Origin of the sequence: Bradyrhizobium sp. ISRA442, assembly GCF_038085055.1 — a bacterium.
GTDB lineage: Bacteria > Pseudomonadota > Alphaproteobacteria > Rhizobiales > Xanthobacteraceae > Bradyrhizobium.
Genome location: NZ_JALGCN010000003.1, coordinates 321,490 through 378,262, shown reverse-complemented (window position 1 = coordinate 378,262; position 56,773 = coordinate 321,490). Strand labels below are relative to the sequence as shown.

The 56,773-nt window shown below is 65.0% G+C and carries 52 protein-coding genes (1 of these 52 cut by a window edge); 21 read left to right on the top strand and 31 right to left on the bottom strand.

The genetic code is table 11. From position 1 onward, the window contains the following. Positions 1–557: the 3' portion of a sulfite exporter TauE/SafE family protein gene (locus MTR72_RS08060; RefSeq protein ID WP_280968305.1), read on the top strand. It extends 196 nt beyond the left edge of the window; only the last 557 of its 753 coding nucleotides appear in the window; its start codon lies beyond the left edge, outside the window; the stop codon is at positions 555–557. A gap of 4 nt (positions 558–561) precedes the next feature. Here the strand turns inward: MTR72_RS08060 and MTR72_RS08055 are convergent, their stop codons facing one another. Continuing rightward, positions 562–1,197, bottom strand: coding sequence for a LysE family translocator (locus MTR72_RS08055; protein ID WP_280968304.1), 636 nt, complete (start codon positions 1,195–1,197; stop codon positions 562–564). Between the two features lie 230 nt (positions 1,198–1,427). Between MTR72_RS08055 and MTR72_RS08050 the strand changes: the two genes are divergently transcribed. Further along, the gene (locus MTR72_RS08050; RefSeq protein WP_280968303.1) at positions 1,428–3,224 is read left to right on the top strand and encodes an adenylate/guanylate cyclase domain-containing protein; all 1,797 of its coding nucleotides are present in this window, start codon (positions 1,428–1,430) and stop codon (positions 3,222–3,224) included. A gap of 178 nt (positions 3,225–3,402) precedes the next feature. Continuing rightward, complete coding sequence (locus tag MTR72_RS08045; protein WP_341510283.1) at positions 3,403–6,189, top strand: di-heme-cytochrome C peroxidase; 2,787 nt, start codon at positions 3,403–3,405, stop codon at positions 6,187–6,189. 96 nt (positions 6,190–6,285) lie between these two features. Here the strand turns inward: MTR72_RS08045 and MTR72_RS08040 are convergent, their stop codons facing one another. Then, a complete protein-coding gene (locus MTR72_RS08040; RefSeq protein ID WP_280968301.1) occupies positions 6,286–7,233 on the bottom strand; it encodes an alpha/beta fold hydrolase in 948 nt (315 codons plus the stop codon). A 218-nt stretch (positions 7,234–7,451) separates the two neighbouring features. On the opposite strand from MTR72_RS08040, the gene MTR72_RS08035 reads away from it, so the two are divergent. Both MTR72_RS08035 and MTR72_RS08030 read left to right on the top strand, forming a co-directional pair. Then, positions 7,452–7,916 (top strand): Hsp20 family protein, encoded by a 465-nt coding sequence (locus MTR72_RS08035; RefSeq protein WP_280968300.1) that lies wholly within the window; start codon positions 7,452–7,454, stop codon positions 7,914–7,916. Between the two features lie 313 nt (positions 7,917–8,229). After that, on the top strand, positions 8,230–9,000 hold the full coding sequence (locus MTR72_RS08030) for an alpha/beta fold hydrolase (protein ID WP_280970838.1): 771 nt from the start codon (positions 8,230–8,232) through the stop codon (positions 8,998–9,000). Positions 9,001–9,163: 163 nt separating this feature from the next. Here the strand turns inward: MTR72_RS08030 and MTR72_RS08025 are convergent, their stop codons facing one another. Then, complete coding sequence (locus MTR72_RS08025) at positions 9,164–9,970, bottom strand: hypothetical protein (RefSeq protein WP_280968299.1); 807 nt, start codon at positions 9,968–9,970, stop codon at positions 9,164–9,166. Between the two features lie 503 nt (positions 9,971–10,473). Between MTR72_RS08025 and gltB the strand changes: the two genes are divergently transcribed. Both gltB and MTR72_RS08015 read left to right on the top strand, forming a co-directional pair. Further along, positions 10,474–15,207 (top strand): glutamate synthase large subunit, encoded by a 4,734-nt coding sequence (gene gltB, locus MTR72_RS08020; RefSeq protein ID WP_280968298.1) that lies wholly within the window; start codon positions 10,474–10,476, stop codon positions 15,205–15,207. A gap of 176 nt (positions 15,208–15,383) precedes the next feature. After that, entirely contained in the window at positions 15,384–16,835 is a 1,452-nt protein-coding gene (locus MTR72_RS08015) for a glutamate synthase subunit beta (protein WP_280968297.1), read from the top strand. Positions 16,836–17,055: 220 nt separating this feature from the next. Here the strand turns inward: MTR72_RS08015 and MTR72_RS08010 are convergent, their stop codons facing one another. Beyond that, on the bottom strand, positions 17,056–18,798 hold the full coding sequence (locus tag MTR72_RS08010) for an outer membrane beta-barrel protein (protein ID WP_341510282.1): 1,743 nt from the start codon (positions 18,796–18,798) through the stop codon (positions 17,056–17,058). 194 nt (positions 18,799–18,992) lie between these two features. Here MTR72_RS08010 and MTR72_RS08005 point away from each other — a divergent pair, with 194 nt between their 5' ends. Then, entirely contained in the window at positions 18,993–20,000 is a 1,008-nt protein-coding gene (locus tag MTR72_RS08005; RefSeq protein WP_280968295.1) for a KpsF/GutQ family sugar-phosphate isomerase, read from the top strand. A 182-nt stretch (positions 20,001–20,182) separates the two neighbouring features. On the opposite strand, the gene MTR72_RS08000 is transcribed toward MTR72_RS08005, so the two are convergent. Beyond that, a complete protein-coding gene (locus MTR72_RS08000; protein ID WP_280970837.1) occupies positions 20,183–20,737 on the bottom strand; it encodes a carboxymuconolactone decarboxylase family protein in 555 nt (184 codons plus the stop codon). 80 nt (positions 20,738–20,817) lie between these two features. On the opposite strand from MTR72_RS08000, the gene MTR72_RS07995 reads away from it, so the two are divergent. Continuing rightward, a complete protein-coding gene (locus MTR72_RS07995) occupies positions 20,818–21,144 on the top strand; it encodes a winged helix-turn-helix transcriptional regulator (RefSeq protein ID WP_280968294.1) in 327 nt (108 codons plus the stop codon). 185 nt (positions 21,145–21,329) lie between these two features. Here the strand turns inward: MTR72_RS07995 and MTR72_RS07990 are convergent, their stop codons facing one another. The 4 genes from MTR72_RS07990 to hemH form a co-directional block, all read right to left on the bottom strand. Next, positions 21,330–21,773, bottom strand: a complete 444-nt coding sequence (locus MTR72_RS07990; RefSeq protein ID WP_280968293.1) for an NfeD family protein — start codon at positions 21,771–21,773, stop codon at positions 21,330–21,332. A 27-nt stretch (positions 21,774–21,800) separates the two neighbouring features. After that, the gene (locus MTR72_RS07985; RefSeq protein ID WP_280968292.1) at positions 21,801–22,799 is read right to left on the bottom strand and encodes an SPFH domain-containing protein; all 999 of its coding nucleotides are present in this window, start codon (positions 22,797–22,799) and stop codon (positions 21,801–21,803) included. 288 nt (positions 22,800–23,087) lie between these two features. After that, positions 23,088–24,065 (bottom strand): ABC transporter substrate-binding protein, encoded by a 978-nt coding sequence (locus tag MTR72_RS07980; RefSeq protein ID WP_280968291.1) that lies wholly within the window; start codon positions 24,063–24,065, stop codon positions 23,088–23,090. Positions 24,066–24,084: 19 nt separating this feature from the next. Next, positions 24,085–25,122 carry a ferrochelatase gene (gene hemH / locus MTR72_RS07975; RefSeq protein WP_280968290.1) on the bottom strand — a complete coding sequence of 346 codons (1,038 nt, stop codon included), beginning with the start codon at positions 25,120–25,122 and terminating at the stop codon, positions 24,085–24,087. 84 nt (positions 25,123–25,206) lie between these two features. On the opposite strand from hemH, the gene MTR72_RS07970 reads away from it, so the two are divergent. Next, positions 25,207–25,605, top strand: a complete 399-nt coding sequence (locus MTR72_RS07970) for an MAPEG family protein (protein ID WP_280968289.1) — start codon at positions 25,207–25,209, stop codon at positions 25,603–25,605. Between the two features lie 178 nt (positions 25,606–25,783). On the opposite strand, the gene MTR72_RS07965 is transcribed toward MTR72_RS07970, so the two are convergent. The 3 genes from MTR72_RS07965 to MTR72_RS07955 are packed head-to-tail and all read right to left on the bottom strand — an operon-like array spanning position 25,784 to position 29,633. Continuing rightward, a complete protein-coding gene (locus MTR72_RS07965) occupies positions 25,784–26,911 on the bottom strand; it encodes a nickel/cobalt transporter (RefSeq protein WP_280968288.1) in 1,128 nt (375 codons plus the stop codon). Next, on the bottom strand, positions 26,902–27,537 hold the full coding sequence (locus MTR72_RS07960; protein ID WP_445819564.1) for a DUF1007 family protein: 636 nt from the start codon (positions 27,535–27,537) through the stop codon (positions 26,902–26,904). Before MTR72_RS07960 ends, MTR72_RS07965 begins: the two co-directional genes overlap by 10 nt. Positions 27,538–27,542: 5 nt before the next feature. Then, positions 27,543–29,633 (bottom strand): M3 family metallopeptidase, encoded by a 2,091-nt coding sequence (locus MTR72_RS07955; RefSeq protein ID WP_341510280.1) that lies wholly within the window; start codon positions 29,631–29,633, stop codon positions 27,543–27,545. Between the two features lie 136 nt (positions 29,634–29,769). On the opposite strand from MTR72_RS07955, the gene MTR72_RS07950 reads away from it, so the two are divergent. The 6 genes from MTR72_RS07950 to MTR72_RS07925 all read left to right on the top strand — a co-directional run bounded on the left by MTR72_RS07950 (position 29,770) and on the right by MTR72_RS07925 (position 34,716). Beyond that, positions 29,770–30,024: a hypothetical protein gene (locus MTR72_RS07950; protein WP_279374963.1), complete on the top strand. Its 255-nt coding sequence runs from the start codon at positions 29,770–29,772 to the stop codon at positions 30,022–30,024. A 663-nt stretch (positions 30,025–30,687) separates the two neighbouring features. Then, positions 30,688–31,830: a type III PLP-dependent enzyme gene (locus tag MTR72_RS07945; protein WP_280968285.1), complete on the top strand. Its 1,143-nt coding sequence runs from the start codon at positions 30,688–30,690 to the stop codon at positions 31,828–31,830. A gap of 145 nt (positions 31,831–31,975) precedes the next feature. Continuing rightward, positions 31,976–32,563: a GNAT family N-acetyltransferase gene (locus MTR72_RS07940; RefSeq protein ID WP_280968284.1), complete on the top strand. Its 588-nt coding sequence runs from the start codon at positions 31,976–31,978 to the stop codon at positions 32,561–32,563. A 12-nt stretch (positions 32,564–32,575) separates the two neighbouring features. Then, a complete protein-coding gene (locus MTR72_RS07935) occupies positions 32,576–32,746 on the top strand; it encodes a hypothetical protein (RefSeq protein WP_280968283.1) in 171 nt (56 codons plus the stop codon). A gap of 89 nt (positions 32,747–32,835) precedes the next feature. Continuing rightward, positions 32,836–33,225: a RidA family protein gene (locus MTR72_RS07930; RefSeq protein WP_280968282.1), complete on the top strand. Its 390-nt coding sequence runs from the start codon at positions 32,836–32,838 to the stop codon at positions 33,223–33,225. Between the two features lie 48 nt (positions 33,226–33,273). Next, a complete protein-coding gene (locus MTR72_RS07925; protein ID WP_280968281.1) occupies positions 33,274–34,716 on the top strand; it encodes a homospermidine synthase in 1,443 nt (480 codons plus the stop codon). 144 nt (positions 34,717–34,860) lie between these two features. Here the strand turns inward: MTR72_RS07925 and MTR72_RS07920 are convergent, their stop codons facing one another. The 11 genes from MTR72_RS07920 to MTR72_RS07870 all read right to left on the bottom strand — a co-directional run bounded on the left by MTR72_RS07920 (position 34,861) and on the right by MTR72_RS07870 (position 42,873). Then, positions 34,861–35,202 carry a hypothetical protein gene (locus MTR72_RS07920; RefSeq protein WP_280970836.1) on the bottom strand — a complete coding sequence of 114 codons (342 nt, stop codon included), beginning with the start codon at positions 35,200–35,202 and terminating at the stop codon, positions 34,861–34,863. Positions 35,203–35,304: 102 nt separating this feature from the next. Beyond that, positions 35,305–36,021 (bottom strand): MgtC/SapB family protein, encoded by a 717-nt coding sequence (locus tag MTR72_RS07915; RefSeq protein ID WP_280968280.1) that lies wholly within the window; start codon positions 36,019–36,021, stop codon positions 35,305–35,307. 30 nt (positions 36,022–36,051) lie between these two features. Then, the gene (locus MTR72_RS07910) at positions 36,052–37,071 is read right to left on the bottom strand and encodes a WD40 repeat domain-containing protein (RefSeq protein WP_280968279.1); all 1,020 of its coding nucleotides are present in this window, start codon (positions 37,069–37,071) and stop codon (positions 36,052–36,054) included. Further along, positions 37,071–38,120 (bottom strand): CobW family GTP-binding protein, encoded by a 1,050-nt coding sequence (locus tag MTR72_RS07905; RefSeq protein WP_280968278.1) that lies wholly within the window; start codon positions 38,118–38,120, stop codon positions 37,071–37,073. Before MTR72_RS07905 ends, MTR72_RS07910 begins: the two co-directional genes overlap by 1 nt. Positions 38,121–38,175: 55 nt before the next feature. Further along, on the bottom strand, positions 38,176–39,039 hold the full coding sequence (locus tag MTR72_RS07900; protein WP_280970835.1) for a metal ABC transporter substrate-binding protein: 864 nt from the start codon (positions 39,037–39,039) through the stop codon (positions 38,176–38,178). Positions 39,040–39,048: 9 nt separating this feature from the next. Next, on the bottom strand, positions 39,049–39,918 hold the full coding sequence (locus tag MTR72_RS07895) for a metal ABC transporter permease (protein ID WP_280968277.1): 870 nt from the start codon (positions 39,916–39,918) through the stop codon (positions 39,049–39,051). A 6-nt stretch (positions 39,919–39,924) separates the two neighbouring features. After that, complete coding sequence (locus MTR72_RS07890; RefSeq protein ID WP_280968276.1) at positions 39,925–40,677, bottom strand: metal ABC transporter ATP-binding protein; 753 nt, start codon at positions 40,675–40,677, stop codon at positions 39,925–39,927. A 2-nt stretch (positions 40,678–40,679) separates the two neighbouring features. Next, entirely contained in the window at positions 40,680–40,904 is a 225-nt protein-coding gene (locus MTR72_RS07885; protein WP_280968275.1) for a hypothetical protein, read from the bottom strand. Positions 40,905–40,947: 43 nt separating this feature from the next. Continuing rightward, the gene (locus tag MTR72_RS07880) at positions 40,948–41,448 is read right to left on the bottom strand and encodes a hypothetical protein (RefSeq protein ID WP_280968274.1); all 501 of its coding nucleotides are present in this window, start codon (positions 41,446–41,448) and stop codon (positions 40,948–40,950) included. Beyond that, a complete protein-coding gene (locus MTR72_RS07875) occupies positions 41,445–42,056 on the bottom strand; it encodes a permease (RefSeq protein ID WP_280968273.1) in 612 nt (203 codons plus the stop codon). The genes MTR72_RS07880 and MTR72_RS07875 overlap by 4 nt, the downstream gene beginning before the upstream one ends. A 220-nt stretch (positions 42,057–42,276) precedes the next feature. Next, positions 42,277–42,873, bottom strand: a complete 597-nt coding sequence (locus MTR72_RS07870; RefSeq protein WP_280968272.1) for a superoxide dismutase — start codon at positions 42,871–42,873, stop codon at positions 42,277–42,279. 241 nt (positions 42,874–43,114) lie between these two features. Here MTR72_RS07870 and MTR72_RS07865 point away from each other — a divergent pair, with 241 nt between their 5' ends. Both MTR72_RS07865 and MTR72_RS07860 read left to right on the top strand, forming a co-directional pair. After that, positions 43,115–43,642 carry a GNAT family N-acetyltransferase gene (locus tag MTR72_RS07865; protein ID WP_280968271.1) on the top strand — a complete coding sequence of 176 codons (528 nt, stop codon included), beginning with the start codon at positions 43,115–43,117 and terminating at the stop codon, positions 43,640–43,642. 97 nt (positions 43,643–43,739) lie between these two features. Beyond that, complete coding sequence (locus tag MTR72_RS07860) at positions 43,740–44,180, top strand: DUF2147 domain-containing protein (RefSeq protein ID WP_280968270.1); 441 nt, start codon at positions 43,740–43,742, stop codon at positions 44,178–44,180. Here the strand turns inward: MTR72_RS07860 and MTR72_RS07855 are convergent. After that, the gene (locus tag MTR72_RS07855; RefSeq protein WP_280968269.1) at positions 44,177–45,331 is read right to left on the bottom strand and encodes a DUF3095 domain-containing protein; all 1,155 of its coding nucleotides are present in this window, start codon (positions 45,329–45,331) and stop codon (positions 44,177–44,179) included. The two genes, MTR72_RS07860 and MTR72_RS07855, sit on opposite strands and share 4 nt — an antisense overlap. Positions 45,332–45,546: 215 nt before the next feature. Between MTR72_RS07855 and MTR72_RS07850 the strand changes: the two genes are divergently transcribed. Beyond that, complete coding sequence (locus MTR72_RS07850; protein WP_341510279.1) at positions 45,547–45,951, top strand: hypothetical protein; 405 nt, start codon at positions 45,547–45,549, stop codon at positions 45,949–45,951. Here MTR72_RS07850 and MTR72_RS07845 read toward each other — a convergent pair. The 5 genes from MTR72_RS07845 to MTR72_RS07825 all read right to left on the bottom strand — a co-directional run bounded on the left by MTR72_RS07845 (position 45,948) and on the right by MTR72_RS07825 (position 50,847). After that, positions 45,948–46,148 (bottom strand): hypothetical protein, encoded by a 201-nt coding sequence (locus tag MTR72_RS07845; RefSeq protein ID WP_280968267.1) that lies wholly within the window; start codon positions 46,146–46,148, stop codon positions 45,948–45,950. The two genes, MTR72_RS07850 and MTR72_RS07845, sit on opposite strands and share 4 nt — an antisense overlap. Positions 46,149–46,275: 127 nt before the next feature. Further along, positions 46,276–46,998, bottom strand: a complete 723-nt coding sequence (locus tag MTR72_RS07840; protein WP_280968266.1) for an SDR family NAD(P)-dependent oxidoreductase — start codon at positions 46,996–46,998, stop codon at positions 46,276–46,278. Further along, entirely contained in the window at positions 46,991–48,373 is a 1,383-nt protein-coding gene (locus MTR72_RS07835) for a class I adenylate-forming enzyme family protein (RefSeq protein ID WP_280968265.1), read from the bottom strand. The genes MTR72_RS07840 and MTR72_RS07835 overlap by 8 nt, the downstream gene beginning before the upstream one ends. Further along, positions 48,360–48,605: an acyl carrier protein gene (locus tag MTR72_RS07830; protein WP_280968264.1), complete on the bottom strand. Its 246-nt coding sequence runs from the start codon at positions 48,603–48,605 to the stop codon at positions 48,360–48,362. Before MTR72_RS07830 ends, MTR72_RS07835 begins: the two co-directional genes overlap by 14 nt. A 427-nt stretch (positions 48,606–49,032) precedes the next feature. After that, a complete protein-coding gene (locus MTR72_RS07825) occupies positions 49,033–50,847 on the bottom strand; it encodes a long-chain-acyl-CoA synthetase (RefSeq protein WP_280968263.1) in 1,815 nt (604 codons plus the stop codon). Between the two features lie 368 nt (positions 50,848–51,215). Here MTR72_RS07825 and MTR72_RS07820 point away from each other — a divergent pair, with 368 nt between their 5' ends. Beyond that, positions 51,216–52,196 carry a Bug family tripartite tricarboxylate transporter substrate binding protein gene (locus MTR72_RS07820; protein WP_280968262.1) on the top strand — a complete coding sequence of 327 codons (981 nt, stop codon included), beginning with the start codon at positions 51,216–51,218 and terminating at the stop codon, positions 52,194–52,196. Positions 52,197–52,476: 280 nt separating this feature from the next. On the opposite strand, the gene MTR72_RS07815 is transcribed toward MTR72_RS07820, so the two are convergent. Next, positions 52,477–52,743, bottom strand: a complete 267-nt coding sequence (locus MTR72_RS07815; protein WP_341510278.1) for a DUF3551 domain-containing protein — start codon at positions 52,741–52,743, stop codon at positions 52,477–52,479. Between the two features lie 71 nt (positions 52,744–52,814). Then, positions 52,815–53,099: a DUF3551 domain-containing protein gene (locus MTR72_RS07810; RefSeq protein WP_280968260.1), complete on the bottom strand. Its 285-nt coding sequence runs from the start codon at positions 53,097–53,099 to the stop codon at positions 52,815–52,817. Positions 53,100–53,527: 428 nt separating this feature from the next. Here MTR72_RS07810 and MTR72_RS07805 point away from each other — a divergent pair, with 428 nt between their 5' ends. Further along, a complete protein-coding gene (locus MTR72_RS07805) occupies positions 53,528–56,662 on the top strand; it encodes a multidrug efflux RND transporter permease subunit (RefSeq protein WP_280968259.1) in 3,135 nt (1,044 codons plus the stop codon). Positions 56,663–56,773: the final 111 nt, after the last annotated feature.

Genomic DNA, 56,773 nt, shown 5'->3' with positions numbered 1-56,773 from the left:
TGCGCGACATCCTCAAGCGCCTGTGGCCGCTGATGGTCGGCACCGTGATCGGATGCTGGCTCAATGCCGGCGCGCTCACCGGTCCCTATGCGCGCTACGGCACCGTCGTGCTCGGAGTCCTGCTCATCATCTACGCGGTGATCGGGCTGAACAAATTGCACTTTCGCGTCGCGCCGAAGAACGAGAAATGGGTCGGCGGCGTGGTCGGCGTCATCACCGGCGTCATTTCCGCCTCGACCGGCGTGCAGGTGATCCCGTCGATGCCGTTCATGCAGGCGATCGGCATGGAGAAGGACGAACTCGTGCAGGCGCTCGGCGTGTTCTTCACGGTCGCAACGCTGGCGCTCGCCTTCAACCTCACCGCGGGTGGCCTGCTGACCCCCGCCAACGCCGTGCCCGGCGCCATCGCGATGGCTTGCGCCTTTATCGGCATGTTCATCGGCCAATCGTTGCGGGCGCGGATGCCGGCCGAGGCATTTCGCCGCTGGTTCCTGATCGCGATGATCCTGCTCGGCCTCTATCTGGCGGGCAGCGCGCTGCTCAAGGAAGTCGCGTAAAGAGTCAGCGCGTCTCCAGCATGGCGACGCGGATGCCGAGATAGACGAAGAGCCCACCGAGCGCCCGGTTGATCCAGGCGATCACGCCTTCAGACTGCCGCAGTCGGTGTGCGGCCCCGGCCGCGAATGCCGCGAGGAACAGGCACCACAGCGTGCCCGTGCAGATGAAGATCAGGCCGAGCGTCAGGAAGGCGAGCGGCTTGTGCGACGAATCGGCTGCGACGAATTGCGGCAGGAAGGCGAGGAAGAACAGCGCCACCTTGGGATTGAGCGCATTGGTGAAGACGCCCTGGAGAAAGACCCGCCGCAGCGAGCTCCGCTCGGGTTTGTCTGTCACGGCCGCGGCGAGCGCCGGCCGCGACCACAGCATCGTGAGGCCCGTCAGCACGAGATAGGCCGCGCCGACCAGCTTCAGAATCGCGAACGCGGTGGATGAGGCCATCAGGAGCGCCGACAGCCCGATCGCCGCGCCCGTGACGTGGAATAAGCAGCCGAAACTGATGCCAAAAGCGGCCGCAGCCCCGCCCCGCCATCCCATCTGCATGCTGCGGCCGATGACATAGACGGAATCCGGCCCCGGCGTGATGTTGAGCAACACACCCGACAGGATGAAGAGCCAGAGTTCGTGAATGCCGAGCATACCTGAAATCCCCTCTGGCCCGAGCCAGACAGTACGAGGGAAACCCGGGCTTAATCGGTTCGCCGGCCTGCGTCCACCGCCGGGATTGCTTAGGATTTGTATCGAATTTGCAATACGTTCATACTTCCGCTCGGCCTCTTCTGCTCTATAAAGGCGGGGTTCTTGAAATGCCGGATTCGAGGCGACCGCCACGCCGTGGCCGGTCCTCGATCCCTTGGAGCCGCAAGATCATGGAAAGACGCCTGGCCGCCATCGTCTGCGCCGACGTCGCCGGCTATTCGCGCATGATGGGCCATGACGAGGCCGGCACCCATGCCGTCTTCAAGGCCCATCGCGCCGCGATTCATCCCATCATCCTCAATCACGGCGGCCGCGTCGTGAAGAACACCGGCGACGGATTCCTGCTGGAGTTCGCCAGCATCGTCGGCGCCACCGAGGCCGCGATCGCGATCCAGAGGCTGATGGCGGAGCGCAACCACCACCTGCCCGCCGACCGCGCCATGCAGTTCCGCCTCGGCATCCACATGGGCGACGTGATCGCCGATGAGGACGAGGTGTTCGGTGACGACGTCAACATCGCCGTCCGCCTCGAAGCGGTGGCGAGCCCCGGCGGCTTCGCGATCTCGGCCAAGGCCTACAAGGAAGCCGGCAAGCATCTCAGCGTGCCCCTGGTCGATGCCGGCAACCACCGTTTCAAGAACATCAAGGATCCGATCGGCGTCTGGACCTGGACGCCCGAGGGCGCGCCCGCGCTCGCGCCCGAGGCAAAAGAGGGGTCGGTACTGTCGCAGCAGTACCGGACCGCGATCGTCGGCGTCCTGCCCTTTGCCAATCTCAGCGACGCCCAGGACGAGTATTTCTCCGACGGCTTGACCGAGGACCTGATTCACGCACTGTCGCTGCAATCGTTCTACCGCGTGCTGAGCCGCAACTCGACCTTCGCCTTCAAGGGCAACAACGTGAGCACCCGGCTGATCGCGCGCGAGATCGATGCGACCTACCTGATCCAGGGCTCGGTGCGGCGCGCCGGCAGCAAGATCCGCGTCACCGCCGAGCTGATCGCGCCGGAGACCGGCGAGCAGCTCTGGACCGGCCGTTACGACCGCGACATCGGCGATCTCTTCGCGATGCAGGACGAGATCACGACCAATTTGTCCGCGGCCATCGCCACCGAGATCGTCCGGGCGGAAGCCTCCGCGCCCGCGCGCCTGACCAACGACGTGACCGCCTGGGACCGCTTCCTGAAGGGGCTTTCACACTATTACCGGCAGACCAAGGAGGACCTGAGCGCGGCCATCGACCTGTTCCGCGAGGCCATCACGCTCGATCCGAAGCTGTCGATCGCCCACGCCTATCTCGCCACGATCCAGATCCAGAGCATCCAGTTCGGCTGGATCAAGGGCACCCGCGAATTGTGGGCCGAGGCGATGAACCTCGCCGAGACCAGCGTGCGGCTCGACCCGCGCTCCTCCTTCGCGTTTTCGATCCTGTCCTGGGCGCACGCCATGGAGGCGCACTACGAGGCCGCGATGGACGCCGCCAAGCGCGCGGTCGCGCTCAACCCCTACGACATGGGCGCGCGCGGCGTGCTGGGCATCTGCCATTTCGTCATCGGCGAGCACCGGCAGGCGATCGAGCTGTTCTCGATGGCGGCGCAGCGCGACAACAACGACCCGCGCTATCAGTGGTCGGCGTTGAACGCCTTCAGCCATTATCTGCTGGGGCAATATGACGCGACGCTGTCGTGGGCGCGTGAGCAGCTCTACATCAACCCCAATCACATGCAGGCGCTCGCGATCCGCGCCGCTGCGCTGGCGCAGCTTGGACGCACCGCGGAGGCTGCTGAGGCAGCCGATGTCCTGCTCGGCCACTACCCGACGCTGAATGTCGACCGCCATTTGCGGAATTTCCACTGGAAGCGGCCCGAGGACATCGCCCATTACCGCGACGGCCTTCTGAAAGCGGGCGTCCCCTTCAGCAAGCTCACCCTCGTGCAGACCGATCTCAAACGCGCCGCCGAATCCTAAAAGGGGCAAGCCTCGGCGCGCCGCGACCTCACGCCTGCTTTATTGACAGCGGGCGGAAATCGGCCACACTTCTCCACACGCTGAGGTAGCATAACCTCGCTGTCTGTTTGTTAGGACTTTCCTCGCTCTATCGGCGCGTCTGCATTTTACGATTCGCGATTTCCAGGAAATTTGGGCCATGCATAACCCCGCCTCGAAACCCTTCGATCCCTCGATCGAGGTCTCGCCGGACAATCCCTGCCCGTTCCTGCGCGGACTCGTCGGCGAGGGCTTCGTCGACGGCGGGACTGTCCCGCTCGGCACGCTGGCGCAGACAATCGCCAATGCGAGTGGCGAGAAGGGGCCGAAGAAGACGCTGGCCCGCATCCAGGTCCGCGGGGTCGCGCTCATCGCCAACGGCGCGCGTCATGTGTTGAAGAGCATCTGGTCGGGCGCCCAACTCGATGCGCTGCGCGGCGGCCCCCTGGACAAGCGCGGCGCCGGCTCGCGCATCCTTGGCGTCGACGGGCGCGTCAATGAGGACGAGATCGCGCGGTTTGCCAGCTTCGGCCGGAGTTATCCCGATCCGGCCGGCGGCGTTGAGCCTGGGCTCAACGCGTCGGAAATCGGCATCTTCATGCGCGACAACCTCAAGCGCGCCGGCGAGGCCGCGCGCTGGTACTACCCGCTGCTGATGAAATTCGAATGGCCGATCCTCTTGAAGATCATGGGCAAGGGCGAGGGTGAGAACCGCTATCTCAGCGTTGCCGACGTGCGCACGCTGTTCAATGAGCGCCGATTCCCGGAGCGGATCGAGCAGCGGATCATCACCGAGCCGCCGACCACGCGCTCGCCCGCGCGGCGCTACGCCGGCGGGCTCGCCGCCGCACTGCTCGTCTTGACCCTCGCGATCCTGCGCTTCCCCGATCAGTTCCAGCCGATGCTGCCCAATTTCATCGGGCAGTTCCTGGCCCCTCCGCTGCCCCAGCGTGTCGAAGCCCGAGCGGCATACTGGCTCGAGCAAAACTGGTCGCTGGAGGACCGGCACTGGTTTCATCACGTCAGCCAGGGGACGGCGACCTTCCCGGTGCCCTATAGCTGGTTCATGGCGCTGGAGCAGCCGCGACTGCATTTCTTGTCGCAGCCCGGATTGCTGCATGACAGCGCCCATCTGGAGCGCTTCGGCTTCATCCCGAGCCCCCAGACGATCAACACCGACGACACCACGCTGCGCCGGTTCGGCTATGCCAACGTTTACGACACGACAAAGCCGGCCCCTGCGCGGCTTTGGGATCCGCCGGTCAAATGGGACACCCCGGTTGAAAACGTCGACGGCCTGCCGGTCGGCTTCGCGCGCATGACCGGCGTGCCGGATCCTGCGACCGGCCGCCAGGGCGAGAACAGGATCGGACTGACCTGCGCCGCCTGCCACACCGGCCAGATCCACTACAAGGGCGTGGACGTCCGCTTCGACGGCGGCCCGGCGATGACCGACCTGAAGAAGCTCGAGATTACGACCGGGCTTTCCATCGCCTACACGCTCTACGTGCCATTCCGCTTCAAGCGTTTTGCGGATCGCGTGCTCGGCCCGTCCGCCAGCGACGCGGACCGCGATGTGCTGAAGCAGAAACTGAGCGAGGTCGGCACCTTCCTGCTCGACTGGCAAAAGACCTACGAGAAGACGATCGGCGGCAAGAGGACCTGGGACAACAAGAAGCAGCAGGACACGGAAGAGGGCTTCGGCCGCCTCGACGCGCTCAACCGGATCGGCAATCAAGTCTTTGCGCAGGACATGGCGCTGAGCGGTCTTGCCGGCTTTGAGAAGAACTTGCATGCGCAGGATGCGCCGGTCAGCTTCCCGCCGATCTGGACCGTGCCCTGGCTCAAATACGCGCAATATGACGCCTCGATCGAGCAACCGCTGATCCGCAACGCCGGCGAGGCCCTGGGCGTGACCGCGCTGCTCAATCTGTCCGATACGACCGCCAAGAACACGCTGTTCCGCTCATCGATCGAAATCAAGAATCTGCACTGGATCGAGTCGCTGCTGGCGGGATCGCCGCCCTATCCGAAGAAGCAAATCAGCGGATTGACGTCTCCGAAATGGCCGTCAGATATCTTCGGCGACGATGCCTGGAAGATCGACGATCGGCGCGTCAAGCGCGGCCGCAAGCTCTACGCGGAGATCTGCGTCGAATGCCATCTCGGGCCGGTCAACGATCCCGTGTTCGACGCCGAATTTCCGGACAAGAGCGTCTGGTCTTCGTCGCGTTGGGAATCGATCGGAAACGAGAAGATTCTGAACCCGATCCAGAAAAGCGTCAAAGGCATGGGGACCGACTCCGCTCAGGCCAATGTGCTGGAGAAGCGAACGGTTCAGGTGCCGGGCTTCCTCAAGCTGGATCCCACGCAGAACCTCAATGCCTGGTGGAATTGCAACCTGCCTGAGGTCTCTTCGACCGACATGCCTTACTCGCTTGGCCTGATGGTCCTCGTCGACATCGTCAGCCGGAAGGCGATGGACGATGCGAAGATCAAGCCCGAGGAGCAGCAGGCGTGGTGGGGTGCGCGCAAGAACTGCCCAAATCCCGGTCCTCAGCCGCCTGACCCTAAGGAACCTCGGCCCTGGTACCGCGCGCGGCCGCTCAATGGCGTGTGGGCAACCGCGCCCTATCTCCACAACGGATCGGTGCCCTCGCTCTATTGGATGCTGAGCCCCGCGGTCGAACGCCCGAAGTCGTTCTGCATGGGTAACCGCGACTACGATCCAAAGCAGGTCGGCTTCGCGGTCGTCGACGGCGAGAGCTGCAAGACCGGGCAGACACGATTCTCGACGAGAGCGTCGGACGGCAGCGAGATCAACGGCAACAGCAATGCCGGCCACTCCCTGGAGGGCACGCCGGGACCCGGCAAGGACGGCATTATCGGCCGCCTGCTCAAAGAGGACGAGCGCTACGACCTGATCGAATATTTGAAGACGCTGTAGCTTTGTGCGTCATAGGCGCATTCGCTCCTCGTCCTGAGGAGCGCGCTTGCGCGCGTCTCGAAGGATGAAGGCCGAGCTGCGAACGGCGCCGGGCACTCACGCGAACAGCGGCGTGCCCGGCACGAAGGCATCGAAGGCGGCCCAGAATTGTGCGCGGTAGCGGTCCTGCTCCTGGAGGATCTCGTGCTTGGACCCGGCGATGACGAGATGCGAGCCGGCGCGCAAGTGATAGGCGAACTCCTCGATCGCCGCGGTCGAGACAATGGTGTCGTTGGAAGCCGCCAGCATCAGGATCGGCTGGCGGATCTCGGAGGGGTAGTTCATGCCCTTGAAGGTTTGCATCGCGCGGAACGCGGTGTCGGCCCAGGCGACCGTCGGCGATGCCAGCCCGAGCGTCGGATCCTCCTCGAGTATCGCGGCGTTGCGGGCATAGCGTACGGGATCGCTGGTCAGGGGATTGTTGATGAAGGGATTTAGCCCGGTGAGGCGGTCGCTGCCGCCCGGGATATAGCGGCCGCCCTGCCCCATCAGGCGCATCGTCCTGAGCAGCGCCCGTGCCGGAAACGAGGTGGTGCGGCCGGGCAGGTCGATCATCGGCGCCGACAGCACCATGCGATCGAACCAGCGCTTGCCTGCATGCGCGAGGCGCAGCATCACCGCGCCCCCCATGGAATGGGCGAGCGCGAAGAAGGGCGGCGGACAATCCGGCAGCACCACCTGCTGCACGAAGGTCTCGACGTCGACCTCGTAGTCGGAAAAGTTGCGCACATAGCCCTTGCGTGGATCGCGCAGGCGACGCGACGAATGCCCCTGCCCGCGCCAGTCGATCATCGCCACCGCAAAGCCGCGGTCGCGCAGGTCACGCACGGTCTCGAAATATTTCTCGATCTGCTCGCTACGCCCGGTGAAGACGCAGACGGTGCCCTTGCGCCCTGCAGGCGGTGCCCAGCGTGCGAAGCGTAGCTCGGCGCCGTCGGGCGTCTTGATGGTGCCGCTGACGACGTTATCGGGGACCGGATTGGCGGGGATCGAGACCAGCGTCATGGCGGGAAGGGCTTGGGCGGGAAGTGCCGAAAATCAAGGGGCGGACGCGCCGAAAAGGCGCCGATGCCGCCCTCTTGAACGCTGTTTCGGCCCACCCATATCATTTTCGTCCAGGCCGCTACCAGTGCTTCGGAACCGAAGCATCAGGCTGCACACAGACTAAGCCCGGCCCGATTGGCGGGCGGGTTACCAGATCAGTCGCTCAATGGAGGACTACCATGCGTACCTACGACCTCACCCCCTTCTATCGTTCCACCGTCGGCTTCGACCGTCTCTTCAACCTGCTCGACCAGGCGGGCTCCGACGGCAGCCCGGGCTATCCGCCCTACAACATCGAGCGCACCGGCGAGAACGCCTACCGCATCACCGTTGCGGTCTCCGGCTTCTCCAAGGATGAGCTCTCCATCGTCGCGAAGGAAAATACGCTGACGATCAAGGGCGAGAAAGTCGCGAACGAGAACTCGAAGTCCGAAGTGCTCTACCGCGGCATCGCCGCCCGCGCCTTCGAGCGCGCCTTCCAGCTTGCCGACTTCGTGCAGGTGAAGGATGCCTCGCTTGAGAACGGGCTGCTTCATGTCGATCTCGTGCGAGAGATTCCCGAAGCCAAGAAGCCCCGTCAGATCGCGATCAACACCGGCGCGCAAGGCGCGCAGGTGATCGAGGGCTCGAAGGCCGCCGCCTGAGCACGCGACAACCACCAAGTTTGCGAAAACGCCCCGGTGCCCCGGGGCGTTTTTTGTTTGTGCTGAACGCTCCCCAACGTCGTCCCGGCAAAGGCCGGGGCCCATACCGCGAGGTTTATCGATCGGGCGCGGGAGGAGTTCCGAGCGACGGGTGTTCGCCAAACTTCTCCCTGGGGTAATGGGTCCTGGCTTTCGCCAGGACGACACCGGATGATTTTTTGCACCGCATCACAGAGCGGTGAAGAGGCGTAACGGCGCGGCCTCGCGCTCCGTCCTTTGGGCATCGAACCCAAAAACAAGATGGAGAATGATCGTGCCCCTCTGGCGCAACCTTTTCGTCGCCGCGAGTCTTCTGGCGGCCCCTCTCAGCCTTGCCCATGCGCAGACCCCACAGACCGTGAAGGCGAAGAACGTCGTGCTGGTGCACGGCGCCTGGGCCGACGGCTCGAGCTGGTCGGAGGTCATTCCGATTCTTCAAGCTGCGGGCCTGCACGTCACCGCCGTGCAGAATCCGCTGGGCACGCTCGCCGAGTCGGTCGAGGCGACCAAGCGCGCTCTGACGGAGCAGGATGGTCCGACCGTGCTGGTCGCGCATTCCTGGGGCGGCACCGTGATCAGCCAGGTCGGTACCGACCCGAAGGTCACCGGGCTGGTCTACGTCGCGGCGCGCGCGCCCGACGCCAACGAGGACTTTGTCGCGCTGTCGAAGCAATTCCCGACGGGCCCCGCGCGTGCCGGCATCGTCGAGCGCGACGGCTTCACAAAGCTCTCCGAGGACGCATTCTTGAAGTATTTCGCCAACGGTGTGGCGCCTGAACGCGCCAAGGAGCTCTACGCCGTGCAATGGCCGACGGCGGCCTCGATTTTCGCTGGCCGCACCACTGAAGCTGGTTGGCACACGAAGCCGAGCTGGTACGCGGTGTCGAAGAACGACTACACGATCAATCCCGATCTCGAACGCTTCCTGGCCAAGCGCATGAACGCAACAACGATCGAGCTCGACGCCGGCCATCTCTCGCTGGTGTCGCATCCGAAGGACGTGGCGAACCTGATCCTGGATGCGGCGGGGTATGGGCGGAGCTGAGCGGCGATTGCTCGCAAGCAGATTGCTCGCAAGCAAAAGGCGCCGGAGGATTCTCAGGCGCCTTTTGTTTTGTCCAACTCTCTCCCCCAACGTCGTCCTGGCGAAAGCCAGGACCACAAGGATTGGCCGGCGCCATCGTGGCAAACGAACGATACCCTTGTGCTTACTCCAGCCCCTGTGCGGCCGGCATCTCCTGCGTCGGCAGGATCGTCGCGGTGGGCCTGGCCTGGTCGACGGTTGGTGCGGCGGCCGGAGGGGTCGCCTCGGCGGGCTTGGCCTGTACGGCGGCGGCCTGTTGTGCTGGCTGAGCCTGTGGCGGCGTTTGGGCCTGCGCCGGCTTCTCGGCCTGCGGCGCTTGCGGCTGTTGCGGCGCCGGCTCCCGTGAGGCCGGCTTGGCGGCGGCGACCGGCAGCTCGCCGCGCTTCGGAGCGGTCTTGTGCAACGGCACGGTGCGGCTCGCCACATGAGGGATCGGGGCCGGCGGCCGCGGCGGGCCGCTGCGGACCATGGTCGGCGGTGGCAGCGCACTATGCGGCCCGTAAGGGACAGCCGCACCCTCATCATCGGCCGGCGCCATGCCGAAAGCGTCATAGGCCGGCATGAAGCGCAGGATTCGGCCATCACGGGCATCGATCACGAGCCGCCCGTCGTCGCCGCGACGGTCGATCACGGCGATGGTGTAGACGGTACCGCGCAGGTGCGGGATGCCCAGCGGCGAGAAGCCGTTCTCACGGAGCACGGCGTAAACCTCGGTCGGCGGAAACACCGCCGGTGCGGGGCCGCGCTCATCCTCATAGCCATAGCGGTATCGCGGTGGTGGTGGAACGTCCGGCGGACCGTAGGGACCGTCGAGATCCGAGACCGCGACATAGCCTCCGCGAGCGGGCCCGTTTGCGAGCATCTGCGCCTCGGCGGCCGTCGCAGCCAGCGCCAGCGCCGCGGCCGCGACACATCCTGTGAAAAACTTCATGGTCGAAACGCTCCTGTCAGGCCCTGGGACTGCGCGCACTGTTTCGCTTCTGGTGGCGTGGCGCGCCTTTCCCAGGGTTGATCCGAAGCTTCCCGCGGGATTCCGGCGCCGCTTCGACGCGCCGAGGGCCGGATCGGGGCGCGTTTGCTTCAAATCCGGGGCGGCGCGCCATGCGGAAAGCGCTGATTGACACTTTGGGAATCGGGACTTTCGCGCGCTTGTGTGCTAGACAAAAATTTGGCAAGGTAATGGTTAGGACAGGAAGACTGTCTCAATTCGGCTTGCGGTTCCGGCACAGGGGATTGCAGCGAAACTTGGTGCTCTCGAGCGCCAGGAAGGTAGCAGGCAAAGCCGTTCTCGGGGACGAAGAACGCCTAGGCCTGAATTTAAGAAAATGCGGCTCGCAACGGACGAGCGGTGGCCCAGAAGCGGGTGCCGCGGGACGCCCAAGGTGCGCCGAAGATGGCGGTGAGGCAGCTTGCCGCATGGAGAGGACGAGGACAATGAACGGGTCGCAATTCGAGCGCGCAAACATCGTGGCAGAAGAGCTGTCGGCGACGGTCGCCTCGAAAACGACTGACCCGGTTGAGCCGCACACTTTCCGTCCCGCCGCTGAGGGCCTCTACGATCCGAGCCTGGAAAAGGATTCCTGCGGCGTCGGCTTCATCGCCAACATCAAGGGCAAGAAGTCGCACACGATCGTCTCCGACGCGCTGAGCATCCTCTGCAACCTCGAGCATCGCGGCGCGGTCGGCGCCGATCCGCGCGCCGGTGACGGCGCCGGCATCCTGGTACAGATCCCGCACGCCTTCTTCACCCGCAAGGCCAAGGAGCTCGGCTTTACGCTGCCGGCGCCCGGCCAATACGCCATCGGCGCGCTGTTCATGCCACGCGACACCGCCTGGCGCAACGTCATCAAGAGCATCATCGGCGACCAGATCAAGGCGGAAGGCCTCACCTTGCTCGGCTGGCGCGACGTGCCGACCGACAACTCCTCGCTCGGCGCCACGGTGAAGCCGACCGAGCCCGCCTGCATGCAGGTGTTCATCGGCCGCAACGGCACCGCCAAGACCGAGGATGAGTTCGAGCGGAAGCTCTATATCCTGCGCAAGTCGATCTCGCAGGCGATCTATCAGCGCCGCGACCGCGGCCTGGCGGGCTATTACCCCTGCTCGATGTCGTGCCGCACCGTGATCTACAAGGGCATGTTCCTCGCCGACCAGCTCGGCAAGTACTATCCCGATTTGCACGAGAAGGATTTCGAGAGCGCGCTCGCGCTGGTGCATCAGCGCTTCTCGACCAACACCTTCCCGACCTGGTCGCTGGCGCATCCGTACCGGATGATCGCGCATAACGGAGAGATCAACACGCTGCGCGGCAACGTCAACTGGATGGCGGCGCGCCAGGCCTCGGTGAGCTCGGAGCTCTACGGCAAGGACATCAGCCGGCTCTGGCCGATCTCGTACGAGGGTCAGAGCGACACCGCCTGCTTCGACAACGCGCTCGAATTCCTGGTGCAGGGCGGCTACTCGCTGCCGCACGCCGTCATGATGATGATTCCGGAGGCCTGGGCCGGCAATCCCTTGATGGATGAGAAGCGCCGCGCCTTCTACGAATATCATGCCGCGCTGATGGAGCCGTGGGACGGCCCCGCCGCGATCGCCTTCACCGACGGCCGCCAGATCGGCGCCACGCTCGACCGCAACGGCCTCAGGCCGGCGCGCTATCTCGTCACCAAGGACGACCGCATCGTGATGGCGTCCGAAATGGGCGTGCTCAAGATCCCCGAGGACCAGATCATCACCAAGTGGCGCCTGCAGCCCGGCAAGATGCTGCTGGTCGACCTCGAGCAGGGCCGCCTGATCCCCGACGACGAGATCAAGGCCGAGCTCGCCAAGAGCCATCCCTACAAGGAGTGGCTGGGCCGCACCCAGATCGTGCTGGAGGAGCTGCCGAAGGCGCCGACCACCGGCGTGCGCTCCAACCTGTCGCTGCTCGATCGCCAGCAGGCGTTCGGCTACAGCCAGGAAGACATCAGCATCCTGATGACGCCGATGGCCTCCACCGGCGAGGAAGCGACGGGCTCGATGGGCAACGACACGCCGGTCTCGGCGCTGTCGGACAAGCCCAAGCCGCTGTTCACCTACTTCAAGCAGAACTTTGCGCAGGTCACCAACCCGCCGATCGATCCGATCCGCGAGGAGCTGGTGATGAGCCTGGTCTCGATTATCGGACCGCGGCCGAACCTGTTCGATCTGAAGGGCCTCGCCACCACCAAGCGCCTCGAAGTGCGTCAGCCGATCCTGACCGACGCGGATCTGGAGAAGATCCGTTCGATCGCCGATCTCGGCGATTCCCATTTCAAGTCACGCACGCTCGACACCACCTTCCACGCCGGCCTCGGCGCTGCGGGCATGGACCAGGTGCTGGATGAGCTCTGCGCGCGCGCCGAATCCGCGGTGCGCGAAGGCGTCAACATTATCATCCTGTCCGACCGCATGGTCGGCACCGACCGGGTGCCGATCCCCTCGCTGCTCGCCTGCGCCGCCGTGCATCATCATCTGATCCGCACCGGACTGCGCACCTCGGTCGGCATCGTCGTCGAATCCGGCGAGCCGCGCGAGGTGCACCACTTCGCCTGCCTTGCCGGCTACGGCGCGGAAGCGATCAATCCCTATCTCGCGTTCGAGACCATCATCGCGATGAAGGACCGTCTGCCCGGCTCGCTCGACGATTACGAGATCGTCAAGCGCTACATCAAGTCGATCGGCAAGGGCCTGCTCAAGGTGATGTCCAAGATGGGCATCTCGACCTACCAGTCCTATTGCGGCGCGCAGATCTTCGACGCGGTCGGCCTCAAAGCGGACTTCGTTGCGAAATTCTTTGCCGGCACGCATACCCGCGTCGAGGGCGTGGGCCTGTCCGAGATCGCGGAAGAGGCCGTGCGCCGCCATGCCGACGCGTTCGGCGAGGCGCAGGTCTACAAGAGCGCGCTCGACGTCGGCGGCGAATATGCCTACCGCACCCGCGGCGAGGATCATGCCTGGACTGCCGAATCGGTGTCGCTGCTCCAGCACGCCGCGCGCGGTAACTCGCAAGAGCGCTACCGCGCCTTCGCCAAGATCCTGAACGAGCAGTCCGAGCGTCTCTTGACGCTGCGCGGCCTGTTCCGGATCAAGAGCGCCGAGGAAGAGAAGCGCAAGCCTGTAGCCCTCGACCAGGTCGAGCCGGCCAAGGAGATCGTCAAGCGCTTTGCCACGGGTGCAATGAGCTTCGGCTCGATCTCGCGCGAGGCGCACACCACGCTTGCGATCGCCATGAACCGGATCGGCGGCAAGTCGAATACCGGCGAAGGCGGCGAAGAAGCCGACCGCTTCAAGCCGCTGCCGAACGGCGATTCCATGCGCTCGGCGATCAAGCAGGTCGCCTCGGGCCGCTTCGGCGTGACCACGGAGTATCTCGTCAACTCCGACATGATGCAGATCAAGATGGCGCAGGGCGCCAAGCCCGGCGAAGGCGGCCAGCTTCCCGGCCACAAGGTCGACGCGACTATCGCCAAGGTCCGGCACTCGACCCCGGGTGTCGGCCTGATCTCGCCGCCGCCGCACCACGACATCTATTCGATCGAAGATCTGGCGCAGCTCATCTACGACCTCAAGAACGTCAATCCGGAAGGCGACGTCTCGGTGAAGCTCGTCTCCGAGATCGGCGTCGGCACGGTCGCGGCCGGTGTTGCGAAAGCGCGCGCCGACCACGTCACCATCGCGGGCTTCGAGGGCGGTACCGGCGCTTCGCCGCTGACCTCGATCAAGCATGCCGGCAGCCCTTGGGAGATTGGTCTGGCCGAAACCCACCAGACGCTGGTGCGCGAGCGGCTGCGCAGCCGCATCGCGGTCCAGGTCGACGGCGGCTTCCGCACCGGACGTGACGTCGTGATCGGCGCGCTGCTGGGAGCCGACGAGTTCGGCTTCGCCACCGCGCCGCTGATCGCGGCCGGCTGCATCATGATGCGCAAGTGCCATCTCAACACCTGCCCGGTCGGCGTCGCGACCCAGGATCCGGTCCTGCGCAAGCGTTTCACCGGCCAGCCCGAGCACGTGATCAACTACTTCTTCTTCGTCGCCGAGGAAGTCCGCGAGATCATGGCGAGCCTCGGCTTCCGCACCTTCAACGAGATGGTCGGTCAGGTTCAGATGCTCGACCAGTCCAGGCTGGTCGCACATTGGAAGGCCAAGGGCCTCGATTTTTCGAAGCTTTTCGTCAAGCAGAAGGAAGAGAAGGGCCAGAAGATCTATCACTCGGAGCTCCAGAACCATCATCTGGAGGCCGTGCTCGACCGCAAGCTGATCGAGAAGGCGACGCCCGCGCTCGACCGCGGCGCACCGGTGAAGATCGAGGCCGAGATCAACAACACCGACCGTTCCGCCGGCGCGATGCTGTCGGGCGCGGTGGCCAAGATCTACGGCCATGCCGGCCTGCCGCACGACACCATCCATGTCAGCCTCAAGGGTACCGCCGGTCAGGCCTTCGGTGCCTGGCTCGCCCATGGCGTCACCTTCGAGCTCGAGGGTGAAGGCAACGACTATGTCGGCAAGGGCCTCTCGGGCGGCAAGATCATCGTCAAGCCGCCGCACAATGGGGGCATCGTGCCGGAAGAGAGCATCATCGTCGGCAACACTGTGATGTACGGCGCGATCGAGGGCGAGTGCTACTTCCGCGGCATCGCCGGCGAGCGCTTCGCGGTGCGCAACTCGGGTGCGGTCGCGGTGGTCGAGGGTGCCGGCGATCATTGTTGCGAATACATGACCGGCGGCATCGTGGTCGTGCTCGGCAGGACCGGGCGCAACTTCGCGGCCGGCATGTCCGGCGGCATCGCCTATGTGCTCGACGAGAGCGGCGACTTCGACAAGCTCTGCAACCTCAGCATGGTCGAGCTCGAGCCGGTGCTGTCGGAAGAGATGATCGCCCAGAGCGCCTACAACCAGTTTGGCGACCTCGAGGCGCACGGCCGGGTCGACGTATTCGCGAACCTGCTCGAGTCCGACGTCGAGCGGCTGCACGTCCTGATCACGCGCCACGCGAAAGCGACCGGCTCCAAGCGCGCTGCCGACATCCTTGCCAATTGGAAGGAATGGCTGCCGAAGTTCCGCAAGGTGATGCCGGTCGAGTACCGGCGCGCACTGCGCGAAATGGCCGCCAACGCGGACGCCGAGCCGAAGATCGCGATCGGCGCGTAAGTATCAGAGTCCGTCATTGCGAGCGCAGCGAAGCAATCCAGCATCTCTCCTCAGGCGACAGCCTGGATTGCTTCGTCGCTTCAGTGCAAAATTGCTTCGCAATTTTGTCACGCGCTCCTCGCAATGACGCTTGAGGAAACAACAGACGAATTTAAGCGGCAGGGACTACGGGTTTAATGGGCAAGGTCACGGGTTTTCTCGAAATCGAACGGCACGATCGCAAGTACACGTCGGTCGCCGAGCGCTTGAAGCACTTCAAGGAATTCGTCGTCCCGCTCAGCGAGCGTGAGCTGCGGGACCAGGCCGCGCGCTGCATGAATTGCGGCATCCCCTACTGCCACGGCACCGGCTCGGTCGCGCCCGGCACGCCCGGCTGCCCAGTCAACAACCAGATCCCCGACTGGAACGATCTGGTCTATCAGGACAATTGGGAAGAGGCCTCGCGCAACCTGCACTCGACCAACAATTTCCCGGAGTTCACGGGCCGCATTTGCCCGGCGCCGTGCGAGGCGTCCTGCACGCTCAACATTGACGACAATCCCGTCACCATCAAGACCATCGAATGCGCGATCGTCGACCGCGCCTGGGACAATGGCTGGCTGAAGCCGGAGGTCGCCGCGGAGAAGACCGGCAAGAAGGTCGCCGTGATCGGCTCGGGTCCGGCCGGCATGGCCTGCGCGCAGCAGCTCGCGCGCGCCGGCCACGACGTCCATGTCTACGAGAAGTACGCCAAGGCTGGTGGCCTGCTCCGCTACGGCATTCCCGACTTCAAGATGGAAAAGGGCGTCATCGACCGTCGCGTCCAGCAGATGGAGGCGGAAGGCGTCACCTTCCACTACAACAGCCATGTCGGCGCTGACGGCAGCGTCGATCCGCGCGAGATGCTCAACGACTACGACGCGATCGCGCTGACCGGCGGCGCGGAGGCCCCGCGCGACCTGCCGATCCCCGGCCGCGAGCTCTCCGGTATCCATTACGCGATGGACTTCCTGCCGCAGCAGAACCGCCGCGTCTCCAATGAGCCGCTGAATGGCGTCACCGAGATCCTCGCCGGCGGCAAGCATGTCGTCGTCATCGGCGGCGGCGACACCGGCAGCGACTGCATCGGCACCTCGCTGCGCCAGGGCGCGCTCTCCGTGACCCAGCTCGAGATCATGCCAGCCCCGCCCGAGCGCGAGAACAAGGGCCTGACCTGGCCGAACTGGCCGCTGAAGATGCGCACCTCCTCCAGCCAGGCCGAAGGCGCGATCCGTGAATACGCCGTGCTGACGCAGAAATTTTCCGGCGAGAACGGCAAGGTCAAGAAGCTGCACTGCGTGCGCGTCGACGACAAGTTCAAGCCGATTGCCGGCACCGAGTTCGAGCTCGACGCCGAGCTCATCCTGCTCGCGATGGGTTTCGTGCACCCCGTGCACGAGGGTCTTTTGAAGCTGCTCTCGGTCGACCTCGACCCGCGCGGCAACGTCAAGGCCAACACGCTGGACTACCAGACCTCGCGTCCGAACGTGTTTTCGGCAGGCGACATGCGCCGCGGCCAGTCGCTGGTCGTCTGGGCCATCCGCGAAGGCCGCCTGTGCGCGCGGTCGATCGACACGTTCCTGATGGGGAAGACGGATCTGCCGCGGTAGTCGCTGCTCGCTCCGCTGCCAGACTTGAAGAAAGCTGTCATCGCCCGCCTTGTGCGCAATTGCGCACTGGAGCGGGCGATCCAGTATTCCAGAGACAGTGACGTAGTCCGGAGAAGCCGCGGCGTACTGGATGCCCCGGTCAAGCCCGGGGCATGACATCGGAGTGAGTGGCGAGAGCGGGGCCAAAGGCACCGCGTGCGATCAAGCGTTACGCACCGCCTCAATTCTGCAGCCTCACCCCCAGCATCGCCACCGTGCCTTGCGAGCTCGACCCCGGCTGGTTCGAATCCAGGATGTCGTGCCGCAGCGTGCCCTTGATCCAGACACTGCGGTTGAGCTTGTAGATCAGGTCGCCTTCGAGTGAGTAGGTCTTGTCGTTGCGGTTCTGGCCCTGGTAGTCGTAGGTGCCGTAGGTGAACTTGCCGACCGCGGTGAGCCAGCGGCGGAAGTCGTGATCGACCTCGGTCGAGTAGGTGCGCACCAGGACTCCAGACGACCCGGCGACCGTGGTCTCGGCGATCTGCGTGTCGGTGAAGAATTTCACGGTGGTCAGGCCGCTCGCGTTCCAGATCAGCGAGCCCGCGGTCAAGAAGCCCGAGAGCTGGCTGAGGCGCGGGTCGACATAGTTGCGTGCGGCATAGCCGACCGAGATCTCGCCGGTGAGGATGCGGCTGAGCTCGAAGGACGAGCCGATCTTGGCGTAGCCGCCGGACGAATCTCGGAAGTAGCCATTGCGGTCCGGCGACAGGTCATGCACGCGACTGTCGCCCTCGACCTCGACGAACGGCTTGAGGCCCGGCTTGAGCTCATAGGAGATGCGCCCGACGCCGCCATACTGGTTGAAGTCGCGGTCGTCGTTGCTCGACACCGTGCCGTCGGTGAGCTGGGAGTTCGTATAGGCGGTACGGTCGACGGTGGCGCCGGCGGCGACCTGGAGGCGGTTGAAGGTCTGGTCGAAGCCGAAGGTGCCGCCATAGCTGGCGTAGATCGGATATTTCTGTAAGCCCGCCTGCACGTTCGGGCTGCCGGGGTTGTCGGTGGCGATCCGCAGGCGGAGCTGCGAGGTCAGCTTGAGATCGCGGTCGACATCGACCCGGCCGTCGACATGGCCGGTGAAATCGGGGCGGTCAATGTCGACCGGCGACGGCGAGGCAAGTCCGTCGATCGTCGCCGGCATCTGATTGCCATAGCCCGAGAAGGAGCCGCGCAGATCGGCGACCAGCGCGTGCCGCTCCCAGTCGGAGATCACGAGCAGTTCGGGCGCGACCACATAGACCGGCGAGCCGACCGGCTTGTTGAGGCGCGCCGGATTGGTGTCGTAGCCGCCGGAGAGCTCGAGTGCGCCCTTGATCAGGAAGCTGCCGGCATAGTCGCCCACCGCGCCGAACGGATCGTCATCGGCCTTGAGGCGGCGGCGCAGCGGCTGACCGGGCACGGTGCCGGCCATTGCCGGCGGTGTCGGCGTCTTGTGTGCGGTCTCGGATGGCGGCGGCGCGATGCGCGGCGGGCCGAGGCTCGTGTCCGGTGCAGCAGCGGGCGCCGGCGTGCCGGGCCCGGGCGAGCGCTTCGGCTTCGGCTGTCCGGGATAGAGTTTTGGCTGCTGCCGTTTGCGGTTGAGGGAGTCGTAGCCCGAGCCACTCGCGCCATTGGCCGCGGGCAGCCCATAGGTCGGAACTTGACCGACGCGCGAGGTTGCCGGCGTCTGCCGGCTCATGCGTGGATCGGCGTTGGGATCGGGCAGCGCCGGCAACGCGTCCGAGGGCGCTTGGACGACACCGGCCGTGCGGCGCGTTGGCAGCGTGTCAGGCGAGACAAAGCCGCCGCGGGTAGGATTGAACAGGTCGGGCGTGAGGCTCTGGGCGACCGCGGGAGCGCTTTCCAACGCGGTCAAGAGCAGGCATGGCAAAGCGGCGCGAAAGAGATGCGCGCGACGGCTCCGGCCTCTACCTGGAGGCGACCTCACGATGGAATTACCCCAGCGAAATCAGATACTTCCTTGATGGCAACCGCCGGGCGGCGGGAACCATCGTTAAAGGAGTTAAAACAATTATGGTTAATGAGCCGTTGAGGGGTTTGGGGCCGCGTCGCCTCCCGGGCGGCGGCATGCTAAGGAGGCGCCAACGGGCAAATCACGCCCCACCTCCCTTGGATCAAGACATGCCGAGCTCGAAACCGCTGATGACCGCATCATCCGGCCCCCTACCCGCCAGTATCGAATCCGCGCTCCGCACGCTGGAGACGGAGAGCGGCGGCATCAACGCGCTGGCCGCGGCGCTGAAGGGACCACTGGGCGCAAGCTTCGCAGCAGCAGTCGAGCTGATCCGGCAGGCCAAGGGCCGCGTCATCGTCACCGGGCTCGGCAAGTCCGGCCACATGGGGCGCAAGATCGCGGCAACGCTGGCCTCGACCGGCACGCCGGCGTTCTTCGTGCACGCGGCCGAAGCCGGCCATGGCGACCTCGGCATGATCACCGCGGACGACGTCATCATGGCGCTGTCCTGGTCCGGCGAACAGCCGGAGATGAAGAACATCGTGAACTATTCGGCGCGCTTCGCCATTCCGATGATCGCGGTGACCTCGAACCCCGCCTCTTCGCTGGGCCAGGCCGCCGACATCGTGATCGAGCTGCCGAAAGCGCGCGAGGCCTGCCCGCACAATCTGGCGCCGACCACCTCGACGCTGATGCAGGCCGCGATCGGCGATGCGCTCGCGATCGCGCTGCTCGAGGGTCGCGGCTTCACAGCGCTCGAATTCGCGCATTTCCACCCCGGCGGCAAGCTCGGGGCGATGCTGAAATTCGTCCGCGACTACATGCGCACTGGCGCGGAGATCCCGGTGAAGGCGATCGGCACCAAGATGTCGGAGGCGGTCGTCGAGATGTCGGCCAAGGGCTTGGGGTGCGTCTGCATCGTCGATGAGGCGAACGAGATCGCGGGCATCATCACCGACGGCGACCTGCGCCGTCACATGCGGCCTGATCTTCTGACGGCGTCGGTCGACGACATCATGACGAAGCAGCCGAAGACCGTGCCGCCCTCCATGCTCGCCACCGAGATGCTGGAGGTGCTGAACGCGCGCAAGATCACGACGCTGATCGTGGCCGAGGCGAACAAGGTGGTCGGCATCGTGCACTTGCACGATCTCTTGCGGGCGGGGGTGGCGTAAGCTCTCCCCGTCATCCCGGGGCATCGCGAAGCGATGAGCCCGGGATCCATTGCGCCGCAGAGTTTGTTTCGCCATGGATTCCGGGCTCGCGACTTCCGTCGCGCCCCGGAATGACGGCGCGGCTATCGCGCGCGACCAGCCTCCCCAACGTCATTGCGAGCGTAGCGAAGCAATGACGGTGGTTAGACCTGCGGAAACCTTGCCGCCTTCTCTTCCAGCGGCAGCCGCAGGCCGTTCGCGAGATACGACACCGTGCGGTAGAAGCCGCACAGCAGGATGACCTCCAAAATCTGCGCCTCGTCATAATGCGCCGATAGCGCCGCGAACTCCGCATCGTCGAGCGTTGCGTGGTGATGCAGCGCGTCGACGGCCGCGATCAGCGCCTGCTCGGCCGGCGACCAGCAGGGCGAAGCGGTGTCGCCCAGCACGGTGGCGCGGACTTCCTCGGCCGTGAGCCCGGCCGGCCCGGCAAAAATCGCGACGTGCACGCCCCACTCATATTCGCATCTGGTCAGCGCGCAGGTGCGGTCGATGACGAGCTCGCGCTGGCGCAAGGAGAGCGGCCCGGGATCGAGCAGGCCGCCGGCGCGAAACTTGTCCCAGGCGCGGGTGTAGCCCGCCATCACCCTGAACAGCATCAGCGGCGGCGCACCGCGCATGATGCGGTCGAACTGCGCCTGGATCTCCGGGGCATAAGGCGCCTCAAGCGGCGCGATGCGCGGCATCGCGGATGACATGGCAGATGACATTGGCCGCCTTGCTACAATTACTGTAGCATGACGCTACATTATCCGTAGCAGGACGCAAGAGGGCCGCGATGACGAAGCAGTCAGCATCAGGGGAGCGCCGCGTGCGCGGCTCGCGCACGGGCCGGCCGATCATGGCGCTGCTCGACCTCTTGGGCCGGCGCTGGAGCCTGCGGATCTTGTGGGAATTGCGATGGAAGCCCCTCACCTCGCGCGCGCTGCGCGCGGCTTGCGACGAGGCCTCGCCCACGGTGCTGCAGGCGCGTTTAAGCGAATTGCGCGAGGCGGGATTCGTGGAGCTCGGTGAAGCCGGCGGCTACGGCCTGACGCCGCTCGGACGCGAGCTGTGCGAGACGTTCCTGCCGCTGCACCGGTTTGCGGAGAGGTGGAGGAAATAGAGAGAGCGCTGCCGCGCGCTCGATCTTCCTTCTCCCCTTGTGGGAGAAGGTGGCGCGAAGCGCCGGATGAGGGGTCTCTCTCCGCGCGCTCACCGCAGCAGAGTTATTCGCGGAGAGAGACCCCTCACCCGTCTCGCCGCTACGCGGCGAGCCACCCTCTCCCACAAGGGGAGGGGAAAAAGCAGCTACGTCGCGGCCACGGTCAGATTCGCACCATCGACCTGCACCACCCTCACCTTGGTGCCGGCTGGTGTATCCGGGCCAGCGACGCGCCAGATGGTGTCGCCGATGCGGACGGTGCCGGAGCCATCGATGATCGGCTTTTCCAGCGTGAACTCGCGGCCCAACAGCGCCTCGGTGCGCTTGTTCAGGAAGGGGCTCGCGCTTGCATCCATCTTCGGCCGGGCGAGGCGGCGCCACACCGGCACGGCCGCTGCGGCGAACACCGCAAACATCACGAGCTGCGTCTGCCAGGACGGATGAAAGGCAAACGAGACGAGGCCGACCAGCAGCGCCGCAAGGCCGAGCCAGAACAGGAACACGCCCGGCGCGACCACCTCCAGCGCCATCAGGACGAAGCCGAAGATCAGCCAATTCCAGGTGCCGAGCGAAACGAACATGTCGGTCATGACACGACCCTCTCTCGAATGATCCCGTTACTGCGGCGGCACCGAAGGCGGCGTTGGTCCCGACGTCGGCACCGAGCCGCCGCGGCGGGCGGCCGCGACAGCGGAGGCGGCACTTTCGCCGAAAGTCGCCTTCGCGATCTCGCCGATGCCGGCGAGCGAGCCGAGCAAGCTCACGGCCTCCATCGGCAGCATGATGATCTTCTGGTTCGGCGCCTCCGCGAACTGGCCGAACGCCTTTATATATTTGTCGGCGATGAAATAGTTCAACGCGGCAACGTCGCCCTTGGCGATGGCTTCCGACACCGCCTGGGTCGCCTTGGCCTCGGCTTCGGCGAGACGCTCGCGCGCCTCGGCATCGCGGAAGGCGGCCTCGCGGCGGCCTTCGGCCTGAAGGATCTGCCCCTGCTTGGCGCCCTCGGCGCGCAAAATCTCGGACTGGCGCTGGCCTTCGGCGGCCAGAATGTCGGCGCGCTTGACGCGCTCGGCCTTCATCTGCCGGCCCATCGCCTCGACGAGGTCGGCCGGCGGCACGATGTCCTTGATCTCGATGCGGTTGACCTTGACGCCCCAGGGCGAGACCGCTGCGTCGACGACGCGCAACAAGCGCTCGTTGATCTCGTCGCGATGCGACAGCACCTGGTCGAGATCCATCGAGCCCATCACCGAGCGGATGTTGGTCATGGTCAGGACCGTGATCGCCTGGGTGAGGTTGGCAACCTCATAGCTCGCCTTCGCGGCATCGAACACCTGGAAGAAGGCGACGCCGTCCACAGTCACGGTGGCGTTGTCCTTGGTGATCACCTCCTGCTCGGGGATGTTGATCACCTGCTCCATCATGTTGATCTTGCGTCCGACGCGATCGAAATAGGGCACGATCAGATTGAGCCCGGGGCTCAGGGTCTGGGTGTATTTTCCGAACCGCTCTATGGTCCAGTCGTAGCCTTGCGGCACTGTCTTCACGCCTGCAACCAGCGTGACGATGACAAGCAACACCAGAACAATCGCGAAAATATCGAAGCCGCTCATAGCTCCTCCAAGGCGGGAAAACGCCTTCCCCCGCAGCTCCCATTGGTCGGTATCGCTACCCTACCGGTTCAGCGGCACGAATTCACGTCGGCGCGGACCGATCCCTCCACAGGAAGTACGGAGCAGGAACCAGGGGCATTAAGTATTTACGAGGGGATTCTTGAAAGCGCGCGAGTGAGGGGCCGCAGCACCCAGAGAGACTGTAACGCCTCACCCGGAGCGCATCTGTCGATGCGATCCGACCTCTCCCTACGGGAGAAGGTGAAACCAGGTCGCGGGCTGTCGCGATTATTCGATGACGTCGTTTGCGGTGGCGAGCAGGTGGGCGGGGATGGTGACGCCGATTGCCTTGGCCGTCTTCAGGTTGAATGCGAGCTCGAACTTGGTGGGATTCTGCACCGGAAGGTCGGCGGGCTGCGCGCCCCTGAGGATGCGATCGATATAGGATGCGGCACGGCGCACCTGCTCGGCGCTGTCGGTGCTGTAGGACATCAGGCCGCCCTCCTCGACGAAGGTGCTGCTCCAGAACACCGCAGGCGTGCGTGCCTCGGTGATCGCCGCGAGCAGACGCGCGCGGTTGGCCATGGTGAAGAAGTCCGGCAGCACCAACAGGCCGCCATCCTTGCGCGAGGCCAGCGCAGCGATCGAGGTGTCATCATGCACCGGCGCGGCCTCGACCGCGACGCGAAGCGCACGCGCAGCGTCCTCGATCGTCTGCAACATCAGGCCGGCGAACGGCGCGGTGGCGGGATTGTAGACGACAAAGACGCGAGCGACCTTTGGCTTGATCTGCGAGAGCATCTCCAGCCATTTGCCGGCCATCGGGGCATCATAGTCGGTAAAGCCGGTAATGTTGCCGCCGGGATGCGCGAGATTCTTGACGAAGCCCTGGCTGACCGGGTCGGTGACCACGGCAAACACGATCGGCGTCGTCGCCGTGCGGCTGTGCAGCTCTTCGACCGAGGGCGTGCCGACCGCGAGCAGGATGTCGGGCTTGAGCGCGACCAGCTCGTCGGCGAGCCGCGCGATCCGCTGCCTATCGCCGCCGCCGCTGCGCCAGTCGATCTTTAAGTTGGCCTGCTCCTTCCAGCCATGGGCGGCCAGCGCCTCGACCAGGATGGCGCTGCGCGTCCGTCCGGCCGCGTCATCTTCCGCCGTGACCGAGAGCACTCCCAGCCGGCGCGTCACGCCCGGCTGCTGCGCCAGCGCCGCGCGCGGCAGCGCTGTGATCGTCCCGAGGATGCCGAGAATCTCGCGGCGGTTCATGGGATCAGATCCAGCCTCATCAGATCCAGCCTTGCAACTCGCGCAGCACCAGGGTGCGGATCACGTCCATGCCGGGCTCGCTGTCGTTGAGGCAGGGGATCGCGGCAAAGTGCTCGCCGCCATTGTGCTTGAAGATCTCGGCGTTCTCCTGCGCGATCTCCTCCAGCGTCTCCAGGCAGTCGGCGGCAAAGCCCGGCGTCACCACCGCGATGCGGCGCACGCCCTCCTTGGCAAGACGCTCCATCGTCTTGTCGGTGTAGGGCTGCAGCCACTCGTCATTGCCGAAGCGCGACTGGAAGGTGAGCAGCAGTTTTGACGCGTCCATCCCGAGCCGGCGGCGCAGCGCTTCGGTCGTGGCGACGCAATGCTCCTGGTAGGGATCGCCCTTGTCGACGTAGGCTTTCGGCATGCCGTGAAAGGAGGCGACGATCAACTCCGGCTTGAACGGCAGCGTGGCCAGATGCGCCTCGATCGAGGTCGCGAGCGCCTCGATATAGGCCTCGTCCTCATAGTATGGCGGCGTCACCCGCAGCGTCGGCTGCGCACGCAGGCAGGAGAGCACGCGGAACACCTCGTCGCACACGGTCGCCGACGTCGAGGCTGAATATTGCGGATAGAGCGGCACGGCGAGGATGCGGTCGCATCCCCTGGCGATCAGCGCCTCGATGCCGGAGCGGATCGAGGGATTGCCGTAGCGCATCGCCCAATCGACAACGATATGCCCGCGGTCCGACAGCGCGGCTGCGAGCTTGTCGCTCTGCGATCGCGTGATCGTCTTCAGCGGCGACTCGTTCTTCTCGTTGTTCCAGATCTTCTGGTAGTCGAGCGCCTTGGTGCGCGGCCGGCGGCGCAGGATGATGCCATTCAGCACGAGCTGCCAGATCAGGCCCTGGTCCTCGATGACGCGGGGATCCGAAAGGAATTCCTTCAGGTAGACCCGCACGCCGGGCGCGTCGGCCGTATCGGGCGTGCCGAGATTGATCAGGAGCACGCCGACGCGTGGCAGGCTGGCTTGCACGGCGGGCTTCGCGGTCTCGATGGGGACAACGGTCGTCATGGCCGTCCGTGGGTCGCGCGTTGTGCCGAACTTGTCAAGATGAGCCCGCTTTCGCTAGGGTCCCGCCCAAGCGGGGGAGGACCGATGACACTCGCGGAATGGTGCGTTCTTGGAGCGCTGCTGCTGTATCTGGCGACGATCGCCTCGATCAAATGGATCAGGTTTCGCAGCTTCGACAATTCCCGGCCGCGCGACCCCGCCTTCTACGAAGATGCCCTCTCGCAGCGCGCGCTCGGCGCGCACCAGAACGGCATCGAGACCTTTCCATTCTTCGCCTTCGCCGTGCTCCTTGCCGAATTCCGGGATTCGCCGCAGCGCCTGATCGACGAGCTGGCCGTGCTGTTCCTGATCGTGCGGATCGCCTATGTGCTGACCTATCTCGGCAACCGCCCGACGCTGCGCTCGATCCTGTGGAGCGTCGGCTTTGCGATCAATCTCGGGATCTTCTTCATGCCCGCCTTGAAGCGGCTTCTGCCCGTGTGAACTTTCTTCCTTCTCCCCTTGTTGTAGAAGAAGGTGGCGCGAAACGCCGGATGAGGGGTTGTATCCGCATACTGGTCTGCGAGAGGCGCAATCGCGGAGAGAGACCCCTCACCCGTCTCGCCGCTACGCGGCGAGCCACCCTCTCCCACAAGAAGGGAGAGGGAAAAGAGTGCTCCACTCAAAAACACGTCGTCCGTTCGGCGGCGATGTAGCCGAACAACAGGCCTGCGCCGAACAGCAGCACGAGGCCGGCGGCGGCGAATTCGATGCCGCGCATGAAGAGTGCGCCGCTGCCGTCGCGGGCTCCGCTCAGGCGGCTGGCGATGTCCTTGGCGGAGACGGCGACGACGGCGATGGCCGCGACCGTGATCGCGGTGCCGAGCCCCATCAACAAGGTCGCGGCGATTCCGGCCCAGAACAGGCCTTGGGCCAGCGCGAACACCAGGACCAGAATCGCACCCGAGCAAGGGCGGATGCCCACCGTGAGGATCGCGGCGAACCCGCGCCGCCAGCCACCCGGCCCGGCCAGCTCGCTCGGCGCGGGGCCGTGGGAATGGCCGCAATGTTCGTCATGGACGTGGTGCTGATGGGCGTGGGCGTGAGCATGGCCGTGGTCATAACCATGCTCGTGATCGTGGTCATGATGATCATGCGCATCATGATGATGGTGATCGCCGTGATCATGGTGATGCGGCACGCCGGCGATCGCAGGCACTGGCTGGGCCGCCTGCAGCGCGCGGATGAAGCCACCGCCCTTGACCCAGACGAGGCGCAGGCCGAATGCCGCGATCAGGGCGTAGCTTGCGATCTCGATCGCCCCCTCCGCCTTGCACATGGTTTTCGCCGTCGCATTCAGCGCCCAGGCCAAGATGCCGACAATGAGGATGGCCACCAGCGACTGCATCAGCGCCGAGGCAAAGGACAGCGCGATGCCGCGGCGAGCGGTCTCGCGATTGGCGACAAGGTAGGAGGCGATCACCGCCTTGCCGTGGCCGGGACCGGCGGCGTGGAATATCCCGTAAGCGAAGGAGATCAGGAGCAGCGTCCACACCGCCGAGCCGTCCGACTTTGCGGCGCGGATGGTCGCCGACATCTGGCGATAGAATTCCGATTGTTTTGCCAGCAGCCAGCCGATGATGCCGCTGGCCTCGGGTTCGGCGGCCTGCGAGGGGCGCGGCGCGCCGAACGGATTCTGTGCGAGGAGATCGTGAAGGGCGGCGTCGGCCATGCTCACGACGAGGACAACCGCAGCGCAGACGAGCAGCCCGCGCGCGAGCGGAGAACGAGGGCGCGGGATCAAGGGCAATCCACCGTGATCTTGTTGGCAAACATCATGCCGAAATTGGCGTTCTCGCCGTTCATGAAGGTCTGCTCGTTGAGCTTCTGGGCGCTCGCGGTGCCATCACTGGGCCGCTCCAGCTTCATCTGGCAGCCACTGGGCGCGCCGACCAGCTTGACCGGATTGTCCTTGGCCATCTGGAAATCGATGAAGAAGGAACGGTCGAACACCTCGAGCACAAGCTGCTTGGACTTGACCGGGTTCTTCAACGGCAGCGTGAAGTGCAGGGTGAGGACCGTATCCTTGTAGTCGAGGAAGTAGTCGACCGGCTCCTGGAATCGCTCCTTCTTGCCGTCGGCTCGCGCGAAGGTGAAGTAGGCGTATTCCTTCAGCGACTCGACATTGGTTTGCGCCAGCGGCGCCAGCTCTTCGCGGCTATAAGCGCCCTTGGTCTTGCCCTCGAGCCCCTGCACCGCATAGGCCGAGAACATGTCGTCGAAGGTCCAGGCGTGGCGGACGCCGGTGATCGTGCCGTCCTCCGCATAGATCAGCTCGCTGGTCGCGGTGATCCAGACATGCGGATGCGCCTCCGCCGCGCCGGCCGCGAGCGTGAGGCCGGCGGCGAGCAGCAGTCCGAACAGGCGGCGCATCATACCCATCAGGCGGCCGCTGACACGTCGAGCAGGCCGCGGCGGCGGAGCAGCGCGTCAGGCTCTGGCGGGCGGCCACGGAAGGCCTCGTAGGCGGCCTCCGGATCGACCGATCCGCCGCTCGAGTAGATGTCGTCGTGCAGGCGCTTTGCGACCGCCGGATCGAAGATGTCGCCGGCCTCCTCGAACGCGCCGAAGGCGTCGGCGTCCATCACCTCCGACCACATGTAGCTGTAATAGCCGGCCGCATAATGGTCGCCGGAGAAGATGTGGCCGAATTGCGTGGGCCGGTGGCGCAGGGAGATCTCGTCCGGCATGCCGATCTTCTCCAGCTCCTTCTTCTCGAAGGCGCGGACATCGGTCGCCGCCGCGGCCGGCTGGGTGTGGAATTCGAGGTCGACCAGCGCCGAGGAGACAAACTCGACGGTGGCAAAGCCCTGGTTGAACCTGCGCGCCGCGAGGAAGCGCTGGAGCAGGTCGCCCGGCAGCGGCTCGCCGGTCTGGTAATGACGGGCGAACTGCTGCAGCACCTCGGGCCGCTCCTGCCAGTGCTCGTAGAGCTGGGAGGGCAGCTCGACGAAGTCGGTGAACACGGAGGTGCCCGACAGTGACGGGTAGGTCACGTTGGAGAGCATGCCGTGCAGGCCGTGGCCGAACTCGTGGAACAGGGTGCGGGCGTCGTCGGGCGACAGCAGCGAGGGCTCGCCGGCCGCGCCCTTGGCGAAGTTGCACACATTGATCACAAGCGGCGCGATCTCGCCGTCGAGCTTCTGCTGGTCGCGCAGCGAGGTCATCCAGGCGCCGGAGCGCTTCGAGGGCCGCGCGTAGTAGTCGCCATAGAACAACGCCTTGTGCTTGCCGTCGCGGTCGCGGACCTCCCACACCCGGACGTCCGGATGCCAGGTCGGGACGTCCTTGCGCTCCTCGAAGGTGATGCCAAACAGGCGCGTGGCGCAGTCGAAGGCGGCGGCGATCATGTGGTCGAGCATCAAATATGGCTTGATCGCGGCGTCGTCGAAATTGGCACGCTGGAGGCGGAGCTTTTCGGCGTAGTAGCGCCAGTCCCAGGGCGCAAGCTGGAAATTGCCGCCCTCGGCCGTGATCAGTCCCTGCATCTCGTCGCGGTCGGCGAGCGCTCGCGCGCGCGCCGGCTTCCACACCCGCTCCAGGAGGCCCCGCACCGCATCCGGCGTCTTGGCCATGGAGTCCTCGAGCCGGTAGGCCGCGAAAGTCGGATAGCCCAGGAGATTGGCGCTCTCCTCCCGCAGCTTCAGGATCTCGACGATGGTCGCGTTGTTGTCGTTGGCGTTGCCGTTGTCGCCCCGCGCCGTGAAGGCCTTGTAGACCTTCTCGCGCAGGTCGCGGCGGTCTGAGCTCTTCAGGAACGGCTCGACCGAGGAGCGCGATAGCGTGACGATGGCCTTGCCGGCCATCCCGCGCTCGTCTGCCGCAGCCTTGGCCGCCGCGACGAAGCTCTCGGACAGACCCTGGCGGTCGGCCTCGCCGAGCTCCATGAACCAGTCCTGCTCGTCGCCGAGCAGGTGATGGCTGAAGTTGGTGCCGAGCTGGGCGAGCTTCTCGTTGATCTCGGCCATCCTCGTCTTGGCCTCCTCGGAGAGGCCGGCGCCGGCGCGATGGAAGCGGGTGTAGGTGCGCTCCAGGAGGCGAAGCTGCTCCGGCGAGAGCTTGAGCGCGGTGCGGTTCTCGTGGAGCTGGGCGATGCGACCAAACAGCACAGCGTTCATCATGATCGGATTCCAGTGCCGCGCCATCCGCAAGGAGACCTCCTTGTCGATCTCCAGGATGGCCGGATTGGAGTGAGCCGAGACCAGGTCGTAGAAGACGGCGGCGACCTTGTTCAGGAGCTTGCCGGAGCGCTCCAGCGCCGTGATCGTGTTGGCGAAGTCGGGCGCGGCCGGATCATTGGTGATCGCCGCGATTTCGGCGGAATGGTCGGCGAAGGCCTGCTCGAAGGCCGGGACGAAGTGCTCCGGCTGGATCTCGTCGAACGGCGGGGTCGCAAACGGCGTCACCCAGGCCTTCAGCAGCGGATTGGCGTCGGCCGGCGCGGTGCCCGTATCTTGGCGGGTTTCTGACATCGTTGGTCCCGATTTTTGAGCTGGTTTGTTGCGGCCAGCTATAGCACGCCATGGGGCTTTTTTGGGCCATTTGGCCTTGCTCCCGGCCGCCTTTTCGGGGAGATTGCGGCCCTCGCAGACCACGGATCTTTTGCCTATGAACGCGCCTGCCTCTTCTTCCCGTCAGATCGTCTGGCCGAGCGTCATCACGGTCGTCAGCGCCGCCATCCTGATCGGCGCCGAAGTGTTCGGCGCGGCGTTCGCCGGCGGCTGGGCGCTCGCGATCCTGTTCGGACTCGGCGACCAGGGCGCGCACATCGTCCAGGCGGTGCTGTTCACACTCGGCGTGCTCGTCATGACCGCGTTCATCCGCGCAGCTCAGCGCGTCGAGCCTTTCACGAAGCGACGCTGACGCACACACGCGCGAGCGATACGCGCGCGCTCGAAAAACTTAACGCCTGTTCATCTTCAGCGTCGCTTGCGCGTCACAGTGCAAGCAGATGTTAGGCAATTCTGTTCTCAGCCTAAAAAATTTCTTGCGAAGCAGAAGCAAAACGCTTATGTGCGGACTTGCCCAATTTCGCACGTGCCTGTGGTCGTGTGTCAGTCGGTAGGTATCCGGACAAGAGGCCGGACAGCCGCCAAGGGGTGAAGAAGCCGAGGGGCTCTTCGGAAGTGCAGAAGTCGGCAACGACTGAAGCTAAGACCGGAGCGTCCAGCATCTCTCTCAAAGAGATGCCATGTCGAAGGTGACTTCGCTCTTTGCAACCGTGACTGGCAGCCGGAGGCGAACCGGCGCACCTCGCTCTCAGCGGGGGACGCGACTTAAAGCAACGACGGATCGGGCTTTTTTGGTCTCTACCGGCATTCCAACGCCGGCGCGGGCTACTGAAAAGGCTTGTCCTTCATTGCCAGGTGAGCGGGCGGGAAAAATTCCCAACCAATCCACGGCAGCACAATTCGGACCTCGAGCTCGAGGCAATGTCGCGTCTCCATCGTGCGGCATCGCCAAAGCGCTCATGGCCAGGAACATTTTGAACGGGTCCTTGTCGCAGAGGGCCGTTTGGAGGGTGCTATGACCGATCGCATCAGGGAATTTCTGCGCAACCGCCGCAGCGAAGGCCTCGATACCGAGCCGTGCCTCGTCGTCGACCTCGAGGTCGTGCGCGACAACTACCAGAGCTTTGCCAAGGCGCTGCCCGACAGCCGCGTGTTCTACGCCGTCAAGGCGAACCCGGCGCCGGAAGTGCTGTCCCTGCTCGCCTCCATGGGCTCCTGCTTCGACACCGCAACGGTCGCCGAGATCGAGATGGCGCTGGCCGCCGGTGCGACGCCCGACCGCATCTCCTTCGGCAACACGATCAAGAAGGAGCGCGACATCGCGCGCGCCTTCGCGCTCGGCATTCGCCTGTTCGCGGTCGACTGCGCCGCCGAGGTCGAGAAGGTCGCCCGTGCCGCTCCGGCTGCGAAGGTGTTCTGCCGCATCCTCTATGACTGCGCCGGCGCCGAGTGGCCGCTGTCGCGCAAGTTCGGCTGCGACCCGGAGATGGCCGTCGAGGTGCTCGACTTCGCCAAGCGCCTGGGCTTGGAGCCGTGCGGGATCTCCTTCCATGTCGGCTCGCAGCAGCGCAAGGTGAAGGCGTGGGACCGCGCGCTGGCGATGGCCTCGCAGGTGTTCCGCGACTGCGCCGAGCGCGGCATCAACCTCTCCATGGTCAACATGGGCGGGGGCTTCCCGACCAAGTACCTGAAGGACGTGCCGCCGGTGGTGACCTACGGCCGCTCGATCTTCCGCGCGCTGCGCAAGCACTTCGGCAACCAGATTCCGGAGACCATCATCGAGCCGGGCCGCGGCATGGTGGGCAACGCCGGCATCATCGAGTCCGAGGTCGTGCTGATCTCGAAGAAGAGCGACGAGGACGAGGTGCGCTGGGTCTATCTGGACATCGGCAAGTTCGGCGGTCTCGCCGAGACCATGGACGAGTCGATCCGCTACGCCATCCGCACTCCGCATGACGGGGCGGACATGACGCCGTGCGTGCTCGCAGGTCCGACCTGCGATTCCGCCGACGTGCTGTACGAGAAGAACCCGTATCCGCTCCCGGTGACGCTCGAGATCGGCGATAAGGTGCTGATCGAAGGGACCGGGGCCTATACGTCGACCTACTCGTCGGTGGCGTTCAACGGCATTCCGCCGCTGAAGACGTATCACATCTGATGTGCCAGATCTGATCCGCCTCCTTTTCGAGGCCTGATGAACCGGGAGCCGGCCGCGCCGGCTCCTCCCTGACATGTTCGATTTCTGACGACGCCTTGGGCCGGCGTGCTGCGAGCACGTCGGTTCAGGCGGGGACTGACGTGCCATGACTGCTCTTCGGAAGCCACAGGTCGCCCTCACCTCGAAAGCCGCTCCGTTCGCGATCCGTGCGGAGCGTGCTGCCGACGTCGCGATGCGCGAAGCGCTGCTCGATGCCTGCTTTGGCGACAACCGCCACAGCCGCACCTGCCAGCGCCTGCGCGACGGACGCGCACCCGCTGCCGGCCTCGCGCTGGCCGCCGTGCGCGAGGGAAAACTCGTGGGTACCGTGCGGCTGTGGCATGTCAGCGCCGGAGGCAGGCCCGCTTTGGTCCTCGGACCGCTTGCGGTCGATCCTGCCTGCCGCGAGCTCGGGATCGGCGCCGCGCTGATGCATCAAGCGCTGGCCGCCGCCCGGGCGCGCGGGCATGCCGCCGTGATCCTGCTCGGCGACGCTCCCTACTATGCCCGCTTCGGCTTCTCGGCCGCCAAGACCGGCGGCCTCGCGCTGCCCGGTCCATTCGAGGGCGACCGCCTGCTCGCGGTCGAATTCACCGAAGGCGCGCTCGACGGCGCAGCCGGGATGATCGTGGCGACCGGCGCGGCGCAGCCCAAACGCCGGGCATCACGCGCCCTGCATGCGCACGCGGCTTAAGGGATTGCCATCATGGCGAAGACCGAAGCCGCGTCCGGCGGCAATGCCCGCACGCGCCTGCGCAGCGTCATCACCACGGTCCTGTTGATCCTGATCTCGGTCATGATCGTCAGGGACATCCTGGTGCGGCGCTGGACCGGCGCCGCGCCGCCGTCGCAGGACACGACGCAGCAGTCCCGCTAGGCTCGCCGCCGCGTTGCCTTTGGGGTTGCACGGGCAAGCAAGTTGCCCGACAACCCCGCGCCAAGCCCTTTCAACCGAGGTCGAAACCCATGTCCCGTCGCCTGATCTCCACCGGCTCCCCCTTCGAGAAGACCGCCGGCTACAGCCGTGCCGTGATCGACGGCGACTTCGCCTTCGTCGCGGGAACCACCGGCTATGACTACACGACGATGACGATGCCGGCAGATGTCACGAGCCAGTCACGCAACTGCTTCAAGACCATCGCCGCCGCCCTGAAGGAGGGCGGTTTCGAGATGGCCGACATCGTCCGCGCGACCTACTACCTCACCGACGCCAAGGACGCCGATGCCCACTTTGCCGTCTGCGGCGAAGTCCTCGGCGATATCCGCCCGGCCGCAACGCTTCTCATCGTCTCGGCGCTGCTCAAGCCCGAGATGAAGGTCGAGATCGAAGTGACCGCGAAGCGCCGCAGCGCCTGATCCACCCCTCACCATTTGTTCGCCAGTACTTTCCGGAGAAACCATCCCATGAGCCCCGCCTCGCAGGTCTACGCGAAGATCACCGGTCCCATTGTCATGGTCGGCTTCGGCTCCATCGGCAAAGGCACGCTGCCTTTGATCGAGCGCCATCTCGATTACGACAAGTCGCGCATCACCGTCATCGATCCCAAGGACAAGGGCCGCAAGGCACTTTGCGAGAAGCACAATGTCAGATTTATCCAGCAAGGCCTGACCAAGGACAATTATCGCGAGTTGCTGACCCCGCTGCTCACTGAAGGCGGCGGCCGGGGTTTTTGCGTCAATCTCTCGGTCGATACCGGCTCTACCGACATCATGGAGCTCTGCAACGAACTTGGCGCTCTTTATATCGACACCGTCAACGAGCCCTGGCTCGGCTTCTATTTCGATTCTTCGAAGGGCCCGGAAGCGCGCTCCAACTACGCCCTTCGCGAAGTGACGCTGGCCGCCAAGAAGGCGCGCCCCGCGGGCTCGACGACGGCCGTCTCCTGCTGTGGCGCCAATCCCGGCATGGTCTCCTTTTTCGTCAAGCAGGCGCTACTCAATGTCGCCGCTGACCTGAAGCTCAATGCCCCCCGGCCGAAGACCAAAGCCGAATGGGCGGACTTGATGCGGCAGGCTGGCGTCAAGGGCATCCACATCGCCGAACGCGACACCCAGCGCTCCAAGTCGCCGAAAGAGCCGGACGTCTTCGTCAACACCTGGTCGGTGGAAGGTTTCCTGTCGGAAGGCGTGCAGCCGTCCGAACTCGGTTGGGGCACCCATGAAAAATGGATGCCCGAGAATGCGCGTACCCACGAAGCTGGCTGCGGCGCCGCCATCTATCTGATGCAGCCCGGCGCCAACACGCGCGTGCGCACCTGGTGCCCGACCCGCGGCGCGCAGTATGGCTTCCTCGTCACCCACAACGAATCGATCTCGATTTCCGATTACTTCACGGTGCGTGACGTGTCGGGCACGGCGATCTATCGGCCGACCTGCCACTATGCCTATCATCCGGCTGACGATGCCGTGCTGTCGCTGCATGAAATGTTCGGCCGCGCCGCGAAGATGCAGGAAAAGCACCACATCCTCGATGAGAACGAAATCATCGATGGCATCGACGAACTCGGCGTGCTGCTGTTCGGCCATGACAACAATGCCTATTGGTACGGCTCGCAGCTCTCGATCGAGGAGACCCGCAAACTCGCGCCCTATCAGAACGCCACCGGCCTGCAAGTGACCTCCGCGGTGCTCGCCGGCATGGTGTGGGCGCTGGAAAACCCCAACGAAGGCATCGTCGAAGCCGACGAGATGGATTTCGATCGTCTGCTGGAAATCCAGATGCCGTATCTCGGCCCGGTGAAGGGTTTCTACACCGACTGGACGCCGCTGACGGACCGCCCTGGCCTGTTCCCGGAGGATATCGATACGTCCGATCCGTGGCAGTTCCGGAATATCTTGGTGCGGTAAGGCGCGCGACGCGGACCTGCCCACATACCGCTGTCATGCCCCGCGAAAGCGGGGCACGCCGCGGCCTTTCCGTATCGACGCACCGCCTCTGGAATACTGGATCACCCGCCTTCGCGGGTGATGACACCGCGTGCGCGGAAGGGCTTACTGTTTCTCCTTGGCCGACGGTTCCTTGATCGGCGGCGCGATCTTCTCGGCGGGCGCCTGCGGCAGGGTGGGCTTCGCCGCGCCTTGCGTCTGCGGATCCGGGCGCGCGGGCTCGGGTGCCGGCGTGGTCGGGCGCTCGCCGCCGGGCTTCGATTCCGCCGGGGTCTTGTCCGGTTCGTTGGACGGGGCGCCCTGGAGCGGTCCCGTCGCCTGCGCCGTCTGCATCCGATGTTCGGCCCGGATCTGCGCCAGCGACAGGCCTGACACCACGACCCCTGTCACGAACAGCGCACACGCGATCGCAAGGTCTCGTTTCAGTTGGTCCTGTTTGCCGGGCATATCGATCACCCTCATTCATTCGCGGGACCAACAAATTCACGGAAGCGCAGTTCCGTATCCAGCCAGCGGGGAACCGCACGCTTGCGCGCCAAAACGCCGCGTTTACTCGATGGTGCTGACTTCCCAGGTTGCGTGGCGCACGCCCGGCTGACGCTGAAGTTCGACCGCAACAGCGTTCAGCTCGTTCGGATCGACCGCTGTCGCGACCAGCTTCGCGACGATCTCGATCAGGTCGTCTCCGATCTCGACCACGTCGACATCGGCAACCGGATATTTCGCGTTCTCGAGCTTGTCGATCAGGCGATCGCGCATGTCGGGCAAGGCCTCCGTCGTGACCGCGAGTTTGAAATAGTAGGTCGCCTCCAGGGTCCTCTCGTTCAGCGGGATACGGTTGATTGCATTGACGAGGGGCCGCAGCAGCGTATTGCCGGCGATGATGAACACGGTCAGCACCGCGGCCTGGGCAACGAGGTCCGCGCCGGCGCAGGAGCCAACCGCGGCAGAGGCCCACAGCGTCGCCGCGGTGTTGAGACCGCGCACGTCCATGCCCTGCTTCATGATGACGCCGGCGCCGAGGAAGCCGATGCCGGACACGACATAGGCGATCACCCGCACCGCACCGTCAGCACCCGTCAAATGCATGGCGAGATCGACAAAGGCCGCGGCGCCGACCGCGACCAGCACGTTGGTGCGCAGGCCCGCGGTGCGCTGTCGGTATTGCCGCTCGGCGCCGATCAGCGTGCCCAGCACGAAGGCCGTGGCCAGGCTGACCAGCGTGTCGGCAAAGTCAGCAAGCTGGAAGGTCGTCAGAAACCGCATGGCCCCCTATACGGTCAGAACGATGACAGATTAAAGCTCGAGAAGGCCGCCGTCCCCATTTTCGTCGGCAAACGCAAGCAGCGTGCCTTTGGCGTTCCAGGCAAGCGCGGCAACGGGCGGGGTGCCGTTGCGGCGCACCAGGATCTCCGCGCCGTCCTCCAGCCGCACCATCAGCACGGTGCCGTCGCTGTAGCCGGCGGCGAGAATATCGTTCTTGGGATGGCACGCGACCACCGACACGCGCGCCTGCAGCGGCGCGAGCATCGCCGGCTCCTTGCCCATCGGGCCGTCCTTGCTCGCGAACGGCCACAGGATCACGGTGTCGGCGCCCGACGTCGCGAGTGCCTTGCCGCCCGCACTCCAGGACATCGAGCGGACGCGGCCGGGATAGCCGGTCATGCGCATATGCCTGTTGTCGGCGAGCCGCCAGCCGTGCAGCGCCGGCTCATGCATCGCGGTGACCAGGAATTTGTTGTCCGGGCTGAAGGTGACGCCGAGATGCGAGCCGGCCCAGGGCAAAAATTCGGCGGTGGCCGCCATGTTGGGAAACCACAGCGTCGCGCCGTTGTAATGCGCGATCGCGAGCCGGAGGCCCTTCGGTGCAAACGCAAGGCCCCCGACGGTCGAGGGTACCTCGATCGATTTCGCCTCGTTCTTGCCGCTCTTGACGAAAGCGGTCTTGCCGGCCGACCAGGCGAAGGCACCGTCTGCATGCAGCGCCACCGCATCGATCCAGCGCCGCTTCGGGTCGGTCGCGAGCAGGATCACCTCGCCCTTGGCATCGAGCGCGACGACCTTGCCGTCGTCACCGCCCATGACGAGGCGCTTGCCGTCGGACGCGGTGGAGAGAATGCCGCCGCTATGGACGGAGATCCTGCTGACATCACCGCCAGCACCGACGAGCGCGACATTCTCCTCGCCGCCGACGAAGGCGGCGCGGTCGGCGAGGAAGTGCAATGAGGTCACGGCCATCCCGAGCGCGAGCGGCTTGACGCGGTCGGTGACGGAGACGATCGAGGGTGAATCGGCGGCCGGCGTAAACTCTTTCATCACGAGACGATGCAGCTCTCAAAACCCTTGCGGATGGCCTCTTCCGGCAGTTCGCGGCCGATGAAGACGAGACGGCTCTCGCGCGGCTCGCCTTCCTTCCACTTCCGCTGGTGGTTACCCTCCAGCATCATATGCACGCCCTGGAAAACGTAACGGTCGTCATCGTCGTGGAAGGCGAGGATACCCTTGGAGCGCAGGATCTTCTGGCCCTCCATCTGCACCAGGTTTTGCAGCCAGGGCATGAACACGTTCGGATCGAGCGGCTTGTCGGTCTTGAGCGCCAGCGACTGCATATCCTCGTCGTGATAGTGCTTCAGCCCGTGGCCGTGATCATCGTGGTGATGATGGCCGTCGCCATGGTGGTGATGGTCATGATCGTGATCATGATCGTCGGCCTCGAGGAAGTCCGGCTCGATGTCGAGGATGCGGTCGAGATCGAACGCGCCGCGATCGAGCACGTCAGCCAAGGCCACCGAGCAGCGCTCGGTGCGGTGGAGCTTCGCATAGGGATTGATGCCGCGGATACGGGCCTCGACCTCCGCGAGCTCCGGCTTGGAGACGAGATCGGTCTTGTTGAGCACAATCACGTCGGCGAAGGCGATCTGGTTCTTGGCCTCGGGCGCATCCTTCAGCCGGTCGGACAGCCATTTGGCATCAGCAACAGTCACCACCGCATCGAGTCGCGCGTTCTTCTGCACGTCCTCGTCGACGAAGAAGGTCTGGGCCACCGGCGCCGGATCGGCAAGGCCCGTCGTCTCGACGATGATGGCGTCGAACTTGCCCTTGCGCTTCATCAGCCCGTCCATGATGCGCACGAGGTCGCCGCGCACGGTGCAGCAAATGCAGCCATTGTTCATCTCGAACACCTCCTCGTCGGCGCCGATGATGAGGTCGTTGTCGATGCCGATCTCGCCGAATTCGTTGACGATGACGGCATATTTCTTGCCGTGATTCTCCGACAGGATGCGGTTGAGCAGCGTGGTTTTGCCGGCGCCGAGATAGCCGGTCAGGACGGTCACGGGAATCTTGGGGGCAGTCGCTTCAGACATAACAACTCCGGACTACGGGCTTTTTCGCGCGACGCGAGGCGGGGTGGCCCCCGCCCTATTGGTCAAGCGCGCTGGTCAGGGCCTTTATATTGTGCCTGACCATATCAATGTAAGTGGGGGCTGGCCCCTTTTCGCCGGTCAAACCGTCCGAAATCAGGGTCCCGCCGATCCTAACCCCGGTCTCCGCCGCGATCCGCCGGATCAGCCGGTCGTCGCTGATATTCTCCAGGAACACGGCCGGGATCTTTTGGGCCCTGATCTGGCCGATGATGGCGGCGATATCGCGCGCGCTCGGCTCGCTTTCCGTGGACACCCCCAAGGGGGCGATGAACTGGATGCCGTATTCTGCAGCGAAATAGCCGAAGGCGTTGTGGGTCGAGATCACCTTGCGCCGCTCGGGCGGAATCCTTGCCACCGCATCACGCACCTCGCGGTCGACCGTTTCGAGCTTTTCCAGATAGGTCTTCGCCTGGGCGCGGAAAAAGTCTGCGTCATCCGGGTCGGCTTCAGCCAGCGCATTGGCGATATCAGTCACATAGATCTTGGCGTTCGGGATCGACTGCCAGGCATGCGGGTCGGCATCCGATCCGAGCTTCAAGGGCGCGATGCCGGCACTCGCGGTAACTACTTGCGCCTTACCGCCGGAAGATTGCACGAGCCGCGGCAGCCAGCCCTCGAGCCCGAGGCCGTTGACGATCACGAGCCGGGCATCCGCGACCCGCTTAGCGTCACCCGGCGTCGGCGTATAGACATGGGCATCGCTGTCGGCGCCAACCAGTGTCGTGAGGCTGATGCGGTCGCCACCGACGTTACGGAGGAAATCGGCGAGGATGGAGAAGCTCGCGACGACGTTGAGCCGCTCGGCGGCGTTGAGCGACGACGTCGTCAGGAGCAGGACCAAAAGGAGGAGAAGGCGCAGCATCGTCCGTCACGCCTCCAGATGGCGGCCTGGAAACATCTGACGGACCAGGCCGCCGACGCGGCCGAACAGGACCGAGACGACATAAAGCACCGTCGCCACCAGGATGATGGCAGGGCCCGAGGGCACGCGGGTCTGGAACGACAGCACGAGCCCGGCGTAGCCCGAGACGGCGGCGCCGATCACGGCGATGCAAATCATGGCGGTAAGATCCCGCGACCAGAACCGGGCAATGCCCGCGGGCAGGATCATCAGGCCGACCGCAAGCAAGGTGCCGAGCGCCTGAAAGCCGTTGACGAGGTTGATAACGACGAGCGCGAGGAAGGCGAGATGCGCCGGTCCGCCGGCACGGCTGACCGTGCGCAGGAAGAGCGGGTCAACGCTCTCGATCACCAGCGGGCGATAGATCACCGCAAGCACCAGCAGCGTGATGGTGGCGTTGAAGGCCACCACCAGCAGCGTCTGGTCGTCCATGGCAAGGATGTTGCCGAACAGCACGTGCAGGAGGTCAATATTGGTGCCCTTGATCGAGACGATGGTGACACCCAATGCCAGCGAGGCGAGATAGAAGGTCGCGAGCGAGGCGTCCTCCTTCAATCCGGTCGAGCGCGCGACCACGCCGGCGAGGATCGCGACCGCAAAGCCCGCGATCAGTCCGCCGGCCGTCATCGCAAACAGGTTGAGGCCGGAGAGCAGGAAGCCGACCGCCGCGCCCGGCAGAATCGCATGCGCCATGGCGTCGCCGACGAGGCTCATCCGCCGCAGCATCAGGAATACGCCGATCGGGGCGCCGGCGAGCGACAACGCGACAACCGCCGCGAGCGCACGCCGCATGAACTCGAATTCGGTGAACGGGCCGATCAGGACGTCATGGATCATCGGATGTCACGCCGCCTGCGAGCGCCCATCTTCGCCGCAGGCCGCGGCGCTGTCGTCGAACGCCTCGCACATCCGCATCGCGACCATCAGGTTGTCCGGCGTCAGCACCTCGGCCGTCGGTCCCCAGGCCACGGGGCCACGCGCCAGCACCAGGGTGTCGGTGAAGTAGCTGCGTACCATCTCCAGGTCATGCAGCGCCGCCAGCACGGTGCGGCCTTCGCCGTGCCAGTGCTTCACCAACGCGAGCAGATCGGCCGTGGTCTTGGTGTCGATGGCGTTGAAGGGCTCGTCCAGCACGATCAGGCTCGCGTCCTGGAGCAGCACGCGCGCGAACAGCACCCGCTGCATCTGCCCGCCGGAGAGCGTGCCGATCGGGCGGTTCTCGAAGCCGTTGAGACCGACGGCCGCGATCGCGCGGAGGATTTTTTCGCGCACGGCCTTGCCGATGCCGCCGAACAGGCCGGTGTCGCGCCAAAGCCCGGTGCCGACGAAATCGAACACCGAGATCGGGAAGCTGCGGTCGATCTCCGCGCTCTGCGGCAGATAGGCGATGTCGCGCGCGTCGAGACCGCCGAGATGGATGCTGCCGTCGAGGGGCTTCAGGATGCCGACGATGCCGCGCAGCAGCGTCGACTTGCCAGCGCCGTTCGGCCCGATCACCGCCACCAGTGCACCGGACGCGACCTCGCCATTGAGGTGATGCACGGCCGGGTGCCGGTCGTAGCCGAGCGTGACGTTGTGGAAATGCAGCGCCGCCATGGTCACCTCATCGCCAGAAGGACCATGCCCCACAGCACGGCGCAGACGGCGAGCGCCGCCACGAGACGGCTCGCCATGGTCATGCGCAGGATCGACCACGGCGCGGCCTGCGCCGGGTGCGGCGAGGTGGCGTCATGGACGTGGGCGTGCGTGTGATCGTGCCCATGAGAATGGGCGCGGTGATGGGCGTGATCGTGATGGTGGGTGTGAGACGCAGCGGGAACCATTCAAAGACGTTATATTATAACATTACGCCTGTCCACGCCCGGCTCAGGGCTTGCCGATCACCATCGCGATCGCCGCCGCCACGAACGGAAACGGCACCGAGACGGCACAGCGGAACCAGACGAAACGGGCCGGCATGAACGGGATTTCCCACAGGATCACCCGCTGAAAGGCAAACAGGGCCCAGGCGACGACATAGGCGACCACTTGCGGCACGCCTCCGCCCGACTTCAGCGCCACCGTGCCGATCGAGAAGCCGATCACGGGGCCGCCGGGCGTCGCGGCGCCGGCGACCACGGCGGTCGCAACCCCGAACCAGCCGCTGTCCGGCCCGAGCCAGCCGGTGATCACCTCCTGGGGGATGATCGCGGCGATATAGCCGGAGCCGATCACCCCGAGCGCAATCCGCGGCACGATGTTGACGAAGTCCATGGAGCCTTCGCGGAGCGAGGCCTTGAACACCGGAGGTCCGCGGCGGAAGGCAATCAGGCCGACGCCGAGGACCGAGCCCCACAGCAGGATATCGATGAGAAGCGCGGCGCTCACGTCCCGTCGTCCTTCGCGATCGGCTTCGGATAGATCCGCGCATAGACGAAGCGGCCGAGCGCGCCCGCGAGCACCGGCAGCGGCAGCGAGATCACGATCCGCCACAGCGTGAAGTCGGTACCCATGATCGGGATTTCCCAGGCGACCGCACGGCCATAGCCGATCAGCGTCCAGCTCACGACCATGGCGATGGTGGCGCCGAAATCGGCGCCGACCGCGAGCAGCGCGCTCGCCACGGGATAGGCGGTGAAGGGCCCGCCCGGCAGGATCGCGCCGAAGGCTGTGCCGATCAAAAGGCCCATCAGGCCGGATTTCGGCCCGAGCGAGCGCGAGACTTTCTCGTGCGGCAGGATCTCCGAGATGAAAGCGCCGAGCAGGCAGCCGGCCAGCACGCGCGGCAGGATGCCGCCGAACAAGGAGAGATCGTGGGTCAGAATGTCGAGAACACCGCTGGTCCCGTCACGCCGCCAGACCAGCGCCGCACTCACCGCCACCAGGCCTGCTATGATGATCGTCGACCAGCCGATCGGCTTACGGGTCCGCCCCGGCCGCGGCTCGGACTCCGTGTCCTCGGCAGGCGCCGGATCTTTCAGGGAAGGTTCTGACAACGGGCTCGGGTCGGATCGAGGGGATGCCCGCTCTGATTAAGGGCGCCGCCCACGCGATGCAAACAGAACGGCGACCGGAGCAATGCGCACCTCGCGCAGGGCCATGCGGCGGGGACGAATTCCGTACAACAAAAAGGCGGCCGCGCATGCGACCGCCTTGGTTGTTTCCGTTATTCCGGCGCGGCTCGAACAGCCGAACCCGGAATGAGGAGCCAGTGGCTCACGCCTTGTCGAACAGGGACTCCACGTATTCCCAGTTCACCAGGTTCTCGACGAACGCCTTCAGATAGTCCGGGCGACGGTTGCGATAGTCGATGTAATAGGAGTGCTCCCAGACGTCGCAGCCGAGGATCGGGATGGCGCCGTGCACCAGCGGATTCTCGCCGTTCGGGGTCTTGGAGATTTCAAGCTTGCCGTTCTTGACCTGGAGCCAGCACCAGCCCGAGCCGAACTGGCCGACGCCGGCCGCCTGGAAGTCCGTCTTGAACTTCTCGAAGCCGCCGAGGTCCTCGTTGATCTTCTTCTCGAGCTTGCCCGGCAGCTTGGTGCCGCCGCCATTGGGCTTCATCCAGCTCCAGAAGTGGATATGGTTGTAGTGCTGGCCGGCATTGTTGAACACGGCGGGGTTCTTGCCGAACGAGCCCTTGACGATCTCCTCAAGGGACTTGCCTTCCCATTCGGTCCCCTTGAGCGCGTTGTTGCCGTTGGTGACGTAGGCCTGATGATGCTTGTCGTGGTGATATTCGAGCGTCTCCTTCGACATGTACTGGCCGAGGGCGTCATAGGCGTAAGGGAGTGGGGGCAGCGTAAAGGTCATGGGTTCTTGTCCGCAACTGGTGGGGAACGTTCTAACGGTCACCCCTTATAGAAGGTTCCTGCGGCGTTAAATACCGCCAATTTGCGAAAATGCCTGATGCGACGGCATGACCCGATTGCAGCTTCGTCGCGGGAAACGGATGTCCAGCCGGGTTGCCGGTTCGCTGCAAAATGTCATTGCCTTTGAGGCGTTTATGGCAGAACGAATGCACCTTCCGAGCGGAGATGCGAAAGACAGAGCAATGAGCATCGAGATCGACATCCTGAACGGCGACGCGTCGTGGCCGATCGCGAAGCCGCTGCATCAAGCGGTCTGGGGACCGCAGATCGTCGAGAAGCAGCCTTGGCGGCACGTCAAATGGGCCAATGCCGATCTCCGCGTGCTGATCGAGACGCCGGAGGACGGCCTGGTCTGCCATGTCGGCATCTACTTCCGCACCATCATCTGGAACGGGCGCAAGGTCCATGTCAGCGGGATCGGCGGCGTCTGCACGCGCGAGGACCGACGCGGCCGCGGCTACGCGACGATGGCGCTTGAGGCCGCGGTCCACACCATGCGGGCCAACGAGGCGGTCCGCTTCGCGCTCCTGGTCTGCGAGCCGCACAATTTCGGGTTCTATGAGGCCCGAAACTGGCACCGCTTCACCGGCGATATCTATTGCGAGCAGCCGGAGGGGCGGATCCGGTTCGAATACATGGCGCCTTTCGTGTTCGATATCGTCCGCGCGCCACGTCTCGGCACCATCGATCTCTGCGGCCTGCCTTGGTGATCCCGCTGGGGCAAATCAACGCAGGAATGTGATTCCGCCCGGCGTTGCACTATCGTGATTTGCTGGTATGGAGGCGCCTCCATTTTCGGGGCTCTCCATGTTCAACAGATTCGCCGTTTTCACTATTCTTTTGACTACGCTGTGTGGTGCGACCGCCGCCCATGCGCAGAGCGCTGACGCGAGCGGCACCTGGCTGACCCAGGCCGGCGATGCGCGCGTGAAGGTCAGCAAATGCGGCGGCGGCATCTGCGGCGTCATCGTCTGGCTGCGGGAGCCCTACGATACTGCGACCGGACAGCCCGCCACCGACAGCAAGAACCCCAATCCTGCGCTCGCCCGGCGCCCGATCATCGGCTTGCCGCTGTTCAGCGGCATGCAGCCCACAGGTCCGAACAAATGGTCGGGCCAGATCTACAATGCCGACGATGGCAGCACCTATGCGAGCAGCATCACGGTGACTGGAACGGAAAGCTTGCGGGTCGAAGGTTGTGTCGGCGCGCTCTGCGGCGGCGAGACCTGGAGCCGGGTCGGCCACTAGCTCGTGCCCGCCATCATCGCCTTCAGCGCCGTTGCCGCCGATGCGTAGCCGCCCCGCGCGCCGTCGATGAAGTGCACGTGATCGCTGCGCAGCGCCGATGGCGTGAAGCAGGTCATCATCGCCGCGTCCTGCGGGTAGAGTCCATAGCGCACGACACCATCGCGCGCGCCGGCTGCAAGACGCTCACTGAGAGCGCGCTCGAGCTCCGGCGTACAGTCGAGGATCATGCGCAGGCCATCGTCATATTTACGGAAGTCGGAGTTCTCGACCACCTGTCGCTTGTAGAGCTTCGGCACGAAGCCGCCGATCTTGATGTCGAAGCGCATGATCAGATAGGCGAACAGCGTGTACATGAGCACGCCGGCGCGGCGCGTGAACAACGGCCCGCCGCGTGCCGCCCGCGCCTCGTAGTCGAGCCCCTGCGGCGGCCACCTCAAGGGCGGTCCCTGCGGCGGCACGGGACGGCCGGCATCCGGACTGCGCTCGACGATGTGAATCACATCCTCGATCACCTTCCGAAAGGCTTTGGGATCGGCGCTGCGCGCCGGCACCACCAACACTGACAGGATCAGGCCGCGCGAGGCCGGAATCTCCTCGAAGCGGCAGGACAGGCCGGAGAGATCCGGCTGCGTGCCCGCCGGCGCCGGGGCGACCGCGAACTCGCCGCGCTTCATCGCGGCTTCGGCCCACCCCACCCCCCCGCCGGAGAACATCGCATAGGACAGATTCGCCGACGGACCGAAGCGCGCGACGCGGACATCGAGACCTTGCGCGCGAATGGCGCTCACCGGCACCAGCGCGACGCGCATTTTCAAATCGAGATCTTCCCGCACCCAGGTCGCGGTCGCCGCCAGCGCCTCCCGGGCGCGGTCGAGATCGGATGGCGCTACCGCAAAGCTCGCGCCATCGCCGCCGAACACGAAGGGGAATTCCCGTCCCTCCAGCGCGTTGGTCACGGACGCGATCACCGCGGCACCGGCCATGTTGACCGCCTTGTAGCGCTGCGCCGCGATCGCCTTGGTGGAATCGACGATGTCGGCGACACCGATGCTCCAGTCGTCCGGCAGCGGCGCATAGAGGGCGGGATCCATCAGGCTGGTGAAGCCGCGGAAGACGCGAATGCTGCCGTAGAAGGAATCGCCTGGTGTCATCGTGATCCCGAATGGTTGGGAAGTGCGTCCGAGAGAGATACGTGGCAGGATCGATCCGGGTTCGCCGGCCGGCGCCCTCCAATGCCGATCATTGGCTGAATCAGGCCCGGACAACAAGATCGCGCCGCGCCGCATTGCCGCGGCGATCATTGATCGGCATCAAACAGCCGGACGGGGCTTTGCTTACTATTCGATCATCTGAGGGATCGTTCGGGATGATCAAGGTGCCTGACGTCGGTAGCAAGGACCCCGCCACTCCAGTGCTTCCGCATGCTGGGCGCGAGGTGATCAGCGCGGTGAAGATGCCGCAAGAATTGACCGCCGCCGTCGATGCTTGGGCCGAGGCCCATCATTTGGTACGCTCGGATGCGATCTGGAGGCTGATCGAGATCGGTCTGAAGCATGCACCCGCGGCGTCGCCACCGTCCCGCGCAACGATCAAATCGGACTTCGCCAAAATCGAGGAGATCGCGGTGCACGAGATCGATCGCCTGCTCGATCCCGCGCTGCCGGCAGACGAGCGCGAGCGCCGCATTCGCCGCCTCACCGAAGGGCCGCCGGAATTTTCATTCGAACGGATTGACCTGCCGAAGCACCGGACCTGCGCCGCTGCGCGCTAGTGCAGCTTCTCGTCCTGCGGCCTGCGCAGCGCTGATGCCGGCACGCCGTGACAGCCCACGAGCCGGACGAATTGCTGCGGGTACATTTCGTGACCATGATCGCCGGAATTCTGATTTGACATCGGCTGGCTGTTGATCTCATCCGACTTTGCGCGCGACGGCTCTGCCGATGCCCGGCCCTGGTTCGCAGCGGTCATGGACTGCTCCCTGTCGATTAGGGCAGATCGATTGACGTAACCCAACCGATTGCGGAGCATCTTACGACCAAATCCGGGGAAATGAAATTGGGCTGGATCAACTCAGTTACGAAAGGCCGAGTTCCGCTTACGCCGTATTTCCCGCGTCGATTGTGAAGACGGTACCGGTCACGTTGCGACCGCCCTCGCCGAGCAGATATTCCACCATGCGCGCGACGTCGTCCGTCTCCGGCAGGCGCCGCAACGCGCTGCGGCCGGCGATACGCTTGCGTCCATCATCCGATAGATTGTGCGTGAGCTCAGTGTCGATAAAGCCGGGCGCGATCGCGTTCACGGTGATGCCGAGCTTACCCACCTCGCGCGCAAGCGAACGGGTGAACCCGGTGGCTGCGGCCTTGGTCGCGCCGTAGACCGACAGGCCGTTGTAGCCGGTAGTGGCGATGATGGAGGAGATGTTGATGATACGCCCCGCACCATCCGCCATCATCTGGCGCGCAACATATTTGGTGAGGATGATCGGCGACAGCACGTTGAGCTGCACCAGCGCCTCGATTTCGGAATTGTGCATGGTCGCGAGCAGGCCTTCGGTGCCAAGGCCGGCATTGTTGACGAGGCCGTAGATCGCACCGAATTCGTCGCGCACGAGCTTTGCAAAGGCCGGGATCGCGTCGATCACGGCGAGGTCGCAGGCGCGGAAATGCAGCCGGCCTTCGGACTCGGCGATCGCGGCCTTGAGCTCCTCGCTCTCGCGCCGCGCCGCCGCGATCACGTTGTAGCCGGCGCCAACCAGACGCCTTGCGATGGCAAGGCCGATGCCGCGGCTGCCGCCGGTGACGAGGACATTATGCATCGGTGCGCGCCAGTTTTCCGGCCGGCGTAACGTCGAGCGCCTCGACGAAGCGGATCACCGCCGGGACCTTGTGCGAGGCGAGCTGCGAGCGGCACTGATCCAGGATCTGATCGCGGATCTCCGTCGCCCGCGCCGGATCGGTGCCGTCGGCGAGGATCACGTCGGCGACGACGATGCCGCCGGTAATCGGGCTGCGCCGCGATTTGGCCCGCGACATCCGCACGTCGGCATGACGATTGATGACCGCCTCGATCTCCTCGGGATGAACCTTCAGCCCGCCGATGTTGATGATGCCGCCGCGGCGGCCGACGAAATAGTAGCGGTCGCCGCGCAGCTCGACCATGTCGCCGCTGTCGACAAATCCGTCATCGTCGGTGAGTGCAGTGGCGTTGCGCCCGATATAGGCGTGGGCCGTGCGCGTCGAGCGGATGCGCAGCGAGCCGTCAACGACCTTCATCTCGACGCCGTTGCGGTTGCCGAGATAGTCGGCAGGAAAGCCTTCGAGCCCGTCATTGACGGCAAAGCCGACGCCGGCTTCGGTCGAGGCATAGGCATGGCCGACCGAGGCTATCGGAAACGCCGCCTTCAACCCATCGAGCACCGCCTGGTCGGCGATCTCGCCGGACAGGCGAACGTAGCGCGGGGCGAATTGCGCCGCCGAGCCGCTCATCAGCAGCTTGCGCCAATGCGAGGGCGTGCCGGAGATGTGAGAAACTGCGCGCGCATTCAACCGCCCGACATGATCAGCGAGCGCCTCATGCGGGTCCGAGAGCACCATCGAGCCGCCGGAGAGGATGGCGCGGAGGAAGATCTGCAGGCCGCCATAGCGGCGAATGTCGTAGAATGTGGCCCAGACCGGCGCGGGTCCGCGCGCGGGACCTTCGGCGACGATCGCGCCGGTCAGCGCCTCCAGCGTATGACCGGCGATCTTCGGCACGCCTGACGTTCCCGAGGTGAGCATCAGCCACTCGGTGGCGCGTTCGGTCTGCACCGGTGTGGTCGGCGTGAGCGGCAATCGTGCGGTGATAACCAGCGCAACACCACGATCGGCCCAGCGGTCGGGCTCGTCGGTGACGACGGCATCGATCCCGGCATCGGCGATCAGCGCGTCGAGATGCGCCGGATTGAGATCCGGCGGGCACAGCAACATGCGGCGGGCGATGCCGTCGAGCTCGATCATCGTAAGGCCCGACCGGAGCTGATCGGACAATTTGAGCAGCACCGCGCGGCCGGACAGCTCGCGCAGACGGCCGCCCAAAACCGTCTGCGACAGGATATCGGTCAGCGACACGCTATTGTGTGCGTCCGAGAGGGTGCGCCCCTTCAACTCCGCGCCGAGATGGTCGCGGAGCGCAAAGATCTCACGCGGGGACATTTTCGTAGGCCCGCACGAAATCACCCACGGTGGCGGGGAACGCTGCGTCCTCGGAAATGGTGAAGGGATCGACGCCGGTCTCGTCCTCGAGGCGCGCGACCAGGATGGCGAAAGCGAGCGAGTCGAAGCCCGTCTCGTGCAGGGACAGATCGTCCGAGAGTTCGGGAAGCGCGACGTGCTGTTCTTTGGCGATCTGCTTGATCGCTTCAATGACCTTTAACCTTACCGACATGGCTGGCTCGCTTTTGCTATCGATCGTTCGTGTTGCGGCGGCTCTTGCTGACCGCCTCCCAAGGCTCACGTTGTTTACCCGACAGAAGTAAATGGCCTCTTGGACAATTCAGGTAAAATTGGACGCATCTTCTGATTTGCTGCGCCGTCGACGCGAATCTTCGAGATGAGCGAGTGAGACGTCCGCTCAGACCGAGTGAGGCGGGCACCACTCTTTCATTCCCTCCCCCCTTGCGGGGGAGGGGCAGGGAGGGGGGTGCCACACGGCACGCTCTGTCTGTGCAAACGAACTTTGTGGAAACGAAGCTGCGTTGCGGCGTCTGAGACGACCGACAGACCTTTTCCTGGGCTACCCCCTCCCCGGCCCTCCCCCGCAAGGGGGAGGGAGCGCACCGTTGTCGTGGTGACGACGTGGCCTCATCATTCCTCTACAGCCTGATCGCGCCGCCGATGATGTGCGCATAGGTCTCCGAATCCAGCGCAACGTAGGCGCCGGATTTCGGGTCGACCATGAACAGCGGATCGGAGATCGCACCCGGATCGAACCCCTCGCGTGCGAGATCGCCCTTCTTCTGCTTGAAGGTCTCGGTCGCATCGAGCTCGTGCGAGATGCGGACGAAGACGGGGCGCGCGTAGGTCGGCAGGCGCTGTGCTAGATGCGCGGGCAAGGCCGCGATGTCAAAGCCTTCGTTCACGACGATCGCGCTCATGCCGGCGCGGCCGTCGGTGCCGGGAATGCTGACGCCGTAGGTGGTGGCGTCGACCACGCCGGTGAAATCGCGCACGGCGTCGTTCACTTCGGAGGTCGCGACGTTCTCACCCTTCCAGCGGAAGGTGTCGCCGATGCGATCGACGAAATGGAAAAAGCCCTTGTCGTCGATCCGCATCAGATCGCCGGTGCGAAACCAGGCATCGCCATTGGCAAAGACATCGCGAAGAATCTTCTTCTCGGTCTCGGCGGCGTCGGTGTAGCCCTCGAAGCGGCCGCCGCCCTCGTCCGCCGTGCCGATGCGGCCGATGGCTTCGCCGGCCTCGCCGCGGGCGCAGGCGATGCAAAAGCCTTCTTCATTGCGCAAGGCTGTGCCGCTGTCGGGATCGAGCTTGACGAGACTTGCAGGAAAACGATGGGCAAGCAGCGGCGGGATGCGACCGATCGCGCCGGGCTGACCCTCGACATTGAACAGCGAGAAATTTCCCTCGGTCGCTGCATAGAATTCGAGGATGCGGGGAATGGCGAACCGCGCCTGGAAATCCTCCCAGATGTCGCCGCGCAAACCGTTGCCGCAGACGAGCCGCAGGCGATGGCGATTCTCGTATTCGGACGGCGGCGCCTTGAGGAGATAGCGGCAGAGCTCGCCGATATACTGGAACAGCGTGCAGTCGTGCCGCACGATGTCGTGCCAGAAGTTCGACGCCGAGAACCTTTCCGCGATCACCACCGAGCCGCCGGCGGCGAGCATGCTGCAGGGCGCGACGATGCCGCCGACCGAATGAAACAGCGGCAGGCAGTCGTAGAGCCGATCCTGCGGCGTCGCGCCCGCAAGGCCGGCGAACCAGAAGCCCCAGTTGAGGATGCGGCGATGGCTGATGCTGGCCGCCTTCGGCAGCCCGGTGGTGCCGGAGGTGTAAATCAGGAGCGCGCGATCATCGATGGTGACGTCGCCATGCTCCTCTTGCGACAACGGACCGTCGTCGAGCGCCGCGAGCGCAACGTCGATGGCGCGTTCGCTGCGGGCGTCGCCATGGGTCCAGATCTTGGCCCGCGTCTTCAGATGCGGCGTCGCGCCGTCCAGCGCCTCCGTCAGGTCATGCGCGATGATGATGTGCGAGGGCTTTGCGACGTCGATGCAATGCGCCAGCGACGGGCCGACGAGCTTGGTGTTGATCAGAGCCACGACGGCGCCGGCGCGGCTGATGCCGAGCCAGGCGGCGACATAGTCGATGCCGTTCGGCATGATCAAGCCGACGGTGTCGCCCTTGTTCGCGCCGACCGAGCGCGCCCAGCGCGCATAGCGATTGATGCGCTTCGACAATCCCTCATAGTCGAGACTTGCGTCCTCGATCACCAGCGCCGCGCGATCGGGCTGGCGCCGCGCCCAGTCCTCGACGACGTCGGCGAACAGCCGGCCCGGCAACGTCTCGATGCGCGCGGTGAGCTCGATCGCCTTCAGCCAGATTTTTGAAGCCGACGGTGGGCGCGCCGCTTTCGGCTGCTCGATGACGCCGGTGATCATGTCGTTCATTCTTTCGGGCCGCTTCTGCGTATTCCCTCCAGCTTAGCCCGTGGGCTCCTGATCAGGCGTTAAGAGACAAGGTAAAACCCGGTTAGCTGACGATTAAATGCAGCCATCCTTTACCAAGCCGAAGGGAACGGCGTGCGAGCCGGCGCAATTCTTGCGATAGCAAAGTTATGACGCCGAACGAGTGCTCACCCTCTCCCCCTTGTGGGAGAGGTCCCGGGCGCAGCTCGGCGGGTGAGGGTCTCTCTCCACACCGACAATCTCGCGAGTGGAGACAACCCCTCATCCGGCGCTTCGCGCCACCTTCTCCAAGGCAAGAAGGAAGAGGAGAGCGTGGACGCAGCTTCGGTTTCCTTGTTGAGGCAAGACCAATGATAACGAAACGCACTTTTCTCCGTACCGCCGCCTGTGCTGCCACGACCCTCGCCACGCCGCGTGCCTTTGCGATCGGCAACCCGTCCTATCCGTCGCGCAGCGTGAAATGGGTGGTGCCGTATGCGCCGGGCGGCGCCACCGACGTGCTGTCGCGGCTGATCTGCCAGCGGTTGTCCGAACGGCTCGGCCAGACCTTCGTCGTGGAGAACAAGCCCGGCGCCGGCAGCAACATCGGCACGCAGGCTGTGATCACGTCTGCGCCGGACGGCTATACGCTGCTGCTGACTTCGACCGCGAACGCGATCAATGCATCCTTCGATCCGGCACTGCCTTACGATTTCGCCAAGGGCATCGCACCAGTCGCCGGCGCGGCGCGCATTCCGCTGGTGCTGGTCGTCAACAACGATCTGCCGGTGAAGACCGTCGCCGACTTCATTGCCTATGCCAAGGCCAATCCCGGCAAGATGTCGATCGCCTCATCCGGCATCGGCACCTCGCTGCATCTCTCGGGTGAGCTGTTCAAAGCGCTTGCCGCCGTTCAGTTCACCCACGTGCCCTATCGCGGCTCGGCGCCGGGACTGACCGACGTAATGAGCGGCCAGATCCAGGGCATGTTCGACAACGTCACCTCGTCGTTCGAGCTGGTGCGGGCCGGCAAGCTGCGCGCGCTCGGCGTGACCACGCACGAGCGCTCGGAGATCTTGCCGGACGTTCCGCCAATCGCCGACACGCTTCCTGGCTATGAGACGAGCTCCTTCTACGGCGTCGGCGCGCCGCGCGACACGCCGCACGAGATCATCGATCTCCTCAATCGCGAGATCGACAGCGCGCTCTCCGACGCTGAGATCAAGACCCGCATCGCCGAGCTCGGCGCGATCCCGCTGCACGGCAATGCCGGCGAATTCGGCACCATGCTCACCGCAGAGACCGACCGCTGGCGCAAGGTGGTGGCACTCTCGGGCGTGAAGAAGGAGTAGCGACGCGTTGAACGAGGCTAGCGCCAAAACTGCGGAGCGTTCCACCCTTGGGGCTAGGGAGGGTGGTGCCACACGGCACACACTCTCTATCTGACGACAGGCCTCGCATTCGCTCTCAACGATGGGAAGACCTTTTCCTGGGCTGCCCCCTCCCCTACCCTCCCCCGCAAGGGGGGAGGGGAGCCGAGTGTATGGCGCCTCATTCGGTGCCCCATCATAATCGGCTAAGACACAGCGCGCGAGCTTGGCGTCGATGTCGGTCTCGAGCACGCCGACGTTGCTAGTCGGGCCTCCCACGATAGCGGCGCGGCGGTTCGTTGGCGGCAAAGTACGGATTGAGATCGCAGCTTGCGGAGAGCCCTGAGGCCGTCGCACGGCATTGCGGCAGGGAAGTGAAGGAGCAGTCGTACCGGTCGCCGCCACCGCCGCTCCCGCCGGAATAGACGTGCATGCAGACGGGAAAATGCGGATCGAAGGTCTGCGCATGAGCTGGAGCGGCCGCCAGCACGACACCGGCGGCCATGATCAAACCGAATGCGTGGCGCATGACCTTGCCCTCGTGACGCACAGGCGAAGCCGCATCAGCAACGGGCCCCGCGCAATCGGAAGATGTACGCGCTAGTACACCTTCTTGTGGCGCCGGTGCGGCGGTGGTGGCGGCGGGGGCTCATTGAAGGCGTAGTAGGGATTGAGGTCGCAGCTCGCGGAGCGGCCCGAAGCCGTGGCACGGCACTGCGGCAGCGAGGTGAAGGAGCAGTCGTAATAGTCACCGCCGCCGCCCCAGCCGCCGGGCGTATAGACGTGCATGCAGACCGGATAGCGCGGATCGTAGGTCTGGGCACTCGCCGGCGCGACGGCCTGCAGCGTGGCAATCGCCATGATGGTCAGGAGCGGTAGGCGCATCGGAAACTTTCCTCAAATCGTTGGCGACAGCAGGCGTTATGCCATTTCGATATGGCACAACACCGCGCAAAAAGCGACCGTTCCTGAACATACCTCTCCCGCTTGTGACGCGCGCTCGAAAAAGTTGCGACGCGGCGTCACACGGGGCACGAACGAAGAAAGAGGCCCACGATCGGTCTGCATAGAACGCATATCTCGCTGCCGCGATTCCTTCGACAAAGGTCGCAAGCATCCGGCGCAGGATTCCGTTCGCAGGCCTGGGCGAACGGACTACTCTCTCAAGACAACGCCGGCCCCGGAGCAACGATGGTCCGGGGTCATCAACAAACATAAGGGCTGAAGGAAACGCACATTCGCGCTCGGGCTCTCGGGCGCGACTCCGCCGCATGCGAGGAGAAGATGCGCTGGCCAGTCGATGGTTTCAGGGCATGCAAGAGAGCTTCTCGTCTCTGTTCATCCGCTATCCGATCGGCACCTCGCTGCTGATGGCGGGCATCCTGTTCGTGGGCCTCGTTGCCTATCCGCTGCTGCCGGTCGCGCCGCTGCCTCAGGTCGACTTTCCGACCATCCAGGTGTCCGCATCCCTTCCGGGCGGCAGCCCCGAGACGATGGCCTCCTCGGTGGCGCAGCCGCTCGAGCGCCAGCTCGCGCAAATCCCCGGCATCACGCAGATGACCTCGACGAGCTCGCTCGGCTCGGCATCGATCACCATCCAATTCGATCTCAACCGCCTGATCGACGCGGCCGCCAACGACGTCCAGGCCGCGATCAACGCGGCAAGTGGCCAGTTGCCGAAGAACCTGCCCTCGCCGCCGACCTATCGCAAGGTCAACCCGGCGGATTCGCCGATCATGATCCTGTCGGCGACCTCCGACGCGCTGCCGCTGACTACCGTCAGCGACCGCACCGACGCGCAGCTCGCGCAGCAGATCAGCCAGCTTCCCGGCGTGGCGCAGGTGTTCGTCGGCGGGCAGCAGAAGCCTTCCGTGCGCATCCAGGTCGATCCGGCCAAGCTCGTCGCCAAGGGATTGTCGCTGGAGGACGTGCGCGGCCAGATCGCGACCGCGACCTCGGACAGCCCGAAAGGAAACATCGACGGTCAGCGACGCGCCTACACCATCTACGCCAACGACCAGCTCCTCGAGGCCGCGCACTGGATGGACGTCATCGTCGCCTATCGCAACGGCGCACCGCTACGGATCCGCGACATCGGCGCGGCGGTGGCCGGGCCGGAGGACATGAAGACCGCGGCCTGGGCCGACGGCCAGCGCGGCGTGTTCCTGGTCATCTTCAAGCAGCCCGGCGCCAACGTCATCGAGACCGTCGACCGCATCAAGGCGCAACTGCCGCGGCTGATCGCGGCGATCCCGCCTGCGATCAAGATCAAGATCATCAGCGATCGTACCATCACCATTCGCGCCGCGGTCGAGGACGTGCAGATCACGCTCATGATCACCATCGCGCTGGTGGTGATGGTGATCTTCATCTTCCTGCGCAGCTTCTGGGCCACGATCATCCCGAGCATTACCGTGCCGCTGGCGCTGCTCGGGGCCTGCTCGCTGATGTGGGTGTTCGGCTACTCGCTGGACAATCTCTCGCTGATGGCTCTGACGATCGCGGTCGGCTTCGTCGTCGACGATGCCATCGTGATGCTGGAGAACATCACGCGCTATGTCGAGCGAGGTGAGAGACCGCTCGCCGCCGCCTACAAGGGCGCGGCCGAGATCGGCTTCACCATCGTCTCGATCAGCATTTCGCTGATCGCAGTGCTGATCCCGCTCTTGCTGATGGGCGGCATCATCGGCCGGCTGTTCCGCGAATTCGCGGTGACGCTGTCGATGGCGATCTTCGTCTCGCTGGTGGTGTCACTGACGCTGACGCCGATGATGGCCTCGCGCTTTCTGCGCGCCGACCAGGAGGCCCGGCACGGCCGCTTCTACCAGTGGAGCGAGCGGATGTTCGAGCGCCTGCTCGGCAGCTATGAGCGCGGGCTGGACCTCGCGCTGCGGCACAGCTTCGTGACGCTTCTCATCTTCTTCGCCACCGTCGCGCTCTCGGCCGGGCTGTTTATCCTGATCCCGAAAGGCTTCTTCCCGCAGCAGGACAACGGCTTCCTGACAGCGGTCTCCGAGATGCCGCAGGACATCTCCTTCACCGAGATGAAGCGGCGACAGGAAGAGCTCAACGCGATCGTGCAGGCCGACCCCGCCGTCGAATCGATTGCGATGTTCATCGGCGGCGGCGGCACGGCGCTGAACTCGGGACGCATGTACATCACGCTGAAGCCGATCGCGGAGCGCGATGCCAATGCGCAAGCGATCATCGCACGGCTACGGCCGAAGCTCGCCGAAGTCGAGGGCGCCCGCCTCTACATGCAGGCCTCGCAGGACGTGCGCCTCGGCGGCCGCGCGACCCGCACGCAGTTCGAGTTTACGCTACAGGACGCCAATCTCGCCGAGCTGAACGAGTGGGCGCCGAAGATCCTGGCGAGCATGAAGAGTCTACCGCAGCTCCGTGACGTCGCCACCGACCAGCAGACCGAGGGCACGACGCTGCAGCTCACGATCAATCGCGACACCGCCTCGCGCTACGGCATCCAGCCGCAGCTCATCGACGACACGCTCTACGACGCGTTCGGGCAGCGCCAGGTCGCGCAGTATTTCACCCAGACCAACAGCTATCACGTGATCCTCGAGATCACGCCCGACCTGCAGGGCAAGCTCGACACGCTCGACAAGGTCTACATCAAGTCGCCGCTGACCGGCGAGCAGGTGCCGCTCTCGGTTATCTGCACCTGGACCAACGAGCCGGTGCGGCCGCTCGCGATCGCGCATCAGGGCCAGTTTCCGGCGGTGACGATCAGCTTCAACCTCGCCGAGGGCGTGGCGCTGGGACAGGCGACCGACGCGGTGCTGCGCGCCGTCGGCGACATGGGCGCGCCGCCGACGTTGGCGACAGCCTTCCAAGGCACCGCGCAGGCGTTCCAGCAATCGCTGAGCAGCGTGCCGATGCTGATCCTCGCCGCGCTCGTTGTGGTCTACCTGGTCCTGGGCGTGCTCTATGAGAGCTACATCCACCCGCTGACCATCCTCTCCACGCTGCCGTCGGCCGGCGTCGGCGCGATCGCGATCCTGATGATCTTCGGCTTCGATTTCAGCCTCATCGCCCTGATCGGCATCATCCTTCTGATCGGCATCGTCAAGAAGAACGGCATCATGATGGTGGACTTCGCCATCGCCGCCGAGCGCGAGCAGCATCTGACGCCGGAGCAGTCGATCCGCCAGGCGGCGCTGTTGCGCTTCCGCCCGATCATGATGACGACGATGGCGGCCCTGCTCGGCGGCGTTCCCTTGATGCTCGGCAGCGGCACCGGCGCCGAGATCCGCCAGCCGCTCGGCTATGCCATGGTCGGCGGCCTGCTGGTGAGCCAGGCACTGACCTTGTTCACGACGCCGGTCGTCTATCTCTATCTCGACCGCTTCTCCAACCTGCTGTTACGCTGGATGGAGAAGAAGCCGGAGGTGAAGGTGGAGCGCGAGGAGCGGAAGGATGCGGCGGAGTAAGGGCGGCGTGCCACCGGCTCCGTCATTGCGAGCGCAGCGAAGCATTCCAGACTGTCTCCGCGGAAGTAGTCCCGCATTGCTTCGTCGCTTTGCTCCTCGCAATGACGAGTG

Excerpts from the sequence above, each read along its gene's own strand:
- MTR72_RS08055 (WP_280968304.1), bottom strand. The coding sequence starts at position 1,197 with ATGCTCGGCATTCACGAACTCTGGCTCTTCATCCTGTCGGGTGTGTTG.
- MTR72_RS08050 (WP_280968303.1), top strand. The coding sequence starts at position 1,428 with ATGGAAAGACGCCTGGCCGCCATCGTCTGCGCCGACGTCGCCGGCTAT.
- MTR72_RS08045 (WP_341510283.1), top strand. The coding sequence starts at position 3,403 with ATGCATAACCCCGCCTCGAAACCCTTCGATCCCTCGATCGAGGTCTCG.
- MTR72_RS08040 (WP_280968301.1), bottom strand. The coding sequence starts at position 7,233 with ATGACGCTGGTCTCGATCCCCGCCAATCCGGTCCCCGATAACGTCGTC.
- MTR72_RS08035 (WP_280968300.1), top strand. The coding sequence starts at position 7,452 with ATGCGTACCTACGACCTCACCCCCTTCTATCGTTCCACCGTCGGCTTC.
- MTR72_RS08025 (WP_280968299.1), bottom strand. The coding sequence starts at position 9,970 with ATGAAGTTTTTCACAGGATGTGTCGCGGCCGCGGCGCTGGCGCTGGCT.
- gltB (WP_280968298.1), top strand. The coding sequence starts at position 10,474 with ATGAACGGGTCGCAATTCGAGCGCGCAAACATCGTGGCAGAAGAGCTG.
- MTR72_RS08015 (WP_280968297.1), top strand. The coding sequence starts at position 15,384 with ATGGGCAAGGTCACGGGTTTTCTCGAAATCGAACGGCACGATCGCAAG.
- MTR72_RS08005 (WP_280968295.1), top strand. The coding sequence starts at position 18,993 with ATGCCGAGCTCGAAACCGCTGATGACCGCATCATCCGGCCCCCTACCC.
- MTR72_RS08000 (WP_280970837.1), bottom strand. The coding sequence starts at position 20,737 with ATGTCATCCGCGATGCCGCGCATCGCGCCGCTTGAGGCGCCTTATGCC.
- MTR72_RS07995 (WP_280968294.1), top strand. The coding sequence starts at position 20,818 with ATGACGAAGCAGTCAGCATCAGGGGAGCGCCGCGTGCGCGGCTCGCGC.
- MTR72_RS07990 (WP_280968293.1), bottom strand. The coding sequence starts at position 21,773 with ATGACCGACATGTTCGTTTCGCTCGGCACCTGGAATTGGCTGATCTTC.
- MTR72_RS07985 (WP_280968292.1), bottom strand. The coding sequence starts at position 22,799 with ATGAGCGGCTTCGATATTTTCGCGATTGTTCTGGTGTTGCTTGTCATC.
- MTR72_RS07980 (WP_280968291.1), bottom strand. The coding sequence starts at position 24,065 with ATGAACCGCCGCGAGATTCTCGGCATCCTCGGGACGATCACAGCGCTG.
- hemH (WP_280968290.1), bottom strand. The coding sequence starts at position 25,122 with ATGACGACCGTTGTCCCCATCGAGACCGCGAAGCCCGCCGTGCAAGCC.
- MTR72_RS07970 (WP_280968289.1), top strand. The coding sequence starts at position 25,207 with ATGACACTCGCGGAATGGTGCGTTCTTGGAGCGCTGCTGCTGTATCTG.
- MTR72_RS07960 (WP_445819564.1), bottom strand. The coding sequence starts at position 27,537 with ATGATGCGCCGCCTGTTCGGACTGCTGCTCGCCGCCGGCCTCACGCTC.
- MTR72_RS07955 (WP_341510280.1), bottom strand. The coding sequence starts at position 29,633 with ATGTCAGAAACCCGCCAAGATACGGGCACCGCGCCGGCCGACGCCAAT.
- MTR72_RS07950 (WP_279374963.1), top strand. The coding sequence starts at position 29,770 with ATGAACGCGCCTGCCTCTTCTTCCCGTCAGATCGTCTGGCCGAGCGTC.
- MTR72_RS07945 (WP_280968285.1), top strand. The coding sequence starts at position 30,688 with ATGACCGATCGCATCAGGGAATTTCTGCGCAACCGCCGCAGCGAAGGC.
- MTR72_RS07940 (WP_280968284.1), top strand. The coding sequence starts at position 31,976 with ATGACTGCTCTTCGGAAGCCACAGGTCGCCCTCACCTCGAAAGCCGCT.
- MTR72_RS07935 (WP_280968283.1), top strand. The coding sequence starts at position 32,576 with ATGGCGAAGACCGAAGCCGCGTCCGGCGGCAATGCCCGCACGCGCCTG.
- MTR72_RS07930 (WP_280968282.1), top strand. The coding sequence starts at position 32,836 with ATGTCCCGTCGCCTGATCTCCACCGGCTCCCCCTTCGAGAAGACCGCC.
- MTR72_RS07925 (WP_280968281.1), top strand. The coding sequence starts at position 33,274 with ATGAGCCCCGCCTCGCAGGTCTACGCGAAGATCACCGGTCCCATTGTC.
- MTR72_RS07920 (WP_280970836.1), bottom strand. The coding sequence starts at position 35,202 with ATGCCCGGCAAACAGGACCAACTGAAACGAGACCTTGCGATCGCGTGT.
- MTR72_RS07915 (WP_280968280.1), bottom strand. The coding sequence starts at position 36,021 with ATGCGGTTTCTGACGACCTTCCAGCTTGCTGACTTTGCCGACACGCTG.
- MTR72_RS07910 (WP_280968279.1), bottom strand. The coding sequence starts at position 37,071 with ATGAAAGAGTTTACGCCGGCCGCCGATTCACCCTCGATCGTCTCCGTC.
- MTR72_RS07905 (WP_280968278.1), bottom strand. The coding sequence starts at position 38,120 with ATGTCTGAAGCGACTGCCCCCAAGATTCCCGTGACCGTCCTGACCGGC.
- MTR72_RS07895 (WP_280968277.1), bottom strand. The coding sequence starts at position 39,918 with ATGATCCATGACGTCCTGATCGGCCCGTTCACCGAATTCGAGTTCATG.
- MTR72_RS07890 (WP_280968276.1), bottom strand. The coding sequence starts at position 40,677 with ATGGCGGCGCTGCATTTCCACAACGTCACGCTCGGCTACGACCGGCAC.
- MTR72_RS07885 (WP_280968275.1), bottom strand. The coding sequence starts at position 40,904 with ATGGTTCCCGCTGCGTCTCACACCCACCATCACGATCACGCCCATCAC.
- MTR72_RS07870 (WP_280968272.1), bottom strand. The coding sequence starts at position 42,873 with ATGACCTTTACGCTGCCCCCACTCCCTTACGCCTATGACGCCCTCGGC.
- MTR72_RS07865 (WP_280968271.1), top strand. The coding sequence starts at position 43,115 with ATGAGCATCGAGATCGACATCCTGAACGGCGACGCGTCGTGGCCGATC.
- MTR72_RS07860 (WP_280968270.1), top strand. The coding sequence starts at position 43,740 with ATGTTCAACAGATTCGCCGTTTTCACTATTCTTTTGACTACGCTGTGT.
- MTR72_RS07855 (WP_280968269.1), bottom strand. The coding sequence starts at position 45,331 with ATGACACCAGGCGATTCCTTCTACGGCAGCATTCGCGTCTTCCGCGGC.
- MTR72_RS07850 (WP_341510279.1), top strand. The coding sequence starts at position 45,547 with ATGATCAAGGTGCCTGACGTCGGTAGCAAGGACCCCGCCACTCCAGTG.
- MTR72_RS07845 (WP_280968267.1), bottom strand. The coding sequence starts at position 46,148 with ATGACCGCTGCGAACCAGGGCCGGGCATCGGCAGAGCCGTCGCGCGCA.
- MTR72_RS07840 (WP_280968266.1), bottom strand. The coding sequence starts at position 46,998 with ATGCATAATGTCCTCGTCACCGGCGGCAGCCGCGGCATCGGCCTTGCC.
- MTR72_RS07835 (WP_280968265.1), bottom strand. The coding sequence starts at position 48,373 with ATGTCCCCGCGTGAGATCTTTGCGCTCCGCGACCATCTCGGCGCGGAG.
- MTR72_RS07830 (WP_280968264.1), bottom strand. The coding sequence starts at position 48,605 with ATGTCGGTAAGGTTAAAGGTCATTGAAGCGATCAAGCAGATCGCCAAA.
- MTR72_RS07825 (WP_280968263.1), bottom strand. The coding sequence starts at position 50,847 with ATGAACGACATGATCACCGGCGTCATCGAGCAGCCGAAAGCGGCGCGC.
- MTR72_RS07820 (WP_280968262.1), top strand. The coding sequence starts at position 51,216 with ATGATAACGAAACGCACTTTTCTCCGTACCGCCGCCTGTGCTGCCACG.
- MTR72_RS07815 (WP_341510278.1), bottom strand. The coding sequence starts at position 52,743 with ATGCGCCACGCATTCGGTTTGATCATGGCCGCCGGTGTCGTGCTGGCG.
- MTR72_RS07810 (WP_280968260.1), bottom strand. The coding sequence starts at position 53,099 with ATGCGCCTACCGCTCCTGACCATCATGGCGATTGCCACGCTGCAGGCC.
- MTR72_RS07805 (WP_280968259.1), top strand. The coding sequence starts at position 53,528 with ATGCAAGAGAGCTTCTCGTCTCTGTTCATCCGCTATCCGATCGGCACC.